This window comes from Aureimonas sp. Leaf427 (genome assembly GCF_001425485.1).
In the GTDB taxonomy this organism is placed as follows: domain Bacteria; phylum Pseudomonadota; class Alphaproteobacteria; order Rhizobiales; family Rhizobiaceae; genus Plantimonas.
Window position 1 is genome coordinate 113,534 of record NZ_LMQW01000034.1, and the last position, 56,790, is coordinate 170,323.

47 protein-coding genes and 1 tRNA gene (1 of these 48 running past the window's edge) are annotated in these 56,790 nt (G+C 68.4%); 29 read left to right on the top strand and 19 right to left on the bottom strand.

Annotated features, from left to right (window positions below; all coding sequences use genetic code 11):
* Window positions 1-58: 58 nt before the first annotated feature.
* Entirely contained in the window at window positions 59-1,021 is a 963-nt protein-coding gene (ytfQ, locus tag ASG62_RS16615) for a galactofuranose ABC transporter, galactofuranose-binding protein YtfQ (RefSeq protein WP_056693410.1), read from the bottom strand.
* Between the two features lie 453 nt (window positions 1,022-1,474).
* Here ytfQ and ASG62_RS16620 point away from each other — a divergent pair, with 453 nt between their 5' ends.
* Window positions 1,475-2,263: a FadR/GntR family transcriptional regulator gene (locus tag ASG62_RS16620; protein WP_413814218.1), complete on the top strand. Its 789-nt coding sequence runs from the start codon at window positions 1,475-1,477 to the stop codon at window positions 2,261-2,263.
* A 133-nt stretch (window positions 2,264-2,396) separates the two neighbouring features.
* Window positions 2,397-3,098 (top strand): SDR family oxidoreductase, encoded by a 702-nt coding sequence (locus tag ASG62_RS16625; protein ID WP_056693412.1) that lies wholly within the window; start codon window positions 2,397-2,399, stop codon window positions 3,096-3,098.
* Between the two features lie 84 nt (window positions 3,099-3,182).
* Here ASG62_RS16625 and ASG62_RS16630 read toward each other — a convergent pair whose 3' ends face one another.
* Complete coding sequence (locus ASG62_RS16630) at window positions 3,183-4,196, bottom strand: zinc-binding alcohol dehydrogenase family protein (protein WP_056693414.1); 1,014 nt, start codon at window positions 4,194-4,196, stop codon at window positions 3,183-3,185.
* A gap of 109 nt (window positions 4,197-4,305) precedes the next feature.
* On the opposite strand from ASG62_RS16630, the gene ASG62_RS16635 reads away from it, so the two are divergent.
* From ASG62_RS16635 to ASG62_RS16650, 4 genes are all read left to right on the top strand, one after another.
* Window positions 4,306-4,719 (top strand): winged helix-turn-helix transcriptional regulator, encoded by a 414-nt coding sequence (locus ASG62_RS16635; protein ID WP_056693422.1) that lies wholly within the window; start codon window positions 4,306-4,308, stop codon window positions 4,717-4,719.
* Between the two features lie 218 nt (window positions 4,720-4,937).
* Window positions 4,938-5,738 (top strand): SDR family NAD(P)-dependent oxidoreductase, encoded by an 801-nt coding sequence (locus ASG62_RS16640; RefSeq protein WP_056693999.1) that lies wholly within the window; start codon window positions 4,938-4,940, stop codon window positions 5,736-5,738.
* Between the two features lie 492 nt (window positions 5,739-6,230).
* Window positions 6,231-6,995: a cytochrome c oxidase assembly protein gene (locus tag ASG62_RS16645; RefSeq protein ID WP_056693424.1), complete on the top strand. Its 765-nt coding sequence runs from the start codon at window positions 6,231-6,233 to the stop codon at window positions 6,993-6,995.
* Window positions 6,992-7,498 carry a CopD family protein gene (locus tag ASG62_RS16650; protein WP_056693427.1) on the top strand — a complete coding sequence of 169 codons (507 nt, stop codon included), beginning with the start codon at window positions 6,992-6,994 and terminating at the stop codon, window positions 7,496-7,498. Before ASG62_RS16645 ends, ASG62_RS16650 begins: the two co-directional genes overlap by 4 nt.
* Here the strand turns inward: ASG62_RS16650 and ASG62_RS16655 are convergent.
* Window positions 7,476-7,976 (bottom strand): DUF2231 domain-containing protein, encoded by a 501-nt coding sequence (locus ASG62_RS16655; protein WP_056693434.1) that lies wholly within the window; start codon window positions 7,974-7,976, stop codon window positions 7,476-7,478. The two genes, ASG62_RS16650 and ASG62_RS16655, sit on opposite strands and share 23 nt — an antisense overlap.
* 51 nt (window positions 7,977-8,027) lie before the next feature.
* Here ASG62_RS16655 and ASG62_RS16660 point away from each other — a divergent pair, with 51 nt between their 5' ends.
* From ASG62_RS16660 to ASG62_RS16670, 3 genes are read left to right on the top strand one after another with little or no spacing between them, the layout of a single operon-like run.
* On the top strand, window positions 8,028-8,705 hold the full coding sequence (locus tag ASG62_RS16660; RefSeq protein ID WP_056693437.1) for a cytochrome c oxidase subunit II: 678 nt from the start codon (window positions 8,028-8,030) through the stop codon (window positions 8,703-8,705).
* Window positions 8,702-11,290: a cytochrome c oxidase subunit I gene (gene ctaD, locus ASG62_RS16665; protein ID WP_082537131.1), complete on the top strand. Its 2,589-nt coding sequence runs from the start codon at window positions 8,702-8,704 to the stop codon at window positions 11,288-11,290. Before ASG62_RS16660 ends, ctaD begins: the two co-directional genes overlap by 4 nt.
* Window positions 11,287-11,643 carry a hypothetical protein gene (locus tag ASG62_RS16670; RefSeq protein ID WP_056693438.1) on the top strand — a complete coding sequence of 119 codons (357 nt, stop codon included), beginning with the start codon at window positions 11,287-11,289 and terminating at the stop codon, window positions 11,641-11,643. Before ctaD ends, ASG62_RS16670 begins: the two co-directional genes overlap by 4 nt.
* Before the next feature lie 121 nt (window positions 11,644-11,764).
* Here the strand turns inward: ASG62_RS16670 and ASG62_RS16675 are convergent, their stop codons facing one another.
* From ASG62_RS16675 to ASG62_RS16685, 3 genes are all read right to left on the bottom strand, one after another.
* On the bottom strand, window positions 11,765-14,956 hold the full coding sequence (locus ASG62_RS16675; RefSeq protein ID WP_056693439.1) for a PAS domain-containing protein: 3,192 nt from the start codon (window positions 14,954-14,956) through the stop codon (window positions 11,765-11,767).
* Window positions 14,957-15,348: 392 nt separating this feature from the next.
* Window positions 15,349-15,423: transfer RNA gene (locus ASG62_RS16680), tRNA-Val, on the bottom strand.
* Between the two features lie 64 nt (window positions 15,424-15,487).
* Window positions 15,488-16,192, bottom strand: coding sequence for an HAD hydrolase-like protein (locus tag ASG62_RS16685; RefSeq protein ID WP_056693442.1), 705 nt, complete (start codon window positions 16,190-16,192; stop codon window positions 15,488-15,490).
* 216 nt (window positions 16,193-16,408) lie between these two features.
* On the opposite strand from ASG62_RS16685, the gene rpiA reads away from it, so the two are divergent.
* The 6 genes from rpiA to ASG62_RS16715 all read left to right on the top strand — a co-directional run bounded on the left by rpiA (window position 16,409) and on the right by ASG62_RS16715 (window position 22,680).
* Window positions 16,409-17,122, top strand: coding sequence for a ribose-5-phosphate isomerase RpiA (rpiA, locus tag ASG62_RS16690; RefSeq protein ID WP_056693446.1), 714 nt, complete (start codon window positions 16,409-16,411; stop codon window positions 17,120-17,122).
* Between the two features lie 111 nt (window positions 17,123-17,233).
* Window positions 17,234-17,836 (top strand): DUF2059 domain-containing protein, encoded by a 603-nt coding sequence (locus ASG62_RS16695; protein ID WP_082537132.1) that lies wholly within the window; start codon window positions 17,234-17,236, stop codon window positions 17,834-17,836.
* A 228-nt stretch (window positions 17,837-18,064) separates the two neighbouring features.
* Window positions 18,065-19,501, top strand: coding sequence for a glutathione-disulfide reductase (gene gor, locus ASG62_RS16700; protein WP_056694005.1), 1,437 nt, complete (start codon window positions 18,065-18,067; stop codon window positions 19,499-19,501).
* Window positions 19,494-20,144, top strand: a complete 651-nt coding sequence (locus ASG62_RS16705) for a gamma-glutamylcyclotransferase family protein (RefSeq protein WP_056693447.1) — start codon at window positions 19,494-19,496, stop codon at window positions 20,142-20,144. Before gor ends, ASG62_RS16705 begins: the two co-directional genes overlap by 8 nt.
* A gap of 165 nt (window positions 20,145-20,309) precedes the next feature.
* On the top strand, window positions 20,310-21,689 hold the full coding sequence (locus ASG62_RS16710; RefSeq protein WP_056693457.1) for a class II 3-deoxy-7-phosphoheptulonate synthase: 1,380 nt from the start codon (window positions 20,310-20,312) through the stop codon (window positions 21,687-21,689).
* A 193-nt stretch (window positions 21,690-21,882) separates the two neighbouring features.
* Window positions 21,883-22,680: a DODA-type extradiol aromatic ring-opening family dioxygenase gene (locus tag ASG62_RS16715; RefSeq protein ID WP_056693459.1), complete on the top strand. Its 798-nt coding sequence runs from the start codon at window positions 21,883-21,885 to the stop codon at window positions 22,678-22,680.
* A gap of 9 nt (window positions 22,681-22,689) precedes the next feature.
* Here the strand turns inward: ASG62_RS16715 and ASG62_RS16720 are convergent, their stop codons facing one another.
* The 4 genes from ASG62_RS16720 to ASG62_RS16735 form a co-directional block, all read right to left on the bottom strand.
* The gene (locus ASG62_RS16720; protein ID WP_056693462.1) at window positions 22,690-23,004 is read right to left on the bottom strand and encodes a type II toxin-antitoxin system RelE/ParE family toxin; all 315 of its coding nucleotides are present in this window, start codon (window positions 23,002-23,004) and stop codon (window positions 22,690-22,692) included.
* Between the two features lie 3 nt (window positions 23,005-23,007).
* Complete coding sequence (locus tag ASG62_RS16725; protein WP_056693465.1) at window positions 23,008-23,265, bottom strand: type II toxin-antitoxin system ParD family antitoxin; 258 nt, start codon at window positions 23,263-23,265, stop codon at window positions 23,008-23,010.
* An 85-nt stretch (window positions 23,266-23,350) separates the two neighbouring features.
* Window positions 23,351-23,959: a DedA family protein gene (locus ASG62_RS16730; RefSeq protein WP_056694012.1), complete on the bottom strand. Its 609-nt coding sequence runs from the start codon at window positions 23,957-23,959 to the stop codon at window positions 23,351-23,353.
* 195 nt (window positions 23,960-24,154) lie between these two features.
* Window positions 24,155-24,721: a DUF1003 domain-containing protein gene (locus tag ASG62_RS16735; protein WP_056693467.1), complete on the bottom strand. Its 567-nt coding sequence runs from the start codon at window positions 24,719-24,721 to the stop codon at window positions 24,155-24,157.
* A 195-nt stretch (window positions 24,722-24,916) separates the two neighbouring features.
* On the opposite strand from ASG62_RS16735, the gene ASG62_RS16740 reads away from it, so the two are divergent.
* Window positions 24,917-25,231, top strand: a complete 315-nt coding sequence (locus ASG62_RS16740) for a hypothetical protein (protein ID WP_056693470.1) — start codon at window positions 24,917-24,919, stop codon at window positions 25,229-25,231.
* 16 nt (window positions 25,232-25,247) lie between these two features.
* Window positions 25,248-26,624: a glutamate--tRNA ligase gene (locus ASG62_RS16745; RefSeq protein ID WP_056693473.1), complete on the top strand. Its 1,377-nt coding sequence runs from the start codon at window positions 25,248-25,250 to the stop codon at window positions 26,622-26,624.
* A gap of 105 nt (window positions 26,625-26,729) precedes the next feature.
* Here ASG62_RS16745 and ASG62_RS16750 read toward each other — a convergent pair whose 3' ends face one another.
* On the bottom strand, window positions 26,730-29,036 hold the full coding sequence (locus tag ASG62_RS16750) for an NADP-dependent malic enzyme (protein WP_056693476.1): 2,307 nt from the start codon (window positions 29,034-29,036) through the stop codon (window positions 26,730-26,732).
* A 225-nt stretch (window positions 29,037-29,261) separates the two neighbouring features.
* Here ASG62_RS16750 and ASG62_RS16755 point away from each other — a divergent pair, with 225 nt between their 5' ends.
* A complete protein-coding gene (locus ASG62_RS16755) occupies window positions 29,262-30,092 on the top strand; it encodes a UDP-2,3-diacylglucosamine diphosphatase (RefSeq protein ID WP_056693478.1) in 831 nt (276 codons plus the stop codon).
* A complete protein-coding gene (locus tag ASG62_RS16760; RefSeq protein WP_056693481.1) occupies window positions 30,092-31,132 on the top strand; it encodes a glycosyltransferase family 4 protein in 1,041 nt (346 codons plus the stop codon). The genes ASG62_RS16755 and ASG62_RS16760 overlap by 1 nt, the downstream gene beginning before the upstream one ends.
* Here ASG62_RS16760 and dgcA read toward each other — a convergent pair whose 3' ends face one another.
* The gene (gene dgcA, locus ASG62_RS16765) at window positions 31,133-32,116 is read right to left on the bottom strand and encodes an N-acetyl-D-Glu racemase DgcA (protein WP_056693485.1); all 984 of its coding nucleotides are present in this window, start codon (window positions 32,114-32,116) and stop codon (window positions 31,133-31,135) included.
* Between the two features lie 184 nt (window positions 32,117-32,300).
* On the opposite strand from dgcA, the gene ASG62_RS16770 reads away from it, so the two are divergent.
* The 4 genes from ASG62_RS16770 (at window position 32,301) to ASG62_RS16785 (ending at window position 36,919) form a co-directional block, all read left to right on the top strand.
* On the top strand, window positions 32,301-33,488 hold the full coding sequence (locus ASG62_RS16770) for an MlaE family ABC transporter permease (RefSeq protein WP_056693489.1): 1,188 nt from the start codon (window positions 32,301-32,303) through the stop codon (window positions 33,486-33,488).
* 4 nt (window positions 33,489-33,492) lie between these two features.
* Window positions 33,493-34,311 (top strand): ABC transporter ATP-binding protein, encoded by an 819-nt coding sequence (locus tag ASG62_RS16775; protein WP_056693492.1) that lies wholly within the window; start codon window positions 33,493-33,495, stop codon window positions 34,309-34,311.
* A complete protein-coding gene (locus ASG62_RS16780) occupies window positions 34,311-36,257 on the top strand; it encodes an MlaD family protein (protein ID WP_056693494.1) in 1,947 nt (648 codons plus the stop codon). The genes ASG62_RS16775 and ASG62_RS16780 overlap by 1 nt, the downstream gene beginning before the upstream one ends.
* A 62-nt stretch (window positions 36,258-36,319) precedes the next feature.
* On the top strand, window positions 36,320-36,919 hold the full coding sequence (locus ASG62_RS16785; RefSeq protein WP_056693496.1) for an ABC-type transport auxiliary lipoprotein family protein: 600 nt from the start codon (window positions 36,320-36,322) through the stop codon (window positions 36,917-36,919).
* An 849-nt stretch (window positions 36,920-37,768) separates the two neighbouring features.
* On the opposite strand, the gene ASG62_RS16790 is transcribed toward ASG62_RS16785, so the two are convergent.
* Window positions 37,769-46,753, bottom strand: coding sequence for a hypothetical protein (locus ASG62_RS16790; protein WP_056693498.1), 8,985 nt, complete (start codon window positions 46,751-46,753; stop codon window positions 37,769-37,771).
* A gap of 448 nt (window positions 46,754-47,201) precedes the next feature.
* On the opposite strand from ASG62_RS16790, the gene ASG62_RS16795 reads away from it, so the two are divergent.
* Both ASG62_RS16795 and ASG62_RS16800 read left to right on the top strand, forming a co-directional pair.
* Window positions 47,202-47,594 carry an Hpt domain-containing protein gene (locus ASG62_RS16795; protein WP_056693501.1) on the top strand — a complete coding sequence of 131 codons (393 nt, stop codon included), beginning with the start codon at window positions 47,202-47,204 and terminating at the stop codon, window positions 47,592-47,594.
* A gap of 120 nt (window positions 47,595-47,714) precedes the next feature.
* A complete protein-coding gene (locus ASG62_RS16800) occupies window positions 47,715-48,035 on the top strand; it encodes a 2Fe-2S iron-sulfur cluster-binding protein (RefSeq protein ID WP_056693503.1) in 321 nt (106 codons plus the stop codon).
* Window positions 48,036-48,062: 27 nt separating this feature from the next.
* Here ASG62_RS16800 and ASG62_RS16805 read toward each other — a convergent pair whose 3' ends face one another.
* The gene (locus ASG62_RS16805; protein WP_057180515.1) at window positions 48,063-48,671 is read right to left on the bottom strand and encodes a DUF922 domain-containing Zn-dependent protease; all 609 of its coding nucleotides are present in this window, start codon (window positions 48,669-48,671) and stop codon (window positions 48,063-48,065) included.
* A 122-nt stretch (window positions 48,672-48,793) separates the two neighbouring features.
* Between ASG62_RS16805 and folP the strand changes: the two genes are divergently transcribed.
* Both folP and folK read left to right on the top strand, forming a co-directional pair.
* Window positions 48,794-49,654 (top strand): dihydropteroate synthase, encoded by an 861-nt coding sequence (gene folP, locus ASG62_RS16810; RefSeq protein ID WP_056693510.1) that lies wholly within the window; start codon window positions 48,794-48,796, stop codon window positions 49,652-49,654.
* Entirely contained in the window at window positions 49,651-50,175 is a 525-nt protein-coding gene (folK, locus tag ASG62_RS16815) for a 2-amino-4-hydroxy-6-hydroxymethyldihydropteridine diphosphokinase (RefSeq protein WP_156382207.1), read from the top strand. The genes folP and folK overlap by 4 nt, the downstream gene beginning before the upstream one ends.
* On the opposite strand, the gene ASG62_RS16820 is transcribed toward folK, so the two are convergent.
* The 4 genes from ASG62_RS16820 to ASG62_RS16835 form a co-directional block, all read right to left on the bottom strand.
* On the bottom strand, window positions 50,162-50,713 hold the full coding sequence (locus tag ASG62_RS16820) for a hypothetical protein (RefSeq protein ID WP_056693517.1): 552 nt from the start codon (window positions 50,711-50,713) through the stop codon (window positions 50,162-50,164). The genes folK and ASG62_RS16820 overlap by 14 nt on opposite strands.
* Before the next feature lie 99 nt (window positions 50,714-50,812).
* On the bottom strand, window positions 50,813-51,904 hold the full coding sequence (locus tag ASG62_RS16825; protein WP_056694014.1) for a YcjF family protein: 1,092 nt from the start codon (window positions 51,902-51,904) through the stop codon (window positions 50,813-50,815).
* 9 nt (window positions 51,905-51,913) lie between these two features.
* Window positions 51,914-53,359, bottom strand: a complete 1,446-nt coding sequence (locus ASG62_RS16830) for a YcjX family protein (RefSeq protein ID WP_056693520.1) — start codon at window positions 53,357-53,359, stop codon at window positions 51,914-51,916.
* 69 nt (window positions 53,360-53,428) lie between these two features.
* Window positions 53,429-53,947, bottom strand: a complete 519-nt coding sequence (locus tag ASG62_RS16835; protein WP_056693523.1) for a SixA phosphatase family protein — start codon at window positions 53,945-53,947, stop codon at window positions 53,429-53,431.
* 57 nt (window positions 53,948-54,004) lie between these two features.
* Between ASG62_RS16835 and ASG62_RS27025 the strand changes: the two genes are divergently transcribed.
* Both ASG62_RS27025 and dksA read left to right on the top strand, forming a co-directional pair.
* Window positions 54,005-54,172, top strand: coding sequence for a hypothetical protein (locus ASG62_RS27025; protein WP_162246008.1), 168 nt, complete (start codon window positions 54,005-54,007; stop codon window positions 54,170-54,172).
* A complete protein-coding gene (gene dksA, locus ASG62_RS16840) occupies window positions 54,169-54,588 on the top strand; it encodes an RNA polymerase-binding protein DksA (protein WP_056693526.1) in 420 nt (139 codons plus the stop codon). The genes ASG62_RS27025 and dksA overlap by 4 nt, the downstream gene beginning before the upstream one ends.
* Before the next feature lie 457 nt (window positions 54,589-55,045).
* Here dksA and ASG62_RS16845 read toward each other — a convergent pair whose 3' ends face one another.
* Window positions 55,046-56,790, bottom strand: partial view of a flagellar biosynthetic protein FliO gene (locus ASG62_RS16845; protein ID WP_162246009.1) — the 3' portion only. It continues 400 nt past the right edge of the window; only the last 1,745 of its 2,145 coding nucleotides appear in the window; its start codon lies off the right edge, out of view — the gene reads right to left on this strand; the stop codon is at window positions 55,046-55,048.

The following is a 56,790-nucleotide window of genomic DNA, read 5'->3' on the forward strand; positions in this document are numbered from 1 at the left end:
GGGGACCGGCGGGGGGCACGAGCGCCCCCGCCGATCGGACGGGATCAGCGATCCTTGATCAGTAGCCGAGGCCCTTCTTGGCCTCGAACTCGGCCTCGGCCGTCCCGGGCAGGAGGAGCTTGGACTCCGTCTGGATGAACTTCGGCGGAACCGTGCCCTTGTCCTTGAAGGCGGCGAGGGCGTCGAAGGCGGGGCCGGCCATGTTCGGCGTCAGCTCGACGCTGGCATTGGACTCGCCGGCCATCTGGGCCTTGAAGATATCGGGCACGCCGTCGATCGAGACGACCTTGATGTCGGTGCCGGGCTTCAGGCCCGCATCCTTGATGGCCTGGATGGCGCCGACGGCCATGTCGTCGTTGTGGGCGTAGACGGCGCAGATGTTCTTGCCGTTGTCCTCGGCCTTGATGAAGCTCTCCATCACTTCCTTGCCCTTGGCGCGGACGAAGTCGCCGGTCTGGCTGCGCGTGATCTTGACGTTGTCGTGGCCCTTCAGAGCCTCCTCGAAGCCCTTCTTGCGGTTGATGGCGGGCGAGGAGCCGACCGTGCCCTGAAGCTCGACGACGTTGCAGGGCTTGTCGCCCACGTCCTTCACCAGCCAGTCGCCGGCGACCTTGCCCTCGTGGACCGTGTCGGAGCCGACGGCGGTCAGATAGAGGCTGTCGTCGGCGGTCTCGATCGTGCGGTCGAGCAGGATGACCGGGATCTCGGCCTCCTTGGCTTCCTTCAGGACGCTGTCCCAGCCGGTGGCGACGACGGGCGCCATGAAGATCGCGTCGACATCCTGCGCGATGAAGGAGCGGAGCGCCTTGATCTGGTTCTCCTGCTTCTGCTGGGCGTCGGAGAACTTCAGCGTCACGCCGCGCTTTTCGGCTTCCTGCTTGGTGACGGTGGTCTCGGCGGCGCGCCAGCCGGACTCGGAGCCGATCTGCGAGAAGCCCACCGTCATGTCGGCGGCGAAGGCTGCGGTGCTCGTCAGCGACAGAGCGAAGATCGCGGCGGTGATGTGCTTGGCTTTCGACATGAACGTCTATCCTCCCATGGGCTCGTCACATTCGTCGTGACCATTGCTCCCGAAGTCAGGCTTACCACGCCCTCGGGCGGCCTGAAAAGTGTGATGATATCGGATAAGTGTGATTTTTATTCTCGGCGGGGTTCGGCGCCCCGAGATGTGCCGAGGGCTTCCGAGGGAGGCGTGGAGGGGAGGGCGTGAGTCGTTCCTCCGTCTGAGGATGCGTCCGCGTCCGTCGATGCAAACTGTGCCTTACGGCCTGCGCAGCGGCATTCGCGAGCTTCCATGCGAAGGCGGGCGGAGCGCTGCCGGGCACCATGCGCTTTTTCTCTCGACGATCTCAAGACGCTGGACGGCGCGAGCATCGGCGGATTACGGTGGAGGAGCCGTCGAGGCCGAAAGGGCTCGATGGCTGCATTCATATGACTAATTCCCCTTCACCGATCCGACACCGGAACCGCGTTCTTGCTTCAATCCGCCACGATCCGATTGCCTCTGGCGCAGAATCGCCTGCGCCTCGCGCAGCGACGGGCGAACACGCAGCACCAGAACGTGCTGCACCGGCTGGGCCTCAGCATCGTCAGCGGCGAGTTCGCCGAGAACGCGATCCTGCCCGGCGACGGCGAACTGCTCGCGCGCTTCGGCGTCTCGCGCACGGTCCTGCGCGAGGCGATGAAGACGCTCTCGGCCAAAGGCATGATCCATGCGCGGGCGCGCGTCGGAACGCGGGTTCTGGAGCGCCGGCACTGGAACTACTTCGACCCCGACATTCTCTACTGGCACGCCGAAACGGGGATCGACAAAAGCTTCCTCACCCATCTGGCCGAGATGCGCATGGCCTTCGAGCCGGAGGCGGCGGCGCTGGCGGCCCGGCGCCGGACAGACGCGCATGTGGCGGAGCTCTTCTCCTGGATCGGCAAGATGGAGACGGCGCAGTCCTCCGGCGGCGACTTCGTGGAGGCCGATCTCTCGTTCCACATCGCGATCGCGGAAGCCTCCGGCAATCCCCTGATGCGCTCGATGAGCGCGCTGATCGAGGTCGCCCTGGAGATCACCTTCCTCGTCTCCTCGCCCATTCCGAACACGGTGATGCACGCGCGGTCGGTCGCGCGCCACCGGGCCATCGCGGAGGCGATCGAGGCGCAGGACGACGACGCCGCCCGTGTCGCCATGCGCGCCGTCATCCGACAGGGTTCCAAGCGCGTCGACGCCGTCATCAAGGGCGCCGACGGCGACCACTGGATCAACGTCTGAACCGCGGCGGTTCGGCGGCCGGCTCGCTCTTCGGCCGGATCGAGTTTCTCCATGGTCCGGGCGGGTCCGGGCTGGCATAGCTGAGACACGGGAGCCGTGGACGGCTCCGTTCGGATGCGAGGGAGCTGGAAGCATGACGCAGAAGATCGCCATCGTCACCGCGGGCGGAAGCGGAATGGGAGCCGCCGCCGCCCGTCGTCTCGCCGCGGACGGCTACAAGGTCGCGATCCTCTCCTCCTCCGGCAAGGGCGAGGCGCTGGCCGCCGAACTCGGCGGCCTCGGCATCACGGGATCGAACCAGTCGAACGACGACCTGAAGCGCCTCGTCGATGGAACGATGGAGCGCTGGGGCCGCATCGACGTCCTCGTCAACAGCGCCGGCCATGGCCCGCGAGCCGCGATCACCGAGATCACGGACGAGCAATGGCACACGGGGCTCGACGTCTACCTGATGAACGTCATCCGCCCGACCCGTCTCGTCACGCCGATCATGCAGGCGCAGAAGGGCGGCGCCATCGTCAACGTCTCCACCGCCTGGACCTTCGAGCCGAGCGCGATGTTTCCGACGTCGGGCGTGTTCCGGGCGGGGCTGGCGGCCTACACCAAGATCTTCGCCGACACCTACGGCGCCGAAGGCATCCGCATGAACAACGTGCTGCCCGGCTGGATCGACAGCCTGCCCGGCACGGAAGAGCGCCGGGCGAGCGTGCCGATGGGCCGCTATGGCCGGGCCGACGAGATCGCCGCGACGATCGCCTTCCTCGCTTCGGAAGGCGCGGGCTACATCACCGGCCAGAATCTGCGCGTCGACGGCGGCGTGACGCGCTCGGTGTGACGAGCGAAGCCGCGTAGAGCTGGCGCCTGAAAGACGAGCGTGCCGTCGTGGGCCGAAGGGCGCGACGGCACGCTCGATGGTCGTTCAGAAGCCTTCGAGAACGATCTTGCCCTTCGTCCGGCCGCTTTCCGACATTTCGTGAGCGGTTCTCAGATGGGCGGCGTCGATCGGGCTCAGCGTTTCCGTCACGGTCGTTCGGATGCGGCCTTCGTCGACGAGCCTGGCGACCTCGGCGAGGAGCTTGCCCTGCTCGTCCATATCCGGCGTCTGGAAGATCGACCGGGTGAACATCAGCTCCCAATGGGTCGAGACGGCCTTCCGCTTGAAGGCGCTGACGTCGAGCGTGGCGGGATCATCGATCAGGCCGAAGCGGCCCTGGGGCGCGATAAGCTCGGCGATCTCCGGCAGATGGCGATGCGTCTCCGTGGTGGAAAAGACGAAGGCCGGCGCGCCGATCCCGAGCGCCGCGACCTGCTCGGCCAGCGGCCGGCTGTGGTCCACGACGTGATGCGCGCCGAGTTCCTTCACCCAGGCCTGCGTCTCCGGGCGGGAAGCGGTGGCGATGACGGTGAGGTCGGTCAGCGCGCGGACGAGCTGGATCGCGATGGAGCCGACGCCGCCGGCGCCGCCGACGACGAGGATCGCGTTGGCCGCGCCCGGAACGGGTTTGCGGATGTCGAGACGATCGAAGAGCATCTCCCAGGCCGTGATCGCCGTCAGCGGCAGGGCCGCCGCCTGCGCGTTCGACAGCGTCCGGGGCTTGGGGCCGACGATGCGCTCGTCGACGAGATGGAACTCGCTGTTGGCGCCGGGGCGGGTGATCGAGCCGGCGTAGAAGACCTGGTCGCCCGGCTTGAAGCCCGCGACGGCCTCGCCGATCTCGACGACCGTTCCGACGGCATCCCAGCCCAGCACCTTCCACTCGCCCTCCGGCGGCGTCGCGCTCTTGCGAACCTTGGTGTCGACGGGATTGACCGAGATGGCCTCGACGGAGACGAGGAGATCGCGTCCGCCGGCGCTCGGACGCGGCAGTTCGATGTCCTCCAGAGCGTCCGCACGATCGATCGCGCCGGGGGTCTTGTAGCCGATGGCCTTCATGGACTTCGCTCCTTCAACAGGGATCGTTGATCGCGTCGCTATCTGGTCCTATCCTCGCTGCACGGCAATACGCACAAAATCAGCTTATAGTACCCAAAAGGATACCGTGATGGCCAAGGCCCGGTTCTCGCGTTTCGACTGCAGCCCCGGTTGCGCGGTGGAGGCGGCGGTCGGGCTCATCGACGGCAAGTGGAAGTCGGTCATCCTCTTCCATCTCCTCTCGGGCACGCTGCGCTTCGGCGAGCTTCGCCGGCATCTGGCCAACGTCACCCCGCGCATGCTGACGAACCAGCTGCGCGAGCTGGAGGAGGACGGCATCGTGGAGCGCAAGGTCTACGCGCAGGTGCCGCCGAAGGTGGAATACAGCCTCTCGCCCCTCGGCCGCAGCATGGAGCCGATCCTTCTCGCCCTGAAGGACTGGGGCGATGCCCATCTCGGCCTCTACGGCAAGCCGAGCGCCGGCGACGATCCCGCTGTCGATGCGAGCGCGGCCGTATCGCACGAAGCCTTGCCTGCCAGCTGAGACTCGCTGCGGGTGGCAGCTCGTCGTGCATGTGCCGAACCTTGGGACATCCGCTTGTCCGCTTGTCGAGACGGGGCTCGCGCTTCCGTAACGGCCGCGCATCGGACCTAAAGAAACAACGCTCCTCACATTATTGAGGGCAGAACCATTGCAACGGCGGGACGATCCGGCTATTTGGTTTAGCACTCAAACATTGAGTGCTCATCTGGAGTCTGATCATGTCAGTTCAAACGTCTCTCGGCGTCGCCGTCGTCACCGGAGCATCCGCCGGCATCGGTGCGGTCTATGCCGATCGCCTTGCCAAGCGGGGCTACGACCTCGTGCTCGTCGCCCGCCGGGGCGACCGTCTGAAGACGCTTGCCGAGACGATCTCGCAGGCGCACGGCCGGACGGTCGAGACCGTGGCGGCGGATCTGTCCGACGAGGCGGACCTTGCCCGGGTCGAGGCGCTTCTCTCCGCGCGCAGCGACATCACCGTGCTCGTGAACAATGCCGGGCTCGCGCGCCTTGCGCCTCTCACAACGGCTCCGGCGGCGGATTCGCTGGCGCAGATCGCGCTCAACATCACGGCGCTGACGCGGCTGACCCAGGCCGTTCTGCCCGGCTTCGTCGAGCGCCGCGCCGGCACGCTCATCAACATCGCCTCGGTCATGGCCTTTCACGCCATGCCGATCAGCGCCGTCTACAGCGGTTCGAAGGCCTTCGTCCTCACCTTCACGCGCGGGTTGCAGGCCGAGCTCGCCGAGACGGGCATCCGCGTGCAGGCCGTCCTGCCCGCCGCCACGGCGTCCGAAATCTGGGACTTGTCCGGCGTACCGCTGGCCGCGCTCGAGGTGGGCACGGTGATGACGACGGACCATCTCGTCGACGCGGCGCTCGCGGGTCTCGATCAGGGCGAACTCGTGACCTTGGCCTCCGTCGCCGACGCGACGCTCTGGGACGCCTACGACGCCGCCCGCACGAACCTCTTCGCGGCCTCGCAGACCAGCAAGCCGGCGCCGCGATACGTCGCCGCCTGATGCCGGGATGCCCGCTCGTTCGCGAGCGGGCATTTCGTTTCGCGGCTGTCCCCTCTACCCACCCATGGGTTCACGAAACCGTGATCCTCGATACCGTCGGCCTTACCGATTGTTGATCCGCCTTTTGCCGCGTCGATCCTCTCGCCGGAAGCGCCTGCAGACAGAACGACGACTCCGCTGCAAATCCTGGGGCTAAGGCTCCGACAGGGCACTGCGAGCGCACTCGTCGACGCGCTGTCCCCCGCTGGCCCGCCGGCTGATCTGCCTTGCCGGATACCGTTCCCGCCGAAGCATGGGACAGACCCCCTCGCCGAAACGCTCACTCGCCTATAGGGAGACGGGCGGCGGCGTTCGAAGCGCGGGATGCTCTCCGGCTCCCACGATTCTTCTCGCTTTCAGGAGGCCGTTTCGGTCGACGCGCGGTCGTGGCTTCCTAGGTTAAGGCCCACTCGACGTTCCGACCCCCGCTTCGAACGAGGATCGCCACAGATCATGCCGCAGACCCTCGTGCCCTATTGCGGCGAACCGCCGACGCCGGCCGGCCTCGCGGGCGCCTGGAACCTCGATCCGTGGCTGATCGGCGCGCTCGCGCTCTCGGCCCTTCTCCTCGTGCATCTGCGGACCTTGCCGCAGGACGGAGCCCGGCGCGCGCGGTGGTATGGCCTCGCGCTCGTCGTCCTCTTCGCGGCTTTCGTGTCGCCGCTCTGCGCCTTGTCCTCCGCGCTGTTTTCGGCACGCGTCGCGCATCACCTGCTGCTGATCTCGGTGGCGGCCCCGCTTCTGGCGCTGGCCTTTCCCGTCCTGCGGGCGACGTCGGGCTCCCGGCTGCCGCCGCTCGTTCTCATCCACATTGCGACGGTCTGGTTCTGGCATGCGCCGGCCCCCTATGCGGCGGCGCTTTCGAGCGATGCGCTCTACTGGTCGATGGAGGCGACGCTTCTGGGAACTGCGACGCTCGTCTGGCGCGATCTCGCCTCCGCCCGGACGCCGCCGCTGCGGGCCTGTCTGGCGCATCTCGGCATCATCGTGGCGATGGGCCTTCTCGGCGCGCTCATCACCTTCGCGCCGGTCCCGCTCTACGCCTACCACGTCCCGACGACGGAGGCCTTCGGGCTGACGGCGCTGGAGGACCAGCAACTGGCCGGGCTCCTCATGTGGGTTCCGGCGATCCTTCCCAATCTCGTCGCCGCCCTCATGCGCCTTCGCGAGATCGTGGACGGCGGCGCGCTTTCCGAGCCGGCGACCGAGCGCTCATGATCACCGTCTGGCTGAAGCTTCTCCACGTCACGTCGCTGGCCATCTGGGCCGGCGGCATTCTTCTGATGCCGATTCTTCTCGGCCAGCGGCAGGCGGCGGGCGAGGGCGCGTCGCTGCACCGGCTCCATGCCTTCACGCGCTTTGCCTATATCACGGTGATCTCGCCGGCCGCCTTCCTCGCCATCGGCTCGGGCACGGCGCTGATCCTCGTGCGCGAGATTTATGTGCCCTGGTTCGCCGTGAAGCTCGTCTTCGTCGGCATCCTCGTCGCGCTCCATGTCTGGATCGGGCTGCTCGTGCTCTCGATCTTCGACGAGGGCGGACGCTTCGCACGCTGGCGCGTCTATGCAGGCGTCGGAGCGCTCTCGGCGGTGATGCTCTCGATCTTCTACGTCGTGCTCGCCAAACCGGACATTCCGCTCGACATTCTGCCGGGCTTTCTCTTCCAGCCCGGCGGTCTCAGGACCTTCGCCGCCGACGTCATTCCTGGTCTGACACCATGATGCCGACGCCATGATGCAGGATCAGCTTTCCGCCGTGCCAGCCCGCGAGCCCCGTGAAGATCGCGCCGAGAACCGAGAGACCGAGACCGAGCGGCAGCACGGAGGCGGGATCGGCGAGGCGCAGCAGCCAGTTCATGCCGCAGATGGAGATGAACATCATGGCCGCGATCGCATGCGTCCAGCTGGCGGCGCGCGAGCGGATGCCGGGAACGAGCAGAAGCTCGGCGGTTCCGACAAGGCCCGCCGCAACGCCGAAGGCGAAGGCGAAGCCGGCCGACCAGAGGCCGGCGCGCAGCCAGAACTCGTCGGCGCTCCACCAGTAGAAGACGTCGGCGCCGAGCGTCGCGATGGCGAGGGCGATCGGGAAATGCACGGCCATGGCATGGATGGGATGGCCGGCGATCGCGACCGCCGAACTCACGTCCTTTTCGGCGACCTTGCGGATCACCGGGCTCGGGTCGGACGTCGTCTTGCTCATGCTTGCTCCGGTTCAAAGCTCGGGCGCGTCGGCGTCGCCCTTCTCGTTCCCGTGGCATCTGGGCTCGCGGGCTGCGCGGGCAACCTCTCGGCGCTCGATCCGGCGGGGCCTGCGGCGAGATCGACCGCGCTCCTCTGGTGGGTCATGCTGGCTGGCGCCTCCGCGATCTTCGCCCTCGTCATCGCGCTTCTCGCCCTGGCCCTGCTTCGTCCCGGCATCGGAGAGGCGATCCCGCCGAAGCGCTGGCTCGTCTGGGGCGGGCTCGCCTTTCCCGGCGCCGTCCTTTCCGCGCTCCTCGTCTTCGCGCTCGCGACCGGCGAGCGGCTTCTGCCGCATCCGGGCAGCGGAGCCTATGTGGTCGAGGCGGTTCCCCGGCAATGGGCCTGGACCTTCCGCTATCCCGAAGGGCGCGAGAGCGACGGCGTCCTGCATCTGCCGGCCGGCCTGCCCGTCGATATCCGCGTCATCGGCACGGACGTGATCCATTCGTTTTGGGTGCCACGGCTCGGCGGCAAGATCGACGCGATTCCCGGCCATGTGAACACGATCCGCCTTCTCGCCGACCGGCCCGGAACGTTCGGCGGGGTCTGCTCGGAGTTCTGCGGGGTCGGACACACTGACATGACCTTCACCGCGATCGCCCATGCGGCGGCCGAGTTCGAGGGCGCGCTCGCCGCCGCGACGACCGCCGTCACGACCTCGAGCCCATCAGACGAGACCCTTCGATGACCGATGCCGCTTTTCCGCTCGGTCCCGGCAATGCCGAGCGCGACATCGCCGCTCTCGTGTCCCGGGAAACGCCGGCCCAGCGCGAACTCGAGCGCATCTGGGCGACCCCGCCCGGCTGGGGCCGTCTCTCGGCGGTGAACCATACGGTGATCGGCCGGCGCTTCATCGTCGCCGCGCTCGTCTTCTTCTCGATCGGCGGCGCGCTCGCCATGCTGATCCGCGCGCAGCTCGCCTCGCCGGACGCGGCTTTCGTCGGACCCGCGCTCTACAACCAGATCTTCACCATGCACGGCACGGTGATGATGTTCCTCTTCGCCATCCCGATGTTCGAAGGCATGGCGATGTATCTCCTGCCGAAGATGCTCGGCGCGCGGGACATGGCCTTTCCGCGCCTCAGCGCGCTCGGCTTCTGGTGCTACGTCTTCGGCGGCTCGATCCTGATCGTCGCCCTTGTGGCGGGCTACGCGCCGGACAGCGGCTGGTTCATGTACACGCCGCTCTCCTCGGGCCGCCATTCGCCGGGCATCAATGCCGACGTCTGGCTGCTCGGCGTGACCTTCGTCGAGATTTCCGCCATCGCGGCGGCGGTGGAGCTGACCGTCTCGATCCTGAAGTTCCGCGCGCCCGGCATGAGCCTTCAGCGCATGCCGCTCTTTGCCTGGTACATTCTCGTGACGGCGGGGATGATGCTCGTCGGCTTTCCGCCGCTGATCCTGGGATCGATCCTCCTGGAGATGGAGCGGGCCTTCGATCTGCCCTTCTTCGATCCGGCGCGGGGCGGCGACGCGCTGCTCTGGCAGCATCTCTTCTGGCTCTTCGGCCACCCGGAGGTCTACATCATCTTCCTGCCGGCGGCGGGCCTGATCTCGACCATCCTGCCCGTTCTCGCGCGGCGCGAGATCCTCGGCTATTCCTGGATCGTCGTCTCGATCACGGCCATGGGCTTCCTCTCCTTCGGCCTCTGGGTCCACCATATGTTCACGGTGGGCATCCCGCATCTGGCCCAGGCTTTCTTCTCCGCGGCCAGCGTCCTCGTCGCGATCCCGACCGGCGTCCAGATCTTCCTCTGGATCGGCACGCTGATGGCGGGGCGGCCGAGGATGAGCGTGCCGATGCTCTATCTCTGCGGCTTCTTCTTCGTCTTCGTCTGCGGCGGGCTGACCGGCGTGATGCTCGCCATCGTGCCCTTCGACTGGCAGGTCCACGACACGCATTTCGTCGTGGCGCACATGCACTACGTGCTCGTCGGCGGCTTCATCTTCCCCATGCTGGCCGCGGCCTACTACTACCTGCCGCATTTCAGCGGCCGCCAGCCGCTCTACGGCGTCGGAAAGCTGGCCTTCTGGCTCATTTTCCTAGGCTTCAACGGCACCTTCCTCATCATGCACGTCACCGGTCTGATGGGCATGCCGCGGCGTTGGGCGAGCTTTCCCGCCGGCTATGGCTGGGAGATTCCCAATCTCGTCTCCTCGATCGGCGGCTTCGTCATGACGGCGGGCTTCGCGCTCTTCGCCGTCGATCTGATCTTCCAGTTCCGGTTCGGCCAGCGTTCCCGGCCCGATCCCTGGCAGGCCGCGACGCTGGAATGGGCGACGGCGATCCCGCCGCGCGCCTATGCCTTCGCCGCAATCCCCACCGTCTCCTCGCGCTCCCCGCTGCAGGACGATCCGATGCTGCGCGAGGCGATGGAGCGGGGCGAGGGCTATCTGGCGAGGCCGCGCCATGGCTGGCAGGAGACGATGGTCGTCGACATGGCGACCGGCGAGCCCGACCATATCGCCATCCTGCCGCGCCCGACCTTCCTGCCGCTCTGGACCGGGCTTGCCATCGGCGCCGTCGTCCTGACGCTGCTCTTCAAGACCTACTGGCTCACGCCGCTGCCGCTCGTTTCCGTCGTCGTCTCTCTGCTTCTCTGGAGCCGTGAGGCCGGAGAGCGCAGCGACCGCGGGCCGATCGATGCCGGCCTCGGCCTTCGCCTGCCGCTGCACACGGAGGCGGAGCGCCCGGCCTCCTGGTGGGGCACGCTCTTCCTGCTTCTGGCGGACGGCACGGTCTTCGCCTCGCTGATCTTCGGGGCGCTGTTCCTCTGGCTCGTCGCGCCGGGCTGGCCCGCGCCCTCCGTCGTCGATCTGCCGCCGGCCAAGACGGCGGCGCTCGGCATCGCCGCGCTTCTGGCGGCGCTCTTCGCCCGCGCGGCCCTTCGCGCCGCGCGCTCCAAACGCTCGCCGTCCTCGCCGGGCCGAGCCGCGTCGGCCCTTGCCGCGACGGCGGTCGCTCAGGCCTGTGCGGCGGGCCTCGCCGCCTGGATCGTCCTCACCGAGATCCCCGATCCGACATCCCACGCCTATTTCGCGGTGACGGCGAGCTTCCTCGCCTATGGCGCGCTTCACGCGGGCATCGGGGCCATTCTCGCCGGGCTCGGCGTCTGGCGCTGCGCGGCGGGCTACGTCTCGGCGCGCCGCACGGGGGATCTTGCCATCAACATCCTCTGGCACGACTACACGGCGCTGACGACGTGGATCGCGCTCGCCTTCCTCTCCGCCCTGCCGTGGCTGGTGCCGCTGCGCGAGCTAGCCCGCCCATGATCGCCACCCGCCCGGCCGCCCAGCTCATCCTCCTCATGGCGGGTCTCCTCGTCTGGGGCTCCGCCTTCGTCTGGCTCTACGGCGCCCTGTCGGTTGGCTGCGCCTTCGGATGGGAGGCGCGGATGCTCGGTCCCGTCAGTCTCCAGCGCGCCGTTCTCATCGGCCTCTGGCTCGCGCATCTCACGCTGATCGCCATTCTCCTCGCCGTCCTGCACCGCCGGCTGAAGGCATCTGGCGGACACGCCTCGCTGGACGGCTTCTTCGCCCGCGCCGTCTTCTGGTCGACCCTCGTCGCCCTCGGCGTCACGATCGTGAACTACGCGCCGATCCTCGGCCTCTCGACATGCCTGTGACGGACGGAGGCCGGCGATGAAGACGTAAGGCGTCCGCCCGTAAGCAAGACGAGCCGCGACAGTTCGCGGGCAGGGCTCCCGAGCCCTGCGGACGGATCGTGACGGCGTTCGCCGCGGACCCTCACTCGCCGATCATCGCCCGGATGCGGTCGGCGAGGGCGGTCATGTCGAAGGGCTTGGTGACGACCTGCATGCCGGGCGACAGGTGCCCATGGCTGAGCACCGCATTCTCGGTATAGCCGGTGACGAAGAGGATCTTGAGGTCGGGGCGCAGCTCGCGCGCGGCATCGGCCACCTGGCGGCCGTTCATGCCGTTGGGCAGACCGACATCGGTGATCAGGAGATCCAGCCGAACGTCGGAGCGCAGCACCTTCAGCCCCTGCGGCCCGTCTCCCGCTTCGAGCGCGGTGTAGCCGAGGTCTTCCAGCACATCGACCACCAGCATGCGCACCAAAGGCTCGTCGTCGATCACGAGCACGGTCTCGCCCGATCCGATCGGCTCGATCGCCGACGTGCCGGGGGCGGCCGTCGCGGCTTCCTCCTCCTCGTGATGGCGGGGCAGGTAGACGCAGACCATCGTGCCCTGGCCGACCTCGGAATAGATCTGCACCTGTCCGCCCGACTGGCGGGCGAAGCCGTAGATCATGGACAGGCCGAGGCCCGTCCCGACGCCGATCGGCTTGGTGGTGAAGAAGGGATCGAAGGCGCGTTCGATGACGTCGGCGGGCATGCCGGTGCCATTGTCGGAAACGCACATGGAAATGTACTGGCCGGGCGGAACGTCGCGCTCGCGCGCCGCGCGGTCGTCGAGCCAGCGGTTCGCGGTCTCGATGGTCAGCTTGCCGCCGTCCGGCATGGCGTCGCGCGCGTTGATGCAGAGATTGAGGAGGGCGTTCTCGAGCTGCGGCGGATCGACGAGGGTCGACCAGAGGCCGGCAGTCGCGACCGTTTCGACGGCGATTTCGGGCCCGACGGTGCGGCGGATGAGATCCTCCATGCCGGCCACGAGACGATTGACGTCGGTCGCCTTCGGATCGAGCGTCTGGCGGCGGGAGAAGGCGAGGAGGCGGTGGGTCAGGGCGGCCGCGCGCTTGGCGGCGCCCTGCGCGCCGATCATGTAGCGGTCGAGATCGGCGATCCGTCCCTGCGAGATCCGCGCCTGCATCAGTTCCAGCGACCCGCTGATGCCGGCCAGGAGGTTGTTGAAGTCGTGCGCCAGCCCTCCGGTCAGCTGACCGACGGCCTCCATCTTCTGCGACTGGCGAAGGGCCTCGGCCGTCGCCGCCAGCTGCTCCTCCTTCTCCCGGTCGGCCGTCACGTCCCGCCCGACGGCGTTGATCAGGCCCTCCGCGCTCCGCGTGGACCAGTCGATCCAGCGGTAGGTTCCATCCTTGTGCCGGTATCGGTTCTCGAAGCGGCGGAGTTCCGCGCCCTCGGCGGACCGTGCGGCGCCGGTGCGCGTGTTCTCGATGTCGTCGGGATGGAGGATGTCGAAGAGCGAGCTGCCGACCAGTTCGTCGGCGCGCCAGCCGAGAACCTCGGTCCAGGCGGGATTGACGGCGACGATGCGGCCCTGGAAGTCGCAGCGGAGCATGATGTCCATGGAAAGCTGCCAGAGGCTGTCGCGGTCGCTTGTGCGCTCGGCGACTTCCGCCGCCAGGGCGGCATTGCCGGCCTCCAGGGCCAGAGCCTGGCGGCGCCTTCCGTCGATGTCGGTGTTGGTGCCGACCCAGCGCGCGATTCGCCCGTCCGCGTCCCGCACGGGCTCGGCCCGCGCCAGGAACCAGCGATAGAGGCCGTCCGCTCGCCGGATCCGGAACTCGACCTCGTAGATCTCGCCCGACGAGAGCGAGGCTTCCCAGGCTTCGGCGGCGGTGCTGAGATCGTCGGGATGGACGACGCCGCTCCAGCCCGCCTTGCCGTCCAGCTCGCCCGGCCGAAGGCCGACATAGGCGTAGGTCTGCTCGTTGAACCAGTCGAGATGCCCGTCGGGGCGGCTGGCCCAGATCTGGTTGGGGAGGGCCTGCGCGAGCACGCGGAACTGCTCCTCGCTCTCGCGCAGCGCCTCCTCGGTGGCGCGGCGCTCGGTCACGTCGGACGCGGCCCCGAACCATTCCCGGATCTCGCCCGCCGCATCGAGCAGCGGCACCGATCGCGAGAGGGTCCAGCCGATGTCGCCGTCGGCGCGGACCACCTTGTGCTCGAGTTCGAAGGCGCTCTTCGTGGCGACGGCCCGGTCGATCGCGGCCCGGACCCGTGCCTGTTCCTCCGCCGGAATGTACTTGGAGAACCATTCGGGATCGGCGGTCGTGGTGTCGGCGAGGAAGTTTCCGCCCGACAGCGCGCTCATCTCGGACCAGTCGGGATTGTGCGAGTAGAGCACTTCGGAAGAGGTGGAGACGAGGGCCCGCAGCCGCTCTTCGCTTTCGGCAAGCGAGCGCGTCGATGTCTGCGCCTCGGTCACGTCGTAGCCGCCGACGAAAATGCCCGTTACCGCGCCCGATCCGTCGCGGATCGGCTGATAGAGAAGATCGATGTAGCGCTCGTCCTCCTCCCCGCTCAGCCGGATGGGCGTCGCCCTGATCATGAAGGGGCGGCCGGTCTCGAAGACCTCGTCGAGCAGCTCGTAGAAGCCCTGGCCTTCGAGCTCGGGAAAGACCTCGCGTACGGTGTGGCCGAGAAACGCGCGGGCGCCGGAGATCGCGACATAGGCGTCGTTGACATATTCGAAGACGTGGTCCGGTCCCGACAGGACGCCGACGAAGCCCGGCATGTGCTGGAGAAGAAGACGCTGGCGCTGGCTGGCCTCCATCGCCGCCCGCCGCGCCGCCACCTGCTCCGTCGTCTCGGTGCAGGCGCAGAACATGCCGCCAATCGAGCCGTCCGCCATCGTCACAGGCGTGTAGGAAAAGGCGAAATGCGCCTCTTCGGGATAGCCGTTGCGATGCATGATGAACTCGATGTCGTCCATATGCGTCGATTCGCCGGCATAGGCGCGCTCGAGGATCGGCTCCACCAGGGGCCAGATGTCGTACCAGAGATCCTGGAAGGGCCGGCCCAGCGCCTGCGGGTGGCGCTGGCCGCACATGGCGGCATAACCGTCATTGTAGAGCGTCGTTCGCTCCGGTCCCCAGACGGTCAGCATGGGCTGGCGCGATCCCAGCATGAGGCCGACGATCGTGCGCAGCTCGGCCGGCCAGAGAGCGGGCGCGCCGAGCGGCGTCCCGCTCCAGTCGATCCCCCGCATCAGGGCTCCCGCCTCGCCACCATCCGTCAGGAACGGAAGCGCCGGGGTCTTTGTCGGTTCGTGCATGGACGCGATGCTCTCAAGCGCTGGACGAAGACGGATCGCGTACCCCGTTCCGCCGGGCACGAGGCCGCCCGGCGACGAAGGTCCCCGAACGACATCCGACGAACTAGCGCGGTCCTCCCTACGCTTCACCCTTCGACGGCCAACAAGAATGGGAAATGATACCGTGAGGTCTTGGGACCTGAACCTGCGGTCGATGCCGACGGAGGGGATCGCACCGTCTCGTCGGGCCGCCGCGGCCCCGAGCTGTCACCGCGATCCGATCGTGCCGCGCCGTCGCCGCTCGGCATCCCATCGAGCTCATGCAAAGCCTTGTCACGGATATGGCCCGACATGCCGCGGGAGCATCGTCAAAGCCAGCGACGGAAAATGCGTGGAGATATCGGCTTGTCGAATGGTGGGCGCGACAGGGATCGAACCTGTGACCCCCTCGGTGTGAACGAGGTGCTCTCCCGCTGAGCTACGCGCCCGCCGCGGCGGCGATTGTGCGCCGGCCGGATGGTGGGTGGGCTATAGGTGGAATCGGGGACGCGGTCAAGACGCCGGGGAGGCGGGTGCCGGGTTGTGGGCGGGGGACAGGAGGCGGGCGGCGAGGGGGGCGTCGAGGTGGCGGTAGTCGTCGATGATGTGGGTCGCGCCGTCTCGCGCGCGCGCGTCGGGAGCATAGCCGAAGTCGACGAGGATGGAGGGCACGGCGGCGGCGATCGCGGCGTCCGTGTCGGTCGCGGTGTCCCCGACGAGGAAGGCGGCCTTCCGGTCGCCGCCCGCCCGCTCGATCGTGCCGAGCAGATGGACCGGATCGGGCTTCATCGCCGCGAACGTGTCGGAACCGCAGATCGCGGCAAAGCGCGGGGCAAGGCCCAGCGTTTCAAGGAGAAGGCGCGCGAGGCGCTCCGTCTTGTTGGTGCAGACGGCCAAGCGGTAGCCGGCCGCCGAGAGCCGGTCGAGGGCCTCCACCGCGCCGGGAAAGGGGCGGGAGGTCACGGCGATGTTGGCTTCGTAATGGAGGAGGAAGCGGGCGAACTGCGCTTCGAGATCGGCCGCGACCAGCGGATGGCCGGCGCGGCCATAGGCGAATTGCAGCATGCGCCGGGCGCCGTGGCCGGCATGCGGGCGGACCTCCGCGAGCGGAACGGGCGAAAGGCCCGCTGCGGCCAGACAGTGATTGAGGCTGGCGCAGAGATCGGGAGCGGTGTCGACGAGCGTTCCGTCGAGGTCGAAGACGGCGGTGGCAACCATCGCTTGAAATCCTTCATCCCGTCCGCCGGATCTCCGCCTATGCGCTCGTCCGGCGTCGCGCGTCGTCTTCCGCCGGTCGGCGAGGCGGGTCAAGCGGCGATCCGCCGAACCCGCCCGCATTCGACACGTCAGGCGATTCGCGTTAGATCGCCGGATCGGACAAGCCTCGAACGGGTTTCACCGAAGACGCTGAGCGAAGATCGGGAGACGCGGGCCATGGCGGATACGAGCGCATTGAAGGACAAGGCCGGCCGCGCCGCCGTCGATCTCGTCGAGAACGGCATGAAGCTCGGCATCGGCACCGGTTCGACGGCCGAGGCCTTCATCCGCGTTCTCGGCCAGCGCGTGGCGGGCGGGCTGAAGGTCAAGGGCGTGGCGACTTCGGAACGCACCGCCGTTCTCTGCCGCAAGCTCTCTATCCCGATCGTCACGCTTGAGGACGAGCCTGTCCTCGATCTGGCGATCGACGGCGCCGACGAGATCGATCCGGCGCTCGGACTCGTCAAGGGCGGCGGCGGCGCTCTGCTGCGCGAGAAGATCGTGGCGGCAGCCTCCGGCCGGTTCGTCGTGATCGCCGACGGCGCCAAGCTGGTCGAGAAACTGGGCGCCTTTCCGCTGCCGATCGAGATCAACGGCTTCGGCCTCATGTCCACCTATATCGCGATTTGCAAGGCCGCCGAGAGGCTTGGCCTGGATGCGGCGGTCTCGCTCCGGCGCAACGGCGAGGAGCCCTTCATCACGGATGGGGGCCACCTGATCCTCGACGCATCATTTGGCCTCATTCCAGATTCAGAAGCGGTTTCGAGAGCGCTTCACGATATACCCGGCGTTGTCGAGCACGGCCTCTTCCTCGGCTTGGCGACGGTGGCGATCGTGGCCTACGAGGACCGTGTCGAGACGCTGCATCCGCGTGGCGCCGGCCGGGCCTGACATCTGCGGACGACGCGATTTCTTCGAATGCGCTTGCCAGTCCTTCCATCCTTTGGGTACTCAGGCGCCCGATTTCGATCTTCTTTTCGACCCGACGGAGACACGACCTTCATGCATCCCAGCCAAACGATGCGCAGCGGGCTGATCGCCGTCGCCGCCTTTGCCGTTCTCGCCTTCGGCTCCGCCAATGCCCAGGAGATCGGCGAATCGCATCTGGCGGCGGCGCGCGCGGCGGTCAATTCCATCGAGTCGACCGACCAGTTCGACAACATCCTTCTCAATGCCGCCACGCAGGTGAAGGCCGACCTCATCGGCAACAACCCCAATCTTCAGACGCAGATTTCCGACATGGTGGACGATGCGGCACTCGCTCTGGCGCCGCGGCGCAACGATCTCGAAAACGAGGTCGCCCGCGTCTATGCCAAGCTCTTCACCGAGCAGGAGCTGAACGAGATCGCGCAGTTCTACGGCTCGGAGGCCGGCAAGAAGCTGCTCCGCCAGGGGCCGCTCGCCACGCGCGAGATGCTCGCGGCGGCCGAGGTCTGGACCAACGGCATCGTGCGCGATCTGCGCGTCGCCTCCGTCAACGGCATGGCCGCCCTGATGCCCGAAGGCGGCGTCGCGTCCCCGACGACCGATCCGACCGATCCTGCTGCGGCGGCTCCGGTGACGGGCGCGGCCGGGGCGCCTGCCGGGTCCTCTTCGACGCAGTGACACCGCGCATCGTCCTTTGATAGACCCGAAAGGGCGGCCCGGTTCGGCCGCCCTTTTTCATGTCGAACCTTGTCGAGCGTCGTGGGCCCTACGGGGCATATTCTGCGGGTTCCATCGGCCCGATTTCTTCGGCCTTCCGCTGCGGGCGCAGTGCCGCTACGACCTTGTCGAAGACCTCGACCTCGAACCGGAATCCCGCCGACATCATTGCGTCCCATATCGCGCACGATGCTCCAAAATCCTCAGTCCCGTGGAAACGAGGCGATCTTGAGCCAGAGCTACGACTACGACCTCTTCGTCATCGGCGGCGGTTCCGGCGGCGTGCGCGCCGCGCGGCGAACCGCCATGCTCGGTCGCAAGGTGGCGATCGCCGAAGAGTATCGCTACGGCGGCACCTGCGTCATCCGCGGCTGCGTGCCGAAGAAGCTCCTCGTCTATGCCTCGCAGTTTCCCGAAAGCTTCGAAGACGCGGCCGGCTACGGCTGGACCGTCGGCGAGACGAGCTTCGACTGGCCGGCGCTGATCGCGGCGAAGGACAAGGAGATCGACCGGCTGGAAAACGCCTACAGGACGAACGCCATCAAGGCCGGGGCCGAGGTCCTGAAGACGCGCGCCGTGATCGAGGGGCCGCATCGCATCCGGCTCGAGGCCGAGAACCGGACGGTGACGGCCGAGCGCATCCTGATCGCGGTCGGCGGGCAGCCGAACGTCCAGCCGGGCTTCGACGGCGTCGAACACTGCATCACGTCGAACGAAGCCTTCCATCTGGAGCGCCTGCCGAAGGCGATCGTCATTCTCGGCGGCGGCTATATCGCGGTCGAGTTCGCCAATATCTTCCACGGTCTCGGCGTCGAGACGACGCTCGTCTATCGCGGCCAGGAAATTCTCCAGGGCTTCGACGACGATCTGCGCCACGAGCTGCATGCGGCGATGGAGAAGAAGGGCATCTCCGTGCGCTGCGGCGACACCGTCGCGGAGGTCGCCAAGGGTGACGACGGCCGCCTCTCCGTGCGGCTGAAGGGCGGCGACGTGCTGGCGACCGACGAGGTCATGCTGGCGATAGGGCGCCGGGCGAACACGGTCGGGCTCGGCTGCGCCTCCGTCGGCATCGAGCTCGACGAGCGCGGCGGTATCGTCGTCGACGCCTATTCGCAGACGACGTCGGACCACATCTGGGCCGTCGGCGACGTGACGAACCGGGTGCAGCTGACACCCGTCGCGATCCACGAGGCCATGTGCTTCGTCGAGACCGTCTTCAACGGACGCCCGACCAAGCCGGACCACGAGACGATCCCGACCGCCGTCTTCTCCCAGCCCGAGATCGGAACGGTCGGCCTGACCGAACACGAGGCGGCGAAGCGCTTCCCGGAGCTCGAGATCTATCGCACGTCCTTCCGCCCGATGAAGAACATTCTAGCCGGCCGCGACGAGCGCGTTCTGATGAAGCTCGTCGTCGATGCGGATACGCGGCGGGTGCTGGGTGCCCACATGCTCGGACCGGAGGCGGGGGAGATGAGCCAGCTTCTCGGCATCGCGGTGAAGGCGGGCCTGACGAAGGACGACTTCGACCGCACCATGGCCGTCCACCCTTCGATGGCGGAGGAACTGGTCACGATGTACGACCCCACCTATCGCGTGAAGCACGGCGCGAAGATCGATGGCTGAGCCGATCCACGCCGACCATCCCGATTTTGCACGCTTTGCGGCGGAGGGCTCGGTCGTCGCCTATTTCGGCTACGGATCGCTGGTGAACAAGGCGACGCTGCGCACCCGGTTCCTTGCCATCCGGCGGGCCGAGGTCGTCGGCTGGCGGCGCTTCTGGCTGCCGCGCCCGGCGCCCTATGCCGCCTATCTGTCGGTCCGGCCGGAGCCGGGGCACCCGACGCAAGGGGTGGTCGTCTACGATCTGGCGGAAAACCTGCCGCTCGTCGACGAGCGGGAGGCGGGCTACCGGCGCGTCGCGGTCGACGGCGGCGAGGTCTTCGTGGAGGGCGCGCCCGATGTCGAGGTCCCGCTCTTCCTCTACGAAGCGCTGCGCCCGGAGGAGACCGCCGCCGAGGCGGGGTGCTTCCTGCTGCAGTCCTATCTCGACGCGGTGCTGCAGGGCTTCCTCGCGCTCTATGGCGAGGAGGGCCTTCGCCGCTTCGTCGGGGAGACGGAGGGGTTCGAGACCGACATCGTGGCGGACCGGCATGCGCCGCGCTACCCGCGCTCGGTGACGCTCGGGAGCGGCGAGGCAGAGCTCTTCGACCGGCTGATCGAGACGCGCGGCGCGCGCTTCGTGCAGTCTTCCGGCGAATGGCTCTGACGCCTTCCCCTTCGAAAGGTCCAGTCCCCGTTCGGATGACAAACGGTTTCTCAAGGTCTATATGCGCGCGATCGGCCGTTGCGGCCGGGGCGGCGCAGGGGACACCCCGCGCCGGGCGAGAACCGGCGCGAACCCCAGCGTCGGCCAAGACCTGCGAGAGAGACCATGGCCAAGGATTGGACGCCGACGAGCTGGCGCAACAAGCCGATCGAACAGGTTCCGGACTATCCGGACGCAGCGGCGCTGGCCGATACCGAAGCGCGTCTCTCGACGTTTCCCCCGCTCGTTTTTGCCGGTGAGGCCCGCAAGCTCACCCGGGCTCTGGGTGAGGTCGCCGAGGGGCGCTCCTTCCTGCTTCAGGGCGGCGACTGCGCGGAAAGCTTCGCCGAGCACGGCGCGGACAACATCCGCGACTTCTTCCGCGCCTTCCTGCAGATGGCGGTGGTGCTGACCTTCGGCGCATCGCAGCCGGTGGTGAAGGTCGGCCGCATCGCGGGCCAGTTCGCCAAGCCGCGCTCTTCGCCGATGGAGACGGTGAACGGCGTCTCGCTGCCGTCCTATCGCGGCGATATCGTCAACGGCACCGGTTTCGACGAGGCCTCGCGCATTCCGAACCCGGAGCGCCAGATCGAGGCCTATCGCCAGTCCGCCGCGACGCTGAACCTCCTGCGCGCCTTCGCGCAGGGCGGCTATGCCAATCTCGACAACGTCCACCAGTGGATGCTCGGCTTCGTGTCGGGCAGCCCGGCGGCGGAGCGCTACGGCGCGCTTGCCGACCGCATTTCGGAGACGATGAATTTCATGCGCGCCATCGGCATCACCGCCGATACGCATCCCGCGCTCCGCGAGACCGATTTCTTCACGAGCCACGAGGCGCTGCTGCTCGGCTACGAGCAGGCGCTGACGCGGGTCGATTCGACCTCGGGCGACTGGTACGCGACCTCCGGCCACATGATCTGGATCGGCGACCGCACGCGGCAGGAGGCGAACGCCCATGTCGAGTTCTGCCGCGGCATCAAGAACCCGATCGGCCTGAAATGCGGTCCCTCGATGGATGCCGACGGCCTTCTGCGCCTGATCGACGTTCTGAACCCGGAGAACAAGGCGGGACGCCTGACGCTCATCGGCCGCTTCGGGCACGACAAGGTCGAGCAGCACCTACCGCGCCTCATCCGCGCGGTCGAGAAGGAGGGTCGCAAGGTCGTCTGGTCCTGTGACCCGATGCACGGCAACACGATCACGCTCAACCACTACAAGACGCGGCCCTTCGACCGCATCCTGTCGGAGGTTCAGAGCTTCTTCGACATCCACCGTGCCGAAGGCTCGCATGCGGGCGGCATCCATATCGAGATGACGGGCAAGGACGTGACGGAGTGCACGGGCGGCTCGCGGCCGGTTCTCGCCGAGGACCTGTCCGACCGCTACCACACGCATTGCGACCCGCGTCTCAACGCGAACCAGGCGCTGGAACTGGCCTTCCTCGTCGCGGAGCTTCTGAAGAAGGAGGTCGAAACCCAGGCGCCGAAGCAGGCTTCCGGCTTCTGATCGACCGACAATGAAGGATGTGAAAGAGGCGGGCTGGTCCCGCCTTTTTCATGGGCGCCGACCGGTGGCGGCGCGTTGCTATCGCCGAGGCGCTGTCTCGGCGATCGTCGCTCGACGGTTGAACGCACCGTCGCATCGGGGCCCGCTAACACTCGGCGGACCTTTGTCTTAGCTTGGGGCAAAGGAGTTCCCCATGGCCACGCTTCCCACCCTCTTCATCTCCCACGGCTCCCCGGACACGGCGATCGCCGACACGGGGGCGACGCGCTTCATGAAGGCGCTGGGAGCGGAGCTTCCTCGTCCGCGCGCGATCGTCGTCGCGTCCGCGCATTTCGAGGCGGAGGATGCGGTCTTCGTCAGCGGGGATGCCGCGCCCGAGACGATCCACGATTTCGGCGGCTTCGATCGCAGGCTCTACGAGATGCGCTACCCGGCGCCCGGCGAGCCTGCCCTGGCCAAGACGATCGCGGAGACCCTGCGCGCCGCCGGATTTCGGACGGGCGTCGCCACGGAGCGCGGCTTCGACCACGGCACCTGGGTTCCGCTGTCTCTGATCTACCCGCAGGCCGACATTCCCGTCGTCCAGGTGTCCGTCGATCCGACGAAGGGCGCGGATCATCACCTGAAGCTCGGCGAGGCCCTCGGCCGCCTTCGCGAGGAGGACATCCTCGTCGTCGGCTCCGGGTCCTTCACGCACAATCTGCGCGAGGCCTTCGCGCGGTTGCGCGTCGGCGACCGGGATGCCGAGACGCCGGACTGGGTCTCGACCTTCGCGAACTGGATGACGGACCGCATTCTCGAAGGCGATCAGCCGGCGCTGCTCGACTACCGTGCCCAAGCCCCCTTCGCCCGCGAAAACCATCCGACCGACGAACACCTGATGCCGCTCTATGTCGCGCTCGGCGCAGCCGGCCCCGGCGCTCCGGCGCGGCGCCTTCACGAAAGCCGCGACTTCGGTGTGCTGGCGATGGAGGCGTTCGCATTCGGGTGAAGCAAGATGTCAGGGTTCACGGTCTTCGCGGAAGCGATCGAACTGATGCATCCGCTCGTGGAGGATCGTGACGATGCCGATGTCGCCATTCGTCAGCCGCCGCCAATAGACGATATGTCTCTCGTGGCGAAAGTAGAAGCCGTCGACCTCGAACTCGGCGGGCACGGGCTTCGATAGGACCGCATGCGTGTCGATCCCTTCGAAGGCTCGGAAGAGGCCTTCGACGTATCGATCCGCCTGCTCCTCGCCCCAGCGGTCGCGCGTGTAGCGGTAGATCTCGTCGAGGCGGTGGGAGGCGGCGGCTTGGACGCGGATGTTCGCCACGAATCAGCGCCGGTTTCGCGCGATCACCTCTGCGGCCGTCAGCGGCATGTAGGACGTCTCGGGAGCCGCGAAGGCCTGAGCCAGTTCGATCCGCAGACGCTCGAACGCCTTCTGCTCCGCGTGATCCTTGTCCCGCCTGATCAGGTCGCGGATATACTCGCTGACATTCTCGTAGGCGCCGTCCTGCCCGACATTCTGCGCGACGAAATCACTGAGCGCGCCGCTGACGCGAACCGTCATCGTGGTCGTCGACTGTCCCATCGCACTAGCCCTGGCCTGTCGTCTTCAAGTTCCACAATATTGAAGACCGAGACCTCGTTTGTCCAGTATGGCCGCACCACCGCCATCACGCCTCGTCCTTCTCCGCCTTGTCGCTGCGAAGGCTCGGGAACAAAGCGGGCCCCCATTGGCGCCAGGCGAACCAGAGGGCGAGGGCGGCGGCGATGACGGCGAGGGCGATGCCGACGCCGCGTTCCATGACCTCCAGGCGCGCGAAGACCGAGCCGATGGAATAGCCGAACGCATAGCCGATCGTGGTGAAGAGCCCGGCCCAGATGGCGGCACCGATGAGGTTCAGGACAAGGAAGCGCGGGATCGAGATGGAGGAGAGGCCGAGCGCGATCAGGCCCGGCATGCGCAGGCCGTAGATGTAGCGGTTGACGATGACGAAATAGGCCTGGAACCGGTCGACCAGCCGGATGGCTTTCACGAATTTCGGCTTGGCCTTCCAGCGCGCGACCCAGCGATGGCCGGACCAGAAGCGGGCGAAGAGGAAGACCGCGAGGTCGCCGCAGAACGAGCCGAAGAAGGCGAGGCTCATGATGAAGTAGATCGAATAGGAGCCGCGAAAGGCGAGAAACCCGCCGATGATCGCGAAGACCTCGCCTTCGAAGAAGGTCCCGACGAGCACGATGACGGGGCCGTACTGGCTGATCAGGGACAGAATTTCGTACACGAGGGCTCCGGTGGGGCCGTTCCAAGGCGCGTCGCCGAAGGGCGGACGGTCCGTCCGTCGCATCCGGCGACGACCGATCCGCGGACCCGACGGCCGCATGCTGCCGGCGCATCGCGCCCGCTCGGTCGCTCGTTGCTCTAACGGAAATGCGCCAGGAAAGTCCACCTGACGGCTGTTTTTTGTTCGCCTGGCGCTTCAGGAAGCGGCACCGTCCTTCGCCAGATGGCGCTCCAGAGCCGTCAGACGATCGAGGATGGTCGCGAGGGTCGCCTCCATCCGGGCGTTCTCTACCTGCCGTAGGGCATCGACCTTCTCGTGCAGCGCCAGGATCTCGATCTCGGCCTTCAGATTGATCTCGTAGTCGTGGCCTGCGTCGATCCGGTCCCGCTCGGCCGAACGGTTCTGCGACATCATGATGATCGGTGCCTGGAGAGCGGCCACCATGGAGAGGACGAGGTTCAAGAAGATGAAGGGATAGGGATCGAAGGCCTCTTGCGAGAGCAGGATGGTGTTCGCCAGGACCCAGAGGGCCAGGAAGGTGAGAAACCCGAGGATGAAGCTCCAGGAGCCGCCGACCCGGGCGATCGAATCGGCCACGCGGTCGCCGAAGGAGGAGGCGTCGACGACGCTCTGGTTCACGTCCCGCGCGATGGTGGTCTGCGAAACGGCGCTTTCGATGACCCGGCGTTCGGCGGGCTCCAGATCGTTCAGCGACTGGCCGAGCCATCGGGTCGCCGCCCGGTCCACCGAGTTCTTCGCCATGGCTCGTTCTCCTGCTCGCTGAGCAATCCCTGCGCCCGCTCCTTACGCCGACCCCGCATCGGCACAACTGAAATATCGTCCAGAATCGTCGCTTCGGTGCCCATGCTCCGTTCGGGGCTGCGGAGCGGGTTGCAAGCGTCGGTCATCTGTGGTGACGAGCGGTCCTGCCGCATCGGCGAGGGGAGCTTGAGGCCCGTGTTCGAAATTCCGCCGCTCGATCAGCTGGCGCTGGGTGGCCTCGTCGTCGGCGTGCTCTTCGTCCTGCGTCTGGTTCTGGCCGTCCGGCGGCTGCGCGTAGAGGCCGATGGCCGCGCGGGCTTCTCGGCCGAGGATCTGAAGCGGGTCCGGCAGGCCGGTTCCTACGGCGTCGATCTCGAACCGAACCGGCGTTACGCGCTGCGCCAGCTTCTGAGCGCGGCGCTCTTCCTGGCCGTCGGCCTCGTTCTGTCCGCATGGCTCGCCGTCGCCCATTTCGTCGGGCCGATCGGCCTTGGCGGCCTTTCCGCCTGATCCGGGACACTTCGCCATGATCGTCCGCTTCGCGCCGTCGCCGACCGGCCTCCTCCATATCGGCAACCTGCGCACCGCGCTTCTCAACTGGCTGACCGCGAAAGAGCGCGGCGAGGGCGGGACCTTCGTCCTGCGCTACGACGACACCGATCTCGAGCGCTCCCGCCGCGAATATGCCGATGCGATCCTGGAGGACCTCGCCTGGATCGGCATCCACCCCGATCTCGCGATCCGCCAGTCCGAGCGCCTGCCGCTCTACGACGACGCGGTGGAGCGCCTGAAGGCGGACGGGCTGCTCTACGCCTGCTACGAGACGCCTGACGAACTCGACGTCAAACGCAAGCGGCGGGCGGCGCGGGGGCTGCCGCCCGTCTACGGGCGCGAGGCGCTGAAGCTCGACGAGGCCGCGCGGGTCGCACTGGAGGCGCAGGGCCTGAAGCCGCATTGGCGCTTCCTCCTGCCGAACCATGCCGGCGATCCCTTCGCGCCCGTTCGGACCGACATCGTCTGGGACGATCTCCTGCGTGGGACGCAGACCGTCGATCTCGCCTCGCTGTCCGATCCCGTCCTCGTGCGGGAGGACGGCAGCTATCTCTACACGCTGCCCTCGGTGGTGGACGACGGGGCGGTCGGCGTCACGGACGTCATCCGGGGCGGGGACCACATCACCAATACCGGCGTGCAGATCGCGCTCTTCCAGGCGCTCGGGTTGCCCGTTCCCCGCTTCGGGCACCACAATCTCCTGACGACGCTGGACGGCGAGGGCCTGTCCAAGCGCACGGGTGCGCTGTCGCTGCGCTCGCTGCGGGAGGATGGGCTGGAGCCGATGGCGGTCGCATCGCTCGCGGTTCTGGTCGGCCTGTCCGGCTCGATCGAGGCGGTGGACGATCTCGGGGCGCTGGCTGAGCGTCTCGTGCTGAAGGAGGTCTCCGCCTCGGCCTCGAAGTTCGATCCGGCGGAGGTGGAGCGGCTGAATCAGGCGCTGGTCCACCGCATGCCCTACGAGGCCGCCGCCGAACGGCTGCGCGACATGGCGATTCCCGAGGAGCAGGCCGAGGCCTTCTGGGCAGCGGTGCGGGGCAACTGCGTGCGCGTCGGCGATGCCGTCGTCTGGCGGGATGTCGTCTACGGCGCCGCGCCGGACGCGTTGGCCCTCTCCGCGGAGGATCGGGCCTTCGCGGCTTCGGCCTTCGATCTCCTGCCGCCGGGACCGTTCGACGGCGCCACCTGGGCGAGCTGGACGGGCGCGGTGAAGGCCGCGACCGGTCGCAAGGGGCGGGCGCTCTTCATGCCGCTGCGAATCGCCCTGACGGGGCTCGATCATGGGCCGGAGCTCGCGCAGCTGCTTCCGCTGATCGGGCACGATCGCGCGGCGGCCCGTCGTCCGGCCTGATCCGAGCCGTCCGCGGAGGGGCGGATCGGGCGATCGGGAGTCCGATCAGACTCTTGCTGGCGGATGCGGAAGCTCTTTCGAGCGTACCGCATCCGCCGGCCGGTTTCATCTCGTCTGCTGCACCGCCTGCGCGATGGCGATGGCGGCCATGTTCACGACGCCGCGCGAGGTGACGGAGGGCGTGAGGACGTGAGCCGGGGCGGCGGCGCCGAGGAGGATCGGCCCGACATGCAGGGCCTCCGTCATCGCCTTCACGACGTTCATCGTGATGTTCGCCGCATCGAGATTGGGGAAGATCAGGAGGTTCGCCTCGCCCTGCAGCGTCGAGAGCGGCATGACGCGCTGGCGAAGCGTCTCGGACAGCGCGACGTCGCCATGCATCTCGCCGTCGATCTCGAGGTCCGGCGCCCGCTCGCGGATGAGCGCGAGCGCCTTCTTCAGCTTCTTGGTCTCCGGCGTCTCGTCGGTTCCGAAATTGGAATGGGAGACGAGGGCGCCCTTCGGCTCCAAGCCGAAGCGGCGGATCTCGGCGGCAGCGAGGATCACCATTTCCGCGATGTCCTCGGCGTCCGGGTGGCGCTGGACATAGGTGTCGAGGAAGAACTTCGTGCTCTGCTGCGAGATGAGCAGGCTCAAGGCCGCGCATTTCTGCGTTCCCGGAGCGCGGCCAATCACTTGCAGAATATCGCGCAGGTGCGGCGTGAACTTGCCTTCCAGGCCGCAGATCAGGATGTCGGCATCGCCGCGCGCCACCGCGACCGCGCCGATGACGCTCGTATTGGTGCGAACGATCGTGCGCGCCGCATCAGGCGAGATGCCGCGCCGGCCGACCTTGTCGAAGTAGAAATCGACATAGCCGCGATAGCGCGGATCGTCCTCGGGGTTCACGACCTCGAAATCGGTGCCCGGTCGGATGCGCAGGCCATAGCGCTCCAGGCGCGTCGCGATGACGGCGGGGCGGCCAACGAGGATGGGCAGGCCGAGCTTTTCCTCCAGCATGACCTGCGCGGCCCGCAGGACGCGCTCGTCCTCGCCGTCCGCGAAGATGACGCGCTTGCCGGAGTTCCGGCCGATCTGGAAGATCGGCTTCATGATGAGGCCGGTGCGGAAGACGAAGCGGTTCAGCCGGTCGTGATAGGCCGCCATGTCCTCGATCGGACGCGCGGCGACGCCTGTGCGGGCGGCGGCCTCGGCGACGGCGGGGGCGATCTTCAGGATCAGGCGGGGGTCGAAGGGCGAGGGGATCAGATATTCGGGCCCGAAGATCGGCGTTTCCGAACCGTAGGCCTTGGCGGCCACTTCCGAGACTTCCTCGCGGGCGAGCGCGGCGATCGCATCGACGGCCGCGATCTTCATCTCCTCGTTGATCGCGGTCGAGCCGCAGTCCAGCGCGCCGCGGAAGATGTAGGGAAAGCAGAGGACGTTGTTGACCTGGTTCGGGAAATCCGACCGGCCGGTGCAGATCATCGCGTCCGGGCGGACGGCGCGCGCGAGATCCGGCATGATCTCCGGCGTCGGATTGGCGAGCGCCAGGATCAGCGGGCGCGGCGCCATCTTCTCCAGGAATTCGGGCTTCAGGACGCCGCCTGCGGACAGGCCGAGGAAGATGTCGGCGCCCTCGATCGCCTCCGCGAGGGTGCGCATCTCGGTCGCCTTCGCATAGACGCTCATCCAGCGGTCGATGCGGGCGGGGCGGCCCTCGTAGACGACGCCGTCGATATCCGTGCAGACGATGTTCTCGACGCGCGCGCCGAGCGAGACGAGAAGGTTGAGGCAGGCGATGGCCGCCGCGCCCGCGCCGGACGAGACGATGCGCACGTCCTCGATCTTCTTGTCCGCCAGCATCAGCGCGTTGCGCACCGCCGCCGAGACGATGATCGCGGTGCCGTGCTGGTCGTCGTGGAAGACCGGAATGCCCATGCGGGCGCGCAGGCGCTCCTCGACCTCGAAGCACTCGGGCGCCTTGATGTCTTCCAGATTGATGCCGCCGAAGGTCGGCTCGAGCGCGGCCACGACATCGACGATGCGGTCGATCTCGGTCGCGTCGATCTCGATGTCGAACACGTCGATATCGGCGAACTTCTTGAAGAGGACGGCCTTGCCCTCCATCACGGGCTTGGAGGCGAGCGGCCCGATATTGCCGAGGCCAAGAACCGCGGTGCCGTTCGACACGACGGCCACGAGATTGGCGCGGCTCGTATATTCGGCGGCCATCGCCGGATCGGCCGCGATGGCGCGGCAGGGCTCGGCGACGCCGGGGGAATAGGCGAGCGCCAGATCGCGCTGATTGCCGAGGGGTTTCGTTGCCTGGATCGCGAGCTTACCGGGCTTGGGGTGCCGGTGGTAGAAAAGGGCCTGCTCACCGAGATCGCCATTCGCCGGCCGTTCGTCGCGCTTGGTGTGCTCGGTCATCCCATCTCCGTCCGTCTCGATATCGTCAGCCGTTGCTCTAACGCATCGGTCGGACCGGGGGAAACACCCCTCGTCGATTTCCGTCCCGATTTGTCGCGGCGGTGAGCCATCGGTCCAGCCCGGCCGTCACACGGATGCAATCGGACTCAGTCAGGACTTCGATACGAGGCCGGGTGCCGAAGGGGGCGCCTTCGGACCGATCACGCCAGTCCGGGAGCAACGGGAATGAACGAGGCGACCCAACAACGGCATTTCCGCACGCTCTTCATCTCGGACGTGCATCTCGGCTCCAAGGCGGCCCAGGCCGATCTCCTTATCGACTTCCTGCGCCTGCACGATGCCGAGAAGATCTATCTCGTCGGCGACATCGTGGACGGCTGGCGCCTGAAGCGCGCCTGGCACTGGCCGCAGTCGCACAACGACGTCGTGCAGAAGCTGCTGCGCAAGGCCCGCAAGGGAACGGAGATCGTCTACATTCCCGGCAATCACGACGAGTTCCTCCGATCCTTCCAGGGCACGCATTTCGGCGGGATCGAGGTCCGGCAGAACGATGTCCACGTCACCGCCGACGGACGCCGGTTCCTCGTGATCCACGGCGACGAGTTCGACGTCGTGGTGCGCAATGCGAGGCTGATCGCCTATCTCGGCGATTGGGCCTACGACGCGGCGATTGCGATCAACGTCGTGTTCAACAAGGCGCGGCGCGCCTTCGGCTTTCCCTATTGGTCGATTTCCTCCTGGGCGAAGCTCAAGGTCAAGAACGCCGTCAGCTTCATCGGCACGTTCGAGACGGCGCTCGCGGAAGAGGCGGCCCGGCACGGCTGCGACGGCGTCATCTGCGGGCATATCCACCACGCCGAAATCGCCGTTCGCGGCGGCATCCACTACGTCAACACGGGCGACTGGGTGGAAAGCTGCACGGCCGTCGCCGAGCGGCACGACGGCACGCTGGAGATGATCCGCTGGACGCAGCTCGTCGAGCAGACGGCCCATCCCCGCCGGCGGCCGCCGCTCGAGATCGCCGTCTCGACCGAAACCGCGGCGGAGGCGGCGTGATGCGTTTCCTCATCGCGACGGACGCCTGGACCCCGCAGATCAACGGCGTCGTGCGCACGCTTTCCAGCCTCGTCATGGAGCTGCGCGCCCGAGGGCACGAGGTGCTGGTCGTCTCGCCCGACGATTTCCGCACCCTGCCGATGCCGACCTATCCCGAGATCCGCCTGTCGCTCGCCACGTCGGGGCGCATGAGGCGGATCATCGAGGCCTTCGATCCGCAGTCGATCCACATCGCGACGGAGGGGCCGATCGGGCTCGCGACGCGGAGCGCCACGCTGGCCCTCGGCCGCGGCTTCACGACGAGCTTCCACACGCGCTTTCCCGAATATCTGCGCCAGCGCCTTCCCGTGCCGGAAAGCCTCTCCTATGCGTTCCTGCGCTGGTTCCACGGCCGGGCCAATGCCTGCCTCGTGCCGACCGAGGCGGTGCGCCGCGACCTCAAGGCGAAGGGCTTCCGGAACCTCGTGACCTGGACTCGCGGCGTGGACGCCTCGCTCTTCCATCCGCGGCCGCCCATGGACCTCGGCCTTCCCGGTCCGATCTTCCTCACCGTCTCGCGGGTCGCGCCGGAGAAGAATCTCGAAGCCTTCCTGGCGCTCGATCTGCCGGGCTCGAAGGTCGTGGTCGGCGACGGTCCGGCCCTGGCCGGGCTGAAGCGGCGCTTTCCCGACGCGCATTTCCTCGGCAGCCGGAGCGGCGAGACGCTCGCCCATCTCTATGCGAGCGCGGACGTCTTCGTGTTCCCGTCCAAGACGGACACGTTCGGAATCGTGCTGATCGAGGCCCTGGCCTGCGGCACGCCGGTCGCCGCCTATCCCGAGCCCGGCCCGATGGATGTCGTCGCGGGCACGAAGGCCGGCTGCATTTCCAACGACCTGCGCGTCGCCTGCCTCGCGGCGCTCGCGCTCGACCGGCGCGACGCGGCCGAGCGGGCGGCCCATTTCACCTGGGGCGCCTGCGCCGACATCTTCCTCGACGTCCTCTCCCGGCCGGCGCCTCAGGCGGTCGGCTCGGCTCTGCCGTTGCCGGCGGCCGGCTGATCAGCCCCAAAGGTCCGGCATCGGCGGCGCGACCGTCGAGGCGGAGTAGACGAGGCCGTGTTCGCGGTCGGCCTTCATGAGCAGCGGGCCGTCGAGGTCGATTAGATCCGCGCCCTGGCCGAGCAGAACGGCGGGTGCCATGGCGAGCGAGCTCGACACCATGCAGCCCACCATCACGCCGAAGCCGAGCCGCCGAGCCTCGCTCACGAGGTTCAGCGCTTCGGTGAGGCCGCCCGTCTTGTCGAGCTTCACGTTGACGAAGTCGTAGCGCCCGACGAGGCCGGCGAGATCGCCAGTCTTGTGCATCGATTCGTCGGCGCAGACCGGAACGGGATGGGGCAGGGTGGCGAGCGCCTCGTCATGGCCGGCCGGCAGGGGTTGTTCCACCAGGATCGCGCCCGCTGCGGCGGCGGCCAGCATGTTCTCCCGCAGGGTCTCCGGCGTCCAGGCCTCGTTGGCGTCGAGGATCAGGCGGGCGCCCGAGGTCGCGGCCGCGACGGCGCGAATGCGCTCGATGTCGCCGTCGCCGCCGAGCTTGATCTTCAGGAGGCCTCGTCCGGCGGCGGCGCGCGCGGCCTCCGCCATGTCGGCCGGCGTGCCGAGCGAGATCGTGTAGGCGGTTTCCAGCGGCACGGGGGGGCGGGCGCAGATCCGCTCGGCGACGGGAACGCCGCCCGTCTTCGCTTCGAGGTCCCAGAGCGCGCAGTCGACGGCGTTGCGCGCCGCGCCTGCCGGCATCACGGTCTGCAGGGCATCGCGGGGCGCCCCCGCCTCGATCGCCGAACGCGCTGCCTCGATCGCGGCCACCACGCTCTCGACGCTCTCGCCGTAGCGCTGGTAGGGCACGCATTCGCCGCGACCCCGCGTCCCGCCGTCCTCGATCGTCGCCACCACGACCACGGCCTGACGCTTCGAGCCGCGTGAAATGACGAAATCGGCAGCGAGATCGAAGGTTTCCACTGTGACCGAAAGACGACGCGACATCGCAAAAACCTCGAAAGCTCGACGGGGCGAAGCGCTTCGCCATGACAAGACGTGAATGGACCACTAACCTCTTCGGATGCGAGAGGTGCGCGGTGCGGGACGATGATTCCGCCGCGCTCTCGAGGCGCCGACGTCATTTCTCGAAGGCAGAGCGCCGCAGGCGACAAAGGTCAAGACCGCAAGCATGTTGGACAGGATCGAAGCCGATGAACGGCGCGGCTCGGGGGAGCGCCCGACGCAGCCGCCGGCCCTCGTCGCCGAAAAGAAGGACGGCGGCGTCGTCCTGCAGCTTTCGGGCGACTGGCTGTCGCGCACGATCGGTGCGGTCGAGAAGACCGTCGTCGACACGGGCGCCGCCGATCTCGGCAAGTCGGTCACGTTCGAATGCGGCGAGATCGGCAAGATCGACACGTCCGGCGCCTTCCTGGTCGAGCGCCTGTCGCGCACGCTGACCGAGAAGGGCGCGACGGTCTCGATCGAGGGCGTCAGCGACAAGGACGGCGCGCTCTTCGACGCCGTGAAGCGCGCGCTGGACCGCGACCGCACCGTGCCGGAGAAACCGAAGGTCTCGTGGCTGACCGGCACGCTCGACGGAATCGGCCGCTATGTCGCCGGCATCGGCGGCGAACTTCTCGACGGGCTGAACATCATCGGCGCCTCGATCTACGGCGCGGGCCGGCGCGTCACCGGCAAGCAGCAGGTGCGCCTCGCCGCCATCGTCCACCAGATGGACAAGATGGGCGTCCGCGCGCTGCCGATCATCTCGCTGATGAGCTTCCTGATCGGCGCGATCATCGCCCAGCAGGGCGCCTTCCAGCTGCGCAATTTCGGCGCCGAGATCTTCGTCGTCGATCTCGTCGGCATCCTGCAGCTTCGCGAGATCGGCGTGCTTCTCACCGCCATCATGATCGCCGGCCGCTCGGGCAGTGCGATCACGGCCGAGATCGGCTCGATGAAGATGCGCGAGGAGGTGGACGCGCTGCAGGTCATCGGGCTCAACCCGATCGGCGTCCTCGTCTTCCCGCGCCTCGTCGCGCTGACGCTCGTCCTGCCGCTGCTCGCCTTCGTCGCCGACATCATGGGCCTTGGCGGCGCCATTCTCATCACCTGGACCTATTCGGGCATTCCGCCCGCCGCCTTCATCCAGCGCCTGCGCGAGGCGGTCGATATCGGCAGCGTGCTGGCGGGCCTGATCAAGGCGCCTTTCATGGCGATCGTGATCGGCGTCGTCGCCTCCGCGGAGGGCATGAAGGTCGGCGGCAGCGCGGAGAGTCTGGGCGCCCACGTCACGACCTCCGTCGTCAAGTCCATCTTCCTCGTCATCCTGGTCGATGCATTCTTCGCGATCTTCTACTCCTCGATCGGATTTTGACGGCATGGCCATCGAAGAGGCGAAGGACGACCACGACATCATCATCCGCGCCCGGGACGTCACTGTCTCCTTCGGGACGAAGACGGTGCTGGACGGTCTGTCGCTGGATGTGCGGCGCGGCGAGATTCTCGGCTTCGTCGGCGGATCGGGGCAGGGCAAGTCGGTGCTCCTGCGCACGATTCTCGGGCTGAACGCCAAGCAGGGCGGCACGATCGAGATCTTCGGCACGGATTACGAGCGCGCGAGCGACGAGGAGCGGCTGGCGGTCGAGCGGCGCTGGGGCGTTCTCTTCCAGCACGGCGCGCTCTTTTCCTCGCTTTCGGTCCTGGAGAACATCCAGGTGCCGATGCGCGAATATCTCGACCTGTCGCCCGGCCTGATGAACGAGCTGGCGCGTCTGAAGATCGACCTCGTCGGCCTGGCGCCGGACGCGGCCGACAAGTTTCCCTCCGAGCTCTCCGGCGGCATGATCAAGCGCGCCGCGCTCGCCCGCGCGCTCGCGCTCGATCCCGACATCGTCTTCCTCGACGAGCCGACCTCGGGCCTCGACCCGATCGGCGCGGCGGAGTTCGACGAGCTCATCATGACGCTGCGCGATACGCTCGGCCTCACCGTCTACATGGTGACCCACGACCTCGACAGCCTCTTCCAGGCCTGCGACCGCATCGCGGTGCTGGGCGGCAAGAAGGTGCTCGTCGAGGGCCCGCTCCAGACCATGCTCGATTTCGACGAGCCCTGGGTGAAATCCTACTTCCACGGCAAGCGCGCCCGCACGATCGTGCGCGACGAGCCGTCGAACGAGACCGACGAGAAGGCCGGCTGATGGAAACCAAAGCGAACTACGTGCTGGTGGGCGTCTTCACCGTCGTCATCCTCCTCCTGTCCTTCGGCTTCGTCTACTGGTCGGCCAATGTCTCGGACAAGGACCAGCAGGTCTCGATGATCGTGCGCATCGAAGGCTCGGTGACGGGCCTCAGCGTCGGCAGCCAGGTTCTGTTCAACGGCCTGCGCGTCGGCGACGTGCGCAATCTGCGCATCGATCCGAACGATCCGCGCGTCGTCATCGCGACGACGCGGCTGGAGGCCACGACCCCGATCACGACCTCGACGCGCGCCACGATCGGCTTCGCGGGCCTCACCGGCCAGGCCTTCATCGAGCTGAAGGGCGGCGACGTCACCGAGCGCAACATCATCACCTATGCGCAGGAGCAGGGCGCGATCCCGGTCATCAAGGCCGATCCCTCCGACGTCACCGACATTCTGGCGACCGCCAAGGACATCGCCGAGCGCGCCAACAACATCCTGGCGCAGTTCGAATCGGTCGCGAGCGACGTGCAGCCCGCCGTGCGCACCACGGCCGACAACATCACCGCGACCTCGCAGAACATCCGCGTCTTCACCGACAGCCTCGCCCAGAATTCCGACCAGATCGACGATTTCATCGCTTCGATCAGCCGGCTGGCCGGCACCGCGAACACGGTCGCCGAAGCCCTGCCGGACGCGATCCGCTCGGCGCAGTCCGTTATCCAGGCGGTGAATCCGGATTCGGTCCGCACGACGGTGGACAACGTGGCCGCGATCAGCGGAACGCTGCGCGCCCAGTCCGACAAGGTCGCCTCGGTCGTCACCTCCATCGAGACGGCGGCTTCCAGCGTCGGCTCGGTCGGCGAGGCGATCCGGCGCAACACGCCGGCGATCGACCGCTTCCTCACCAATCTCGGCCCGATCTCGGACACGGCGACCAGCGTCGCGACCCGCCTCGACACGACGCTCGCCTCGGCGAACGAGGTTCTGGCCGCCGTCGATCCGGCGCAGGTGCGCTCCACCGTCGCCAATATCAGCAGCGCCGCCGAGCAGGTCCGCAACGTCGCCTCCTCGATTGGCGACCAGTCCGACCAGATCCGCCGCGCCGTCGCCGGCGTCGTCGAGGTCGTGGACAATGTCGATCGCATCACCGAGGGCGTCGCCTCCAATTCCGCGGCGATCACCGACTTCCTCTCGGGCGTCGGCCCGCTCGCGCGCAACGCCAACACGGCGGTGACGAGCTTCAACGAGACGCTGACCTCGGCGAACCGCGTGATCTCGTCGGTTAATTCCGACGAGGTGGCGCAGACGGTGAGCAACGTCTCCGGCATCGTCGCGGCGATCAACGCCAAGACGCCCGCCATCCAGTCGGTCATCGACGGCGTCGACCGCACGATCCGCACCGTCGACACCACGCTGACCGGCTTCGACGGCACGCGCGAGCGCGTGGACGGCATCCTTGCCGGCATCGAGCCGGAAACGGTGAACCGCGCCGTCGATAACGTGTCCTCGGCGACCGACAACGTCGCTAAGGCCGCCGACTCGATTGCCAGCATCGCGAACGACATCGGCGCGCGCCGCGACGATATCAACCGCATCATCACCAATGCCGAACAGACCAGCGCCAAGGTCAACACGGCCTCGACGCGCCTCGACGCGGTGCTGGCCTCGCTCGACCGCCTGCTCCAGGCGGACTCGACGGAGGGGCTGGCGGCGGAAGCCTCCGCGACGCTCGCTTCGATCCGTCAGGTCGCGGGGAACATCAACTCCCGCGTCGGGCCCATCGCGGACAACATCCAGAGCTTCTCCGGCAACGGGCTGCGCGATGTCCAGTCGCTGGTGCGGGACGTGACGCGGTCGGTGAACCGGATCGAAGGAGCGGTCAGCGACTTCCAATCCAATCCGAGCCGCATCATCTTCGGCGGCGAAGAGGTCAAGCAGTACAACGGCCGCAACCGGCGGTGAGTTCGGCCACCCCATCGGGCGGCCGGTCCCGGCCGCCCTTCGTGACGAGTAAGGAATATTCGATGCACGCCGCCGTTCTTCGTTCGGGCCTCCTCGCCGCGCTGGCTTTCGCGCTCGGTTCCTGCGCGTCGCTCGGCGCCGCGACGCCGCCCGATACCTACGAGATTTCCGCGCCCACCGGCACTGTGCGCAGCGCCAGCGCCACGCGCGCGCAGCTGCTCATCCCCGAGCCGACCGCGATCAAGACGCTGGACAGCAGCCAGATCGTCATCAAGCCGACCTCCTACACGGTCGAGTATCTCGCCAAGAGCCAGTGGAGCGACCGCCTGCCGCGCATGGTGCAGCTGCGGTTCGTGCAGGCCTTCGAGAACACCGGCCGCGTCGCGGCTGTCGGCGTGCCGGGGCAGGGCCTTGCGATCGACTATCAGGTCGTCATGGAAATCCGCCGCTTCGAGATCGACGCCGGCGGCTCGCGCAAGGCCGTCGTCGAGATCGCGGTCAAGGCGCTGAACGACCGCACGGGCGCGGTGCGCGCGACGCGCGTCTTCACCAACGAGTCGCCCGTGACCGGCACGACCAATGCCGGCTACGTCGCCGCGCTCGATCGCGCCTTCGACGCGACCAGCACCGAGATCGTCGCCTGGATGCTGAAGCTCGTCTGATACCGGCGGCCTTTCCACAGGACCGCTGGTATCCCGCCCCGTCCCTCGACAGGCTCGGGAGGCGCGGCGGCGGCTGACGCCGCCGTAATGCCCTGACCTTTGATATGTCGAAGGTGAGGTCCGCCGGAATGACCTTCGGCACGGGACGAACTCCGACCGCGCGCTTCCCGGCGGCGCTCCATGCCAAGCCTTCAGCGGGGCTTGAGCCTTGCGACCGGGGTTGATCCGCCACAACGGTGCATGATGGCCGGAACGCGCCTTCCTGTGGGCGCTTCTTTGGCCTGTCGGGCGTAGCCCCTTCGGCGGCTGAGCTAGCTGACTTTCCGCGTTAAACCGACCTACCAGCACTGCGCCGCGCTGTGGCACTTGGAAACGAGACGACCGTCGCAACGTGCGGCGCGTCCCGACCTTGCTGCGCCGCTTCTTCACGGATGACGTTGTCCGGGCTGACGCACCATCCAAGCGTCCGGCGCCGCTTTCTCGTCCCATCTGCCCCTTGGACCGAACGTCCCTCGCATGGGGCCGTCTGCGGGACGTCCGAACACCGCGAATCATGCCGCTGTCGTCTCCGACGGCAGCGGTCGCGGGCCGATCAACTCGGTTACCGTCCGTATCGTGCTCCTCATACGAGAGGTCCTGATCTTCGACATGTCGAAAGTCAGAGTTCCCCGATGACGTCTTCCGCAGCCGTGAGGCTTGGCCGGGTCGTTTCGGGTATCTCCCTTCCTCAGGCCTCATCGCCTGAGAATTTTCGTCCGAACGCCGGCGTCACCACGTCATCCGATATGAAAAAGGGGCGGCCCTCGCGAGCCACCCCTTTTCCATGTCTGTCGGTGAGCGCTGCCGCTGTCAGGCGTCGAAGCGTCCCGAGGCATGGGCGAGCATCGTGTAGACCTTGCCCGTGTCGGAGCTGAGATAGGTCCGCGTCATCTGGTTCTCCGGGTCCTTGCGCGCGATGTCGGCCAGCAGGGTCTCGAAGTCCGCGATGTAGCGGTCCACCGCCGAACGGAACTCGCCGTCGCGCTGATACTTGCGGCGGATCTCGTCGAAGGTCTGCTGCCCCTTCATCGTGTAGAGGCGGCGCGTGAAGACGTTGCGCTCGCCGCGCCGGTAGCGCTCCCAGAGATCGACGGACGCGTTGTGGTCGATGGCGCGCGCGATGTCGACGGAGAGCGAGTTCAGCGACTCCACCACATGCTCGGGCGTGCGGGCCGCCCGGGCTTCCTCGGTCGGCGCCGGCGCGGGGGCAGAGGCCTCCGGCTGACGCGCATCCGCCTCGTCCTCGTCGCGCGAGGCGCGGCGCAGAAGATCGGAGACCCAGCCGCCGCTTCGACCGGTGCGGTCGTCGCCGGAGGACTGAACCGGCGGCAGGGCCGGGGCCGGCGCCTGCTGCTGCATCGGCGGCGTATAGGCCGGAGCCGGCGGGGCCGGCGGAGCCTGCACGGGGCGCGGTGCCGCCGCAGCCTGGGGAGCGGCCTCTTCGAGATCGAGCGAGCCGCGCAGATCCCGCGCCAGGTTGCCGTCGGACGCCGCGAAGGAGGCGGTCGCCCGCTGCGGCTGTGCGACCGACGCCTCCCGGGCGAGCGGTGCCTCGGACACGGCTGACGCCGCACGCTCGGCCGACGCCTTCGGCGCCGAAGCCCGCGTCTCGCCGCGAGGCGAGCCCTCGGCGGCCGGACGGCGGCCGCCGATATCGAAGGCGCGGCCCGACTGGTTCACGATCTCGCTGAGATCGCGAAGCGCCCGGATCTGATCGGACACGGCGCGGCGCATGGCCTCGGTCGAGTCGCGCGTCTCCTCCGGCAGCTCGGACACGCCGCGACGGATTTCCTCGCGGGTGGAGGAGAGCTCCAGCCGGATGTCGGCCGCCGTCTTGCGCATGTCCTCGGTCGCCCCGGCAAAGCGCCGGGTGGCGTCCTCCACCGCGGCCTGCACGGTGTTGCGGATGTCGGCTGCGAGCGTGCGAGACCGCGCCTGGGCATCCTCGATCCGCTTGCCGGCATCGTCGAGCGAGCCGCCGACTTCGGCCGTGAGGCGCGTGGAGAGAAGCTGCGAGCGCTGCTCGGTGCGCTCGAAGAGACCGTCGACGACCTCCTCGAAAGACCGCATGAGCGCGCCGATCTCCTCCGAGCGCTGCACGAGCCCGGTGGAAAGCTCCTCCAGGCTGCTCCGGCGCTCGTCGAGCGTCGTGTGCAGGTTGCTCTGCGCCGCGTCGATCAGCGTCACGGCTTCGCTCAGCGTCGTGCCGTGCTCGCCGAACCGATCGGCGATCGTCGCGATGCGCGAGAAGGCGCTGGACGAGACCTGATCCAGCTTGCCGATATTGCCCTCGAGAAGGCGCGTCGACTGGTCGATCCGATCGGCGGCGCGGTCTGCGCCTTCGGTGAACCGGCCGCTGGATTCCTTCAGCGAGGCGTCGATGAAGACGAGGTTTCCGGCCGCTTCCTCGACGAGGGTGCGCAGGTCGCCATTCGTCTGCGAGAGCCGCGAGACGAGCCCGTCCACGTCGCGGGAGAGCTGGTCCCGCATCTCGGAAACGGCCGCGACCGTGCCGGACGCCTTTTCGTCCAGCGTCGAGAGGATCTGCTCGGAGGACTGAACGAGAGACTGGACGGTCTCCTCGGCCCGCCGCCCGAGGGCGGCGACGATGGCCGAGTTCTCCGTGCGCAGCCGCTCGGCGGCATCGCGGGAGGCGTCGGCGATCAGCTTCACGACCGCCGAGCCGTTCTCGCCGAGGGTCTGGATGATCGGCCGCGCCTCGTCGTCGAGAAGGCGGGCGAATTCCGCGCCGTGCCCCGACAGCATCTCGCTGATCGAGCGCGTGCGCTCGTCGAGATCGGCCGAGAGCGACTGGCCGCGAGCCGCGATCTCGCGCTCGGAGACGCCGACACGCTCGGCAAGCTCCTCGCTGAAGGCGCTGGCGCTCTCGATGAGCTGGTCGCGGGCGCGGTCCGCCTCGATGCGGATCGCATCGGTGGCGCCGACGAGCTGGGACGCGACTTCCGCGCTCTGCGAGAGGATCGCCTCGCGAGCCGCGTCGGCATCGTGGCGGAGCCGGCTGGACGCCGTCGCGATATCGTCGCGGATGCGCTCGGCGGCGGAGCCGACCTCGTTGCGCAAGGTCTCGGAGATGCCCCCGAGTTCGCCCCGGATGGCGCCCGTCGCCGCGTCGATCTCGCCGCGGATGTTGGCGGAGGAACTGCCGAGAGCTTCCGTGACCTCGCCGGAGAGACGGCCGAGCTCTTCGGTGAAGCGCAGGGCGCGCTCGTCGAGCGAGCCTGCCGCGCGCTCCGTTTCGGCACGGATCGCGTAGGACGCGCTGCCCAGCCGCGAGGCGAAGGCGTCGGTGCTGTCGGCAAGGGCCGAGCGTGCCTCGTCGGTGCGCTCGCGAAGCGAGGCTGTGGCGAGGGCCACGCTGTCGGTGAGGGCGACCGCGTCCTCGCGGACCCGCTCGCGGGAGCGATGGCCCGCCTCGATCAGAAGGCCGGAGGCCTCCGCGATCTTGCCGGCGAGGCCTTCCACCTCGACGTTCAGCTGGCGGCGCGCGAAGCTGGCGCGGTCGCCGAGCGTCTCGGCCGCATGGGCGACCTCGGCGGCGATGCCGTCGGCATTCGTGCGGACATCCTCGCGGGTGCGCTCGCCGATCTCGGCGAGGAGGCGCGAGGCCTCCGCGATGCGCTCGGCCAAGCCGGCCGCCTCGTTGGCCAGATGGTCGCGGGCCGTTCCCGTGCTCGCACCGATGGCCTCGACCGCCTGGGCGATCTCGGAGGAGAGAAGGGCCGCGTCGCCGCGAACCTGCTCGCGCGAGCGCTTGCCGGAGGACGTGAGGAGATAGGCGGCTTCCTCGATCCGCTCGGCCAGACGTCCGGCTTCGGTGCCGAGGTCGTCGCGCACCGTCGTGCCGCGTTCGCCGATCGTCTCGGCGGCGCGTGCGATCTCGACGGCCAGAAGCGAGGCCTGTTCGCCGACCTTCTCGCGGGAGAGTTCGCCGGACGATGCGAGAAGCTGGGCCGCTTCCTCGATCTTCTCGGCGAGGCGGCCGGTTTCGGAGCCGAGATCGCCTCGCAGCGTCTCGCCGCGTTCGCCGATGATCTCGACGGCGCGCTGGACCTCGGCGGCGACGAGCGCCACCTCGGCACGAACCTCGTCCCGCGTCTTCTCACCCGAGGAGAGGATGAGGCTCGACGTCTCCTCCAGCCGGTCGGCGAAGCGACCCGCCTCGTCTCCGATCTGGCCGCGGGCGGTGTTGCCGCGTTCCGCGATCGTCTCGGCGGCGCGGGCGATCTCGGCGGTGAGGAGGGAGACCTCGCGGCGCACGTCCTCCCGCGTCATCTCGCCCGAGGAGGAGATGAGGCCATTGGCCTCTTCGATACGCTCGGCAAGGCGCAGAGCCTCGCTCGTGAACTCTTCGCGGGCCGCGCCGCTGCCGGCCGCGATCGCTTCGATGGCGCGCGTGATCTCCCCGGAGAGAAGAGCCGCATCCTGGCGGACCTGTTCGCGCGACCGGTCGCCGGACGCGATGAGAAGCGCGTTGGCCTCCTCGATGCGCTCGGCGAGGAGGGTGCCTTCGACCGCGATTTCCTCGCGGGCCCGGCCGCTGCGCTCGCCGAGGGACTCGACGGCGCGGCTGATCTCGCCGAGCAGCATGGCCGCGTTTTCGCGAAGCTGGTCGCGGGAGCGGTCGCCGGCGCTGGCGATGACGCCGGAAATGCCGTCCATGCTTTCCGCGACGCGGCTTGCCTCGATCCCGATCTCGGTGCGGACCAGTCCGCCACGTTCGGCGATGGCCTCCACGGCCCGCTCGATCTCGGTGCGGATGAGATCGGCGTCCTCACGGACCTGCTCGCGGCTGCGCTCGCTCGACTGCGACAGGATGCCGGCCGCCTCGACGATCTGCTCGGCGATGCGGTCGGCCTCGCGGCCGATGTCCTGGCGGGCGGTGCCGCTGCGCTCGCCGATCGTCTGGATCGCGCGGGCGATCTCCTCGGAGATGAGGATCGCATCCTCGCGGACCTGATCGCGCGTCCGCTCGCCGGTCGCCGCGAAGAGCGTCGAGGCCTCCGCGATATGGGCGGCGAGACGCTCGGTCTCGCTGCCGATCTGACGGCGGGCGGCATCCGCCTTTTCGCCGATCGTGCCGGCGGCCGTTTCCACATGCGAGGCAAGGGAGGCGGCTTCCTGCCGCAGCTGCTCGCGGGACAGATCGACCTTCTCGCGCAGGCGCTCGTCGACCGTTCCCAGCTCGACGGCCAGGATCTCGGCCTGACGGCCGATCTCGGCGGCAACGGAGTCGGTGCGCTGGCTGAGGGCGCCGATCGCCTCCATGACCTCGGCGGAGATCAGGCTGGCGCTCTCGCGGAAACGCTGGTGCGAGCTGGCGCCGACTTCCGTCAGATGCAGCGTCGCGCCGTCCAGCTGGCTGGCGAGGGCTTCGATCTGCGAGCCGATCTCGATCCGGGCAAGGCCCGCGCGCTCGCCAATGGCTTCGGCCGCGTTCGCCACTTCCGCGGCGACGGCATCGGCCTCTTCGCGCAGACGAAGGCGGGAGACGTCGCCGGCTTCGCGCAGGCGCTCGCCGATCGTCGACAGGGTGCCGGCCAGGGTCTCGGCCTCGCGGGCCACGTCCTCGCGCACGCCTTCGGTGCGTTCGCGCAGAAGCTCGACCACGCCGAGGACTTCCGCCGACATGTCCGACGCGCCCTCGCGGAACCGCTCGCGGGAGACCTCGCCCGCTTCGCGCAGGCGATCATGCGCCAGCGCGAATTCGGCGGCGAGAGCCTCGGCCTGCGCGCCGATCTCGCGGCGGGCTTCCTCGGCATCGCCACGCAGACGGTCGGTCATGTCGCCGAGACCGCCGGTGAGGTTGACTGCGACATCTGCCAGGCGCTCGCGCGCCGCCTCGGCCTCGCTCCGCATGACGAGCGCGGCATCGCCGATCTTGGTGACGAAGAGTTCGCTGTCGCCCGAGAGCTGCTCGCGCGTCTGGCTGGCCTCGCGGCGCATGGAAGCCGCGACGTCGGCGATCTGGACCGCGAGCGCCTCGGCCTCGCCGGACAGATGCTGGCGCGACTCCTCGGAGATGAGGCGGATGGCCGCCGCCGCGCTGCCGATCGTCTCGGCGATGCGCGCGCTCTCGGCGCTGATCTCGCCGCGCACACCGTCGGCCTTGAAGGACACGTCCTCGGCGACGCCGGAGAGGCGCTCGGCCAGACGATCCGCCTCGGCGGACAGGCGCAGGCGAAGCTCTTCGCCCGACGAGATGAAGATCTGCTCGATGCCGGAGACGTCCGACCCGATCTTGCCGACCTCGTTTTCGAGCGCCTTGCGGGCGTTCTCGGCCTCGATCGTCATGGATGCGGTGGCGGTCGTGATCGCCGTGCGCAGCGTCTCGGCGACGAGGCTCGCGCGGTTGGAGAGCGTGCGCTCGACATTGCCGAGACCCCGCTCCAGCGCGGCCGAGATCGCCTCGGTGCGCTGGTCGAGCGCGCCGGTGAGAGTCGCGCCGCCGGAGTCGAGCGCGGTAACGAACTCGTCGCGGCGGTTTTCGAGCGCGCGGCTGACGTCGCCGACGCTCTGCTCGATCGCGCGGCGAACGTCGTCGCTGCGATCGCCGAGCGTAGCGGCCGCCGCCTGCGCCACGTCGTCGAGGAGATCGACGAAGCCCTGGCGGCGCTCGTCGAGGACGAGGGCGAAGCGCTGGTCGACGCCGCCGAGAAGGCTAACGATCTCTTCCGTGCGGCCGGTGAGCGCGGTGTCGATGAGGTCGCGGCCGCGGTCGATCTCGGCGGCGAGGCGCTGCGTGCGCTCGTCGATTCCGCCGAGGAAGGAAGCGGAGGTGTCGGTGCCGTCGACGATGCCGCGGATGGATTCCACCCGCTCGTCGAGCCCGCCGAGCAGCGTCGTCTGCGCGGTCTCGATGAGGTCGCGCAGATTGGCCGAGCGGGCGTCGAGACCCTCGCGCAGCGAGGCGCCGCCCTGGTCGAGATCCTGGATCAGCGAGAGTCTCGTGCCTTCGACGGTGTCGCGCAGGCCGCCGATGCGCTCGGCGAGATCGGAGGTGACGCGGTCCGCCGCGGTGGCGAAGGCGCCGGTGATGGCGCCCACGCGCTCGTCGAGCGCCGAGACGAGGTCGCCCTGCGTCTCGTGGCCGAGGCGGCGCAGGACTTCCGTGCGCTCGCCGAGAAGGTTGCGAAGCTCGCCGTTGCGCTCGTCGAGCGCGCCGACCACGTCGGCCTGCGTGCGGCGAAGAAGCTCGTCCGCCACGGCGAGGCGCTCGGCAAGGCCGGCATCGAGGGTGCCGGCGCGCTCGGAGAGTTCGGAGAGGAGACGCTCGGAACGGCTGTCGATCGAGCCGATGAGGCTCTGCCCGCGCGTGTCGACGCCGACCGCGATGCGGTCCTCGACATCGGCGAGAAGACGCTGGATGCGCTCGACATTGTCCTCGATCGTGGTGGTGATCGCGGTGCCGCGCTCGTCCAGGCTGCCGACGAGATTGTGCTGGGCGAAGGCGAGCGTCGCTTCCAGATCCTCGGTGCGGCCGGAGACGGCGGTCTCGATGCCTGCGATGCGCTCTTCGATCACGCGCTCGAAGCCGCGCGTCGTCTCGTCGAGGGCGGCGCGGACATTGCCGAGACGATCGTCGAGAAGGGCGCGCATCCGGGTCGAATGGCCGCCGAGCGTGTTGTCGGCGAGGGCGAGCGCGTCGCTGGTCTGCACGGCGAGCGTGCGATGGCCTTCCGTGAAGGCCTCGCCAATCTCGCGGCTGCGCTCGGACATGGTGCGGGCGAACTCGGTGGAGCGCTGCTGCAGCGCCTCGGCGATGCGGTCGCTGGACTCGATGATGGCGTTGGAGCGCTCGTCGAGGGCGGAGACGAGCGCGCCGCCGCGCTCCGAAAGCGTGATCTGGAGCGTCTCGAGGCGCTGGTCGAAGCCGCCGATCGCCTCGCCAGACTTCTCCGACAGGAGGAGCGCGGTGCGCTCGACCCGGCCGTCGAGGGCCTCGATGAAGGTGCGGCCGTCGGCTTCCAACTGGTCGCGGCGGGTCTCGAAGATCGCGGCGACGGTCTCGCCCGAGGTCTGGAGGCGCTGATCGATCTCGTCGCTCATGGCCGAGAGACGGGCGACGAGGTCGTCCGATCCCGTGCGGATGGCGCTCGAGCGCTCGTCGAAGAGGCGCGAGACCTCGTCGCCGGCGCTCGTCAGCCGCAGCGTCGCGGCGTCGGCCGTCTCGCCGAAGCGCGCGATGAAGCTCTGGCCCGTCTCCGACAGGCGCTGATCGGCGAGACGGCCCTGGGTTTCGAAGAGCGAGACGACCTCTTCGAGGCGCGCCCCGTACTGACGCGACAGTTCGTCGCCGCGCTCGCGCATCATCGTGTCGAAGCGCGTCGAGGCCGCCTCGATCCGCTCCAGGATTTCAGCAGCCGTGCCGTCCACGTCGCCGACGAGGCGCTGGTGCGAGCCGACGACGGCGGAGCGCAGCTTCTCGGCATGGTTCAGCATGGCCTCGCGCTCGGAGCCCAGATCCTGAACGAGCGCGCGGATGCGCACTTCGTTGTCGGCATAGGAGCGCTCGAGCGAGATCACCTCCGACTGAACGAGGGATTCCAGCTCGGACGTGCGGGCCAGCGCCCGCTCGACGCCTTCGCCGAGCGCCGCGACCTCGCGGCGGATCGCCTGACCGACGCTCATGACTCGCTCGGTCGCCATGGTCTCCGGCTCGGCGAGGCGCAGGGCGACCTCGGCCATGGAGCGGCTCATCAGCTTCAGTTCCTGGCTGCGGCGAACCATGACCGCGAAGGCGAAGATGAGAAGAACGGGAACGACGGCCGCGGCGGCGACGAGGAAGAAGCCGGCGGAGGCGGCGAGGTTCGAGGCGTCGGTCGGAACGTTGAAGAGCTCGGAGCCGTAGATGCCGCTGCCGACATAGAGCGTGGCGACGACCCAGAAGGCGGAGACGGCGAGCGCGATATAAAGCGGGGCGCGCGATGCCTTGCGCTCCATGATGCCCTTCGCCATCACGGCGAAGCGGCGCTCCTCGTCATTGGCCGGCTGACGCGGCGTCGTCCGCTCCTCTCGCGCCGTGCGGGCTTCGGTCTCGCGGATCGGGGGCGTGACGGGCTCGGGCTGGCGCTCGGCCTTGGCGTCCTGCTCGGGAACGACGGCGGCGCGGAGGGCCGGGCGGGCGATGCTCGGGGCTTCCGAGGTCGCGGACGGCGTCGAGGTGGTGCCTGCGACGGCGGCGGCGGCCGAAACCGCGCCGGCCATGCCGGATAGATCGACGGTGCCGACGCTCGGGCCTTCCGTGCCCGTGGCCGAAAGCCTGACGGGCTCGCTCTCCTCGATCTCCACCGTGGTCAAAGGAGTTTCCGCGTCGGCCGTGTCGTCCGCGGCCATTTCGGCGGCGAGACCGGCTTCCATGTCGGCTTCGAACGTCGCCTCGTTGAAATTGTCGTAGGTCGCGGTCGCCTCGCCGGAGACCGACGCATCGGACTCGCTGCGGAACGTGTCGGTGGCTTCCAGCACCGTGCGTTCGAACTCTTCGAGGGCGAACTCGATGTCCACGCGATCGGCCGAGAGCGTCTCCGTCTCGATGTGGCCGCCGGCCGTGCCGGCGGACTGCAGGCCGGACGGCTCCAGCTCCGCGCCAGCGACAGGCTCGATACCGGACGCATCGACCTCGACTTCGAGGTCGTTCGGCGCGGCCGCTTTCGCGCCCTCCGCCGGAGGCGTCGAGCCGACAGCCGGATCGCCGAAATCGAAGTCGGCGTTCAACGCCGCTTCCAGCTCGCTCAGAGCCTCGTCGGTCAGCGGGTCGGTTGGTTTGATGTTCGCCATGGTACCGTCGCGCCTCACAACTCGTTACTCTGCACCGAACCGCGTCGCCGCTCCGGCCGAGCCGGGCAATGATCGCGATCCTGTCCGCCGCCGATGGAAGAACGGCGGGTGCGAAAGAGAGCTTCGCCTTCTCTCATCGTAGGTACGGCGCCTCACGAAATAAACCTTGAATCCCCTCGATCCTTACAAGTTTAAACATAAGGTTAACGCGAAACGCCTCCTGCGAGCCGCATTCCAGCCGGTCAGGCCTAAAATGGCCTCTCTGGAATCGCTAAAATGCGGGTTCTCCACGGATTCATGTCTCGTTCACCGTGCCGACGAGAGAATCAGCTGGCTTAACTCCGCCGTGAGAGCCGGCAGGGCAGGCTGCTTCTCGCACGCTCCGTTTCGGCCGTGCTGACGATCGGCCTTTCGCGTCATGCGGCGGGCCGCAAGCTGAAAGGCGATCATGGCACGAACGTCCAGCCTCCGGCGCGAGCCGGCCTTCTCCTCCGACGTCGCGGTCTGCTCCTCGCATGGACGGCCGGTCGATCTCGTTCATCTGTCCCACCAGACGATGGGCGATACGGGCCTGGAGCGCGAGATCCTCGGCCTGCTCGCCCGCCAGATATCCACCTTCGCCGGCCGCCTGGACAGCGCGACTCCGACGGAGCGGGGGCGCGTCGCCCACGCGCTGAAGGGCGCGGCGCTGAATGTCGGAGCCTTCCTACTGGCCCGGAGCGCCGAGTCCCTGGAACACGCGCCGGCCTGTCCGGACGCGCTGGCGGGCTTCGAGCGGGACCTCGCCGTCACCGGCGCGTTCATCGCCGATATCCTGCGCGACCCGTCGACGGCCCATTGACGAAGGCCCGGCGCAAGGGGCGGCCCGGCAACCGCCGCGCGGCTGCCGATTGACTTTTTTCGGCGGGAACTTCTATCGAACGGTTCCAGACTTCCTTCCCGAACCCGCCGAAGGCTTTGCATGACCGAGATCACCTTCGTGACCCATGACGGCACCCGCTACCCGCTCCAGGCGGCGCCGGGGGCCACCGCGATGGAAGTCGCCGTGAAGAATTCGGTGCCGGGCATCGATGCGGAGTGCGGCGGCGCCTGCGCCTGCGCGACGTGCCACGTCTATGTCGATCCGGCCTGGGTCGACGCGGTCGGCTCGCCCGAGGCGATGGAGGAGGACATGCTGGACTTTGCCTGGGAGATGAAGCCGACCTCGCGGCTGTCCTGCCAGATCAAGGTCGGCCCGGCCCTCGACGGGCTCGTGCTCCACGTTCCCGAGCGCCAGGCCTGACCTGGCGCCTGCGAGCCCGCGACATCTTCACTGTTCGGCCGTCGCCTCGCGAATGTTCTGCTTCAGAAGCCGGCGCAGGCGCATGTTCATCTCGCGGCCCTCGATCGTGTCGAAGTCGCGCTGCGCGCGCTCGTGGTCGGCGAGATAGGTCGCCGTGACCTTGTCCACGCGCGTCTCCATCGCCTCGCAGCTTTTGGAAGGGCCGAGGTTGCGGATCGCGCTTTCCATCTTCTTCAGCCAGAGCTTGGCGATCTTCACGTGGTCGGCCTCGTGGCGCGCGATATCGTCGGCCAGGGTCTTCCAGACGATCCGCGTCTCGGCCGTCGCGGCTCTCGGCGGCGACCATTTGGGCAGCGTCTTCACGAGATGGACGCCGAGATTGGTCTTGCCGACGCTGCAGAGCCCGTTCGGCGCTTCGCGATAGGTCACGCGCCCGTCGAACTTCACCTGCGTCGAGCCGGGATGGCGTACGCCCGTCGCGCTCATCAGCGGGCCCTTGCGGTTGAGGTCGCGGTCGAGCTCCTCCAGCGTCGAGCCTCGCACGGTGAAATAGGTCGTGCGCTCCTTCACCTCGGCGGCGACGGCCGCGTGGCCGAAAAGGCTCCCGGCGAGGAGAGGAATGAGCCAGCGCATCATCTTCGAGAGGTCCCTGTGGACGAGGTCGCCGGAACGGCGCTACTCACATGTAGTGTGGAGGCAATCCAAACAAGGAATCAAGCTTCTGCGACCGATATCCCCCTGAGGCGAGATGCCGTTCGATGACACCGATTTCTCCGCTCGGCGGCCGTCTGCGCCTGGCCCATGGCCGGCATCTGGAGCTCGGCCGGCGCGCCACGATCATGGGCATCCTGAATGTGACGCCGGACAGCTTCTCGGATGGCGGACGCCATGAGAGCGTCGACTCGGCCGTCGAGGCCGCGCTCGCCATGGTCGCGGAAGGGGCCGACATCATCGATATCGGCGGCGAATCCACCCGGCCGGGGGCAACGCCGGTCGATCCCGCCGAGGAGCAGCGCCGCGTCCTGCCGGTGATCGAGGCGCTGGCGGGCCGGCCGGACGTGCTTCTATCGATCGACACCTATCGGTCGGAGACCGCGCGGCTGGCCGTCGCGGCGGGCGCCCATCTCGTCAACGACGTGTTCGGCGCCCAAAAGGATGCCGGGATCGCCCGGGTCGCGGCCGAGACGGGCGCCGGCCTCTGCCTCATGCACACCGGGCGCGAGCGCGAGCCGCTGGCCGACGAAATCGAGGACCAGATCCTGTTTCTTACGCGCTCGCTGGAGATCGCTTCGGAGGCAGGCGTCTCGCGCGAGCAGATCGTGCTCGATCCCGGCTTCGGCTTCGCCAAGGACGGGCCGCTCAACATGCGGCTGATGGCGCGGTTCGAGGAGATTCGGCCGCTCGGCTATCCCGTCCTCGTCGGCACGTCGCGCAAGCGTTTCGTGCGCGGTCTCCTCGGGCGCGACGATCCCGAGCCGGACGTCGCGACGGCGGCGACCAGCGTTCTCCTGCGCGAGCGCGGCGCGGACATCTTCCGCGTCCACAATGTGCGGGCGAACCGCGACGCGCTGGCGATCGCCGACGCCATGTCCGCCGCGATGGCGGGAGAGGTCTGGTGAGGCGGCGCGCGCTGCTGGGGCTCGGCGGAAACCTCGGCGACCCCCAGGCGAACATGCGCGAGGCGCTCCGCGCGCTCGACGGACGGGCCGATACCGAGGTCGTCGCCGTCTCGCGCCTCTACCGCACGCCGCCGTGGGGCGTCACCGACCAGCCCTTCTTCTTCAATGCCTGCGCCGCGGTCGATACGGCGCTCGAGGCCCATGCGCTGCTCGATCTCTGCCTCGAGACCGAACGCGGCCTGAAGCGGGAGAGGCGGGAGCGCTGGGGGCCGCGCACGATCGATCTCGACCTTCTCGACCATGGCGGCGAGACGATCGCGGACGAGCGGCTGACCTTGCCCCATCCCCGGATCGGCGAGCGCGCCTTCGTGCTCGTGCCGCTTGAGGAGATCGCGCCCGGCTTCGTCGTGGACGGCGTGCCGATCGAGGAGCGCCTCGCGCATCTCGATCGCGCCGGCATCGAGCCGGCGAGCGAGGACGGGAACTGGTGGCGGCGGACGGGCGGGATCAGTCCAGGCTGAAGCCGCTGCCGAGGGCGGTTTCCTTGACGGGGTCTTCCTCGCCGCGCTTCAGGCTCATGCCGATGACGGGCACGAGCTTTTCAGCGACGCGGACGGAGACGGTGATATTGAGGCTGTCGGAATCGGCGAGGCGGGCGACCATCGCGCCCTTCAACTGCTTGCGGTTGAGCCCGACGACCATGGCGTTCTGCTCGATCGTGCCGGAGACGATGTCGAGGCCCTTGCCGGCCGCGCCGTCGAGGAAGGAGCCGGCGAAGGAATTGCCCTTCTGGCGGACTTCCGCGCGCATCTTCTGCGAGAAGAGACCGACGCGGCAGGACCCGTCGAGCGCCATGCCGGTCGACTTCTCCTGAGCCTCGCCGGCGAAGGTGCAGACGAACTTCGTGCCCTTGTACTTGCCCGCGACGATTTCGCCGGGGCCGGTCCAGCTGCCGACCACGCGATCGAAGAACGGTTTCTCGGCACCGGCGGAGGACGGGCCGGCGGCCAGGAGGGCGCAGCCGGCGACCAGGAGGCCGGCGACGGATCTGACGGACATGGAGCGGACCTTCCGGGACGATGGACGAAGGGGCGTATTGGCTTGTCCCGATTATCGTCTCGAAGGGTTAACGCATCCTTGCCGCGCCGCCGCGTCCGATCAGTCCACCCGCTTGGCCACCGTCTTGTCCTCCTGCGCCAAGCGCATGAGATCGCCGACGAAATCGCCGATGCGCGGACGGCGCTGGCGCAGGAAGGGCAGGGGGCGGCAGAGGTCCATGGCGGCAAGCCCGATCCGCGCCGTCAGAAGGCCGTTCACCACGCCTTCGCCGAGCCGCGCGGAGAGGCGCGCGGCGAGCCCGTGCCCGACGACCTGCCCGACGATGTTGTCGCCGATGGCGATCGAGCCGGTGACGGCGAGATGGGCGACGACGTCGCGGGTGAGGCGGATCAGTCCGATCGTGCCGGGCCGCGCGCCGTAGAGTTCCGACATGCGGCGAATGAGGCGGACGGTCTCGAAGAGGACGTAGGAAATGTCGACGATCGCCTTGGGGCTGACGGCGGTGACGACCGAGACCCGCTTGGCGCTATCGAGGATCAGCGCGCGGGCCTTGGCATCCAGCGGCACGAGCAGCTCGCGCTCGGCCAGCGCGATCCGGTCGCGCCCGTCGATCACGTCCTCGGCCAGCGCGTCGAGCCGCGCGCGGCCCTCGGCGGTCTCCGGCTTGCCCGCGACGAGCGCCTTGAGGCCGGCGACGACGAGCTTGGCCTCGCTTTCGGAATCCAGATCGTAGGCCCGCCGCGCGGCGCGGCGCTCCTTGTCCACGGCGGCGAGGCGCATGAGCCCCAGCATTTCGCGGCCGACGACGCCGAGCGCTCCGAGCGCCAGAAGCGCGACCAGAACGACGCCGGCCCAGCCGAGCCAGTCTTCCCGCGCGAAGAGACTACGCACGAGATCGTCCAGCGCGAGGCCGATCGCGATCGAGACGAGGGCGGAGAGGGCGCCGAGGAAGAGCTTTCCGAAGGAGAAGCCGCGCCGCCGGGGCGCAGCCGTTTCCATCTCGAGACCGGCGAGCTCGTCGTCGCGCTCGATCGCCTCCTCGGGTTCGATGGCGAGGGCCGCGAGATCGGGAACCGCGCGGGGCGAGCGGGGCATGGCCTCGCGGCGCAGCGTCTCCTCGATGGAGGGGGCCGGCGGATCGACCCGGAAGACGGCGGGGCGGCGGATCGGGCGCTCGGGACTGTCGCTCATCATTTCACCTCAGGCCAGTCGATCGCCGATCAGGAACTGCAATGCGCGGTCGAGGCGGATATGGGGCAGGGACAGCGTCAGGCCCTCCGCCGTGCGTTCCAGCTTCGGCGGGCGGAAGCGCACGAAGGTGATCGGATCGGGTGCCGCGTCCAGCTTGAACAGGCGCGCGGGATCGGAGGGGAGGTCGCCCGGGAAAATGGCGGTCTCCCGTTTTCCGTCGAAGCTCTCGCCCGCGATGGTCTCGCCGGCGATCGGCGTGCCGACGATGACGGGCAGCTTGTCGCCGTGGTCCTCGACCGTCGCCTCTCGAGTCGCGCGGATCGCGGCCATGGCGAGCGTTTCGGTCTCGGCGCCGGAAAAGCGGGCGCGCTTCACAGCGTCGTCCACGAGACGCTTCACGATCGCCTCCAGCCGAAGATGGCTCTCGCGATGGAGATGGTCGGCCTTGGTCGCGGCGAAGAGGATGCGGTCGATCCGCCGGCCGAGCACGGCGCCGAGCCATGTGGCGCGACCGGGGCGGAAGCAGGCGAGAATGTCGACCAGTGCCGTTTCGAGATCGGCCATGGCCTCCGGCCCGGCATTGATCGCCTGCATGACGTCGACGAGGAGGATCTGCCGGTCGAGCCGGGCGAAATGATCGCGGAAGAAGGGTTTGACGACGACCGACTTGTAGCCCTCGTAGCGCCGCGCCATCAGGCCGGCGAGAGAGGTCTTGGCGTAGGTTTTGCCGGGCTCGACGGGCAGCGGCGCGAAGGTCAGCGCCGGCGAGCCTTCGAGATCGCCCGGCATGAGGAAGCGGCCGGGCGGCAGGGTGGAGAGCGCGGTGCGGTCGGCGCGGCAGGCCTGGAGATAATCCGCGAAGGCCCGCGCGAGCGCCTGCGCCGTCGGCTCGTCGGCCGGGCCGTCGAGATCGGCGGCCGCAAGGAGCTTCAGATAGGGGCCGGCCATCGCGGCGCGCGAGGGAAGGCGCGCGCGGGCGACCGATTCCGCGGAGAAGGTGGCGAAGTCCTTTTCCAGAAGCGGCAGGTCGAGCAGCCACTCGCCGGGATAGTCGACGATGTCGAGCGAGAGGCGGCCGGCCGAGAACATTCGGCTCCAGCCCGAAGCGGATTCGTATTCGATCGTCAGGCGAAGCTCGGAAATCGCCCGCGTCGACTGCGGCCAGAGCCGGTCCTCGACGAGGGTGCGGATATGGTCCTCGTATTGGAACCGCGGCACGCCCGCATCGGGCTGCTCTTCCAGAAAGCTGCGCGCGATCCGCCCGCCCGACTGCGCCTCGAAGAGCGGCAGGCGCCCGCCATGCAGAAGGTTGTGGACGAGGGAGGTGATGAACACCGTCTTGCCCGCGCGGGACAGGCCGGCGACGCCCAGCCGAAGCGTCGGACGGAAGATCGAGCCCGTGCGGTCGGCGATGTTGTCGAACGCGATCCGCGCTTCGTCTGTGAGGCTGGTCATGGAAAGCTGGCGGTGTCCCGTTGGCTGGCCGCCGGCATATAGGGAAGACGCGACGCCTTCTGTAGACGTCTACTCTCGCGTGGGAACGAGAAGCGCTGCAAGGCGCCCCGTGCCGGGCGCGATCTCGGCCAGCGGGGTCGAAAACTCGATGACGGCCAAGCCTGCCGTCGGAAAGCCCATGCGCGCCGTTTCCAGAGCTTGCGGGTCGCCGTCGGGGGCGAGCAAGGCCGTCACCTCGTCGATCATCGGATTGTGGCCGACCAGCATGAGCGAGGAGACGCCGGAATGGCGGGCCGCGGCGATGTAGGCGTCGGGCCCGAGCGCATAGAGATCGTCGATGGATCGCGTTTCCACGTCGTCGCGAAGGAAGGGGCGGATGGCGGCCAGGGTCTCCTGCGCGCGCACGGCGGTGGAGACCAGAATGCGGTCGAGGGAGAGGCCGAGACCATGGAAGGCCGCCCCGACGAGGGGCGCCTCGCGTCGCCCGCGATCGTCGAGCGGGCGCTGATGATCCCGCTGGCCGGGAAGGGCCCAGGAGGAGTGCGCATGACGCAGGAGGAGAAGGCGGCTCGAAGCGCTCGTGGGCATGAAGACCGAGTAGTGCCTTTCGCTCCTTCGGGCAATCCGTCCGTCCGGAGAAGCATCGTGGCGGGTCTTCTTGGCGAAATGACGTTGCCCAGCCATGAAAATTTCGTAAAAACGGATGCTTATCCCAAACTGATGATGTTGGGACGCATTGCGGTAATGCCGCTTGTTCGCGAAGTCTTCGGTGGCTATAAGCACGCCGAGACGGCATCCGAGGAAGCGATATGAGCGAAACTCTGCCCATCATCTCATCGACCCTCTCGGAAGATGGCACCTTCATGAACGAGCGGCAGCGGGAGTATTTCCGAAAGAAGCTGCTCGCCTGGAAATCCGAGATCCTGCGCGAGTCCCGCGAGACGCTGGATGCGCTGGCGAACGACAACTCCAATCTCGCCGATCTGGCCGACCGCGCTTCTTCGGAGACGGATCGCGCCATCGAGCTTCGGGCGCGCGATCGTCAGCGCAAGCTGATCTCCAAGATCGACGCGGCGCTGGAGCGGATCGAAGAGGGGACCTACGGCTATTGCGAGGAAACCGGCGAGCCGATCAGCCTCAAACGGCTGGACGCCCGGCCGATCGCCACCATGTCGCTCGAAGCGCAGGAGCGACACGAGCGGCGCGAGAAGGTCTATCGCGACGAGTGATGCATCGGCCGGTCTTCCCGGCCGATGTCTTTTGCGGGGTTCGAGAACGGCGGCCAACGTCCGTTTGCCCCCGAGTGCCGAAGGCGCGGCTTTCACTTTTCGCGCATCTTCGAAGGAATGCAGGCCTCGCCGATCCATCCGGTTAGCCCCAGGTTCGGCCGATCGGCTCCGACCGAAGCGCGTCCGGCGTCCCCTTCACCGCATGAAGCTTCTCGGCATTCCGTGCATCGAGATCGCCGGCGGTCTTCGATGCTGATGTGAAGTCTTCCGACGTCAGCCTTCGGTCACACGGATCCTCCGCCGCATCTCCTAGCTGGATAGCTGCAGGCTCCGCGTTCTATGTCGACGAAGAACGTCGGAAAACCCGCGACCGTCCCGAGTCGAGGAATGCAGGCCCGGCGGCCGGTCTCAGGCGACATGGCCGAGACGGTGGCGTCCCGGCCATCTTCTGATTCCGTCAGCGATTGCGCCGGTCGGATGTTTCGAGATCGAAGTCGCCAAGAAGGCGCTCCATCTCCTCCTCCAGCGTCAGCGGTCGCTTGGCGGGCGGCGGTGTCGGTGCGGCGCTTTCGACCGGCTTTGGCGGTGCGGGCGGCTTTTCCGGCTGGACGACCGGCGCTTCGGTGCCTTCCTTCGTCGCCCAGATGTCCTCTCCCAGCTGGTCGTTCAGCTGCGCGGAGAGGAAATCCTCCAGATCGTCCTCTTCATCTTCCCACGTGGTCGCGGGCTGGCGGGTTGGCGCGGCAGCGGCCAGCGTAGCTTCGCGAGCGGGTGAAGACGGGGTCGGCGGGACGGGAGGGACGGGCAGGACGACCTCCGGCTCGCGCCGTGTCGCAGGAGCCGGGACGCTCGTTTCGGGGGCGGACTGACGGCCCTGAATGGCCGACGCGAAGCTGCGGACCGCGAGAGGGCGCCGATCGCCGGCATCGGGTGCCGCAACACTCGGAGCGGCCGGCCCGCTTTCCACGCGGGGCGTGGGCGGAGCGACCGGTGCCGGCTGTGCGGGCGCCTGCGGCGCAGGCTGAGGTCTCTCGATCGAGGGCGCGGCGTTCTGCTCGACGGGCGAGCGCACGGGCTCCTTCGCCTTGGCCAGAAGGCGCGCCAGAACCTCTTCGGGCGACGGCTCGTCGCCGACAGGCTTTGCAGCCTCGATCTCGTCCTCGACGTCGTTCGTCCGGTTCGGCTCGTTCCGTTTGGCCTTCGCCTCCAGCTCGGCTGCGGCGGGGGCGGGCTTTGCCGGAAGGGTCGGCGTCGCCATGGACCTTGCTTGGAAGGGCTGGGCCGCGGAGGGCTGGGCCTGGAACGACTGGGCTGGGGAGGGCTGAGCCTGGGAGGGGGGTGCCGGCTGAATCGGCGTTGCCTGACCGGACCTCTGGACAGGCTCCAATGTGCCGCCGACGGTGAAGCGCGGCAGAGGCAGGGAGACCGGACGCTGCGCATCGCCGGCTTCGGTGGCCGCCGGCGGCTGCGGCGCACGCTCGGGCTCGCGCGGCAGCTGGCGCGGCAGGGCGGTGGGCGGGATCGGCTGCGGAGCGCGGGGCGGCTGCGGCTGGGTCGGGGCAAGAGGCGGGCGCGTGGCGGCAGGCGGCACAGGCGCCGACGCCGCGGGCTGCACCGGCGGCTGCGGCGCGACGGTCTGCACGGGCGCCGATGGCAGCACGGGCGGCGCGACCCTCTGCGCCTCGGCCGGCGGGGCGATCGGATCGATCGACACGGCCGGCGCGGACGCGGCGGGCGCCGCTACGACAGGCGCCGATGCGACGGGCGCCGATACGGTCGGGGCCTGCACGACGGGCGCCGAAACGATCGGAGGCGAAACGACGGGCGGCGAAACGACAGGGGTCGTGATGACAGGGGCCTGGACGACGGGCGCGGTCGGGCGTTGCACGGCGACGCTGGGCGCAGACGGCGGCTCCACGGCGGGAATCGGCGCCGGCGGCGCGACGAGGACGGTCGCGTCCCGCTCCGGCTTCACCTCGTCCTTCGAAACCTTCGGTGCGGAAGGCCCCTCGATCGGCGGCGCGACGTTGGGCGCGGGCAGCGAAGAGGATGCCGGCGCCGCTCGGGGCGTTTCCACCACCGGGTCCGAACGATCCGGGACGGATACGACGACGGGTGCGGCCGCGGCGACCGGCGCGACGGGCGGAGCCGGCGGCTGGGGCGGGCGCGGCACCGGCCGCGTCAGCGGGCTCGGCCCGCGCG

What these genes read in the sequence shown, in the direction of transcription:
- ytfQ (WP_056693410.1), bottom strand. Translation starts at nt 1,021, where the DNA reads ATGTCGAAAGCCAAGCACATCACCGCCGCGATCTTCGCTCTGTCGCTG.
- ASG62_RS16625 (WP_056693412.1), top strand. Translation starts at nt 2,397, where the DNA reads ATGACGCAGAAGATCGCCATCGTCACCGCGGGCGGAAGCGGAATGGGA.
- ASG62_RS16630 (WP_056693414.1), bottom strand. Translation starts at nt 4,196, where the DNA reads ATGAAGGCCATCGGCTACAAGACCCCCGGCGCGATCGATCGTGCGGAC.
- ASG62_RS16635 (WP_056693422.1), top strand. Translation starts at nt 4,306, where the DNA reads ATGGCCAAGGCCCGGTTCTCGCGTTTCGACTGCAGCCCCGGTTGCGCG.
- ASG62_RS16640 (WP_056693999.1), top strand. Translation starts at nt 4,938, where the DNA reads ATGTCAGTTCAAACGTCTCTCGGCGTCGCCGTCGTCACCGGAGCATCC.
- ASG62_RS16645 (WP_056693424.1), top strand. Translation starts at nt 6,231, where the DNA reads ATGCCGCAGACCCTCGTGCCCTATTGCGGCGAACCGCCGACGCCGGCC.
- ASG62_RS16650 (WP_056693427.1), top strand. Translation starts at nt 6,992, where the DNA reads ATGATCACCGTCTGGCTGAAGCTTCTCCACGTCACGTCGCTGGCCATC.
- ASG62_RS16655 (WP_056693434.1), bottom strand. Translation starts at nt 7,976, where the DNA reads ATGAGCAAGACGACGTCCGACCCGAGCCCGGTGATCCGCAAGGTCGCC.
- ctaD (WP_082537131.1), top strand. Translation starts at nt 8,702, where the DNA reads ATGACCGATGCCGCTTTTCCGCTCGGTCCCGGCAATGCCGAGCGCGAC.
- ASG62_RS16670 (WP_056693438.1), top strand. Translation starts at nt 11,287, where the DNA reads ATGATCGCCACCCGCCCGGCCGCCCAGCTCATCCTCCTCATGGCGGGT.
- ASG62_RS16675 (WP_056693439.1), bottom strand. Translation starts at nt 14,956, where the DNA reads ATGCACGAACCGACAAAGACCCCGGCGCTTCCGTTCCTGACGGATGGT.
- ASG62_RS16685 (WP_056693442.1), bottom strand. Translation starts at nt 16,192, where the DNA reads ATGGTTGCCACCGCCGTCTTCGACCTCGACGGAACGCTCGTCGACACC.
- rpiA (WP_056693446.1), top strand. Translation starts at nt 16,409, where the DNA reads ATGGCGGATACGAGCGCATTGAAGGACAAGGCCGGCCGCGCCGCCGTC.
- ASG62_RS16695 (WP_082537132.1), top strand. Translation starts at nt 17,234, where the DNA reads ATGCATCCCAGCCAAACGATGCGCAGCGGGCTGATCGCCGTCGCCGCC.
- gor (WP_056694005.1), top strand. Translation starts at nt 18,065, where the DNA reads ATGCTCCAAAATCCTCAGTCCCGTGGAAACGAGGCGATCTTGAGCCAG.
- ASG62_RS16705 (WP_056693447.1), top strand. Translation starts at nt 19,494, where the DNA reads ATGGCTGAGCCGATCCACGCCGACCATCCCGATTTTGCACGCTTTGCG.
- ASG62_RS16710 (WP_056693457.1), top strand. Translation starts at nt 20,310, where the DNA reads ATGGCCAAGGATTGGACGCCGACGAGCTGGCGCAACAAGCCGATCGAA.
- ASG62_RS16715 (WP_056693459.1), top strand. Translation starts at nt 21,883, where the DNA reads ATGGCCACGCTTCCCACCCTCTTCATCTCCCACGGCTCCCCGGACACG.
- ASG62_RS16725 (WP_056693465.1), bottom strand. Translation starts at nt 23,265, where the DNA reads ATGGGACAGTCGACGACCACGATGACGGTTCGCGTCAGCGGCGCGCTC.
- ASG62_RS16735 (WP_056693467.1), bottom strand. Translation starts at nt 24,721, where the DNA reads ATGGCGAAGAACTCGGTGGACCGGGCGGCGACCCGATGGCTCGGCCAG.
- ASG62_RS16745 (WP_056693473.1), top strand. Translation starts at nt 25,248, where the DNA reads ATGATCGTCCGCTTCGCGCCGTCGCCGACCGGCCTCCTCCATATCGGC.
- ASG62_RS16750 (WP_056693476.1), bottom strand. Translation starts at nt 29,036, where the DNA reads ATGACCGAGCACACCAAGCGCGACGAACGGCCGGCGAATGGCGATCTC.
- ASG62_RS16755 (WP_056693478.1), top strand. Translation starts at nt 29,262, where the DNA reads ATGAACGAGGCGACCCAACAACGGCATTTCCGCACGCTCTTCATCTCG.
- ASG62_RS16760 (WP_056693481.1), top strand. Translation starts at nt 30,092, where the DNA reads ATGCGTTTCCTCATCGCGACGGACGCCTGGACCCCGCAGATCAACGGC.
- dgcA (WP_056693485.1), bottom strand. Translation starts at nt 32,116, where the DNA reads ATGTCGCGTCGTCTTTCGGTCACAGTGGAAACCTTCGATCTCGCTGCC.
- ASG62_RS16770 (WP_056693489.1), top strand. Translation starts at nt 32,301, where the DNA reads ATGTTGGACAGGATCGAAGCCGATGAACGGCGCGGCTCGGGGGAGCGC.
- ASG62_RS16775 (WP_056693492.1), top strand. Translation starts at nt 33,493, where the DNA reads ATGGCCATCGAAGAGGCGAAGGACGACCACGACATCATCATCCGCGCC.
- ASG62_RS16780 (WP_056693494.1), top strand. Translation starts at nt 34,311, where the DNA reads ATGGAAACCAAAGCGAACTACGTGCTGGTGGGCGTCTTCACCGTCGTC.
- ASG62_RS16785 (WP_056693496.1), top strand. Translation starts at nt 36,320, where the DNA reads ATGCACGCCGCCGTTCTTCGTTCGGGCCTCCTCGCCGCGCTGGCTTTC.
- ASG62_RS16790 (WP_056693498.1), bottom strand. Translation starts at nt 46,753, where the DNA reads ATGGCGAACATCAAACCAACCGACCCGCTGACCGACGAGGCTCTGAGC.
- ASG62_RS16795 (WP_056693501.1), top strand. Translation starts at nt 47,202, where the DNA reads ATGGCACGAACGTCCAGCCTCCGGCGCGAGCCGGCCTTCTCCTCCGAC.
- ASG62_RS16800 (WP_056693503.1), top strand. Translation starts at nt 47,715, where the DNA reads ATGACCGAGATCACCTTCGTGACCCATGACGGCACCCGCTACCCGCTC.
- ASG62_RS16805 (WP_057180515.1), bottom strand. Translation starts at nt 48,671, where the DNA reads ATGATGCGCTGGCTCATTCCTCTCCTCGCCGGGAGCCTTTTCGGCCAC.
- folP (WP_056693510.1), top strand. Translation starts at nt 48,794, where the DNA reads ATGACACCGATTTCTCCGCTCGGCGGCCGTCTGCGCCTGGCCCATGGC.
- ASG62_RS16820 (WP_056693517.1), bottom strand. Translation starts at nt 50,713, where the DNA reads ATGTCCGTCAGATCCGTCGCCGGCCTCCTGGTCGCCGGCTGCGCCCTC.
- ASG62_RS16825 (WP_056694014.1), bottom strand. Translation starts at nt 51,904, where the DNA reads ATGAGCGACAGTCCCGAGCGCCCGATCCGCCGCCCCGCCGTCTTCCGG.
- ASG62_RS16830 (WP_056693520.1), bottom strand. Translation starts at nt 53,359, where the DNA reads ATGACCAGCCTCACAGACGAAGCGCGGATCGCGTTCGACAACATCGCC.
- ASG62_RS16835 (WP_056693523.1), bottom strand. Translation starts at nt 53,947, where the DNA reads ATGCCCACGAGCGCTTCGAGCCGCCTTCTCCTCCTGCGTCATGCGCAC.
- dksA (WP_056693526.1), top strand. Translation starts at nt 54,169, where the DNA reads ATGAGCGAAACTCTGCCCATCATCTCATCGACCCTCTCGGAAGATGGC.